General features: G+C 31.2%; 33 protein-coding genes and 1 pseudogene (1 of these 34 cut by a window edge). 16 read left to right on the top strand and 18 right to left on the bottom strand.

The window, feature by feature from the left end; all coding sequences use genetic code 11:
* Window positions 1-82: 82 nt before the first annotated feature.
* The 5 genes from ACTF56_RS07080 to ACTF56_RS07060 form a co-directional block, all read right to left on the bottom strand.
* Window positions 83-3,538 (bottom strand): IgGFc-binding protein, encoded by a 3,456-nt coding sequence (locus ACTF56_RS07080; protein ID WP_438966212.1) that lies wholly within the window; start codon window positions 3,536-3,538, stop codon window positions 83-85.
* Window positions 3,539-3,791: 253 nt separating this feature from the next.
* The gene (gene sufD / locus ACTF56_RS07075) at window positions 3,792-5,108 is read right to left on the bottom strand and encodes a Fe-S cluster assembly protein SufD (protein WP_438966211.1); all 1,317 of its coding nucleotides are present in this window, start codon (window positions 5,106-5,108) and stop codon (window positions 3,792-3,794) included.
* Window positions 5,109-5,190: 82 nt separating this feature from the next.
* Window positions 5,191-5,940 (bottom strand): Fe-S cluster assembly ATPase SufC, encoded by a 750-nt coding sequence (gene sufC, locus ACTF56_RS07070; protein ID WP_438966210.1) that lies wholly within the window; start codon window positions 5,938-5,940, stop codon window positions 5,191-5,193.
* 47 nt (window positions 5,941-5,987) lie between these two features.
* Window positions 5,988-7,436 (bottom strand): Fe-S cluster assembly protein SufB, encoded by a 1,449-nt coding sequence (sufB, locus tag ACTF56_RS07065; protein ID WP_438966209.1) that lies wholly within the window; start codon window positions 7,434-7,436, stop codon window positions 5,988-5,990.
* Window positions 7,437-7,450: 14 nt separating this feature from the next.
* Window positions 7,451-7,780: a HesB/IscA family protein gene (locus ACTF56_RS07060; protein ID WP_438966208.1), complete on the bottom strand. Its 330-nt coding sequence runs from the start codon at window positions 7,778-7,780 to the stop codon at window positions 7,451-7,453.
* 143 nt (window positions 7,781-7,923) lie between these two features.
* Here ACTF56_RS07060 and ACTF56_RS07055 point away from each other — a divergent pair, with 143 nt between their 5' ends.
* The 3 genes from ACTF56_RS07055 (at window position 7,924) to ACTF56_RS07045 (ending at window position 12,387) form a co-directional block, all read left to right on the top strand.
* On the top strand, window positions 7,924-8,781 hold the full coding sequence (locus ACTF56_RS07055) for an MBL fold metallo-hydrolase (protein WP_438966207.1): 858 nt from the start codon (window positions 7,924-7,926) through the stop codon (window positions 8,779-8,781).
* 66 nt (window positions 8,782-8,847) lie between these two features.
* Window positions 8,848-10,437: a S8 family serine peptidase gene (locus ACTF56_RS07050; RefSeq protein WP_438966206.1), complete on the top strand. Its 1,590-nt coding sequence runs from the start codon at window positions 8,848-8,850 to the stop codon at window positions 10,435-10,437.
* Between the two features lie 75 nt (window positions 10,438-10,512).
* Entirely contained in the window at window positions 10,513-12,387 is a 1,875-nt protein-coding gene (locus tag ACTF56_RS07045; protein WP_438966205.1) for a M1 family metallopeptidase, read from the top strand.
* Between the two features lie 79 nt (window positions 12,388-12,466).
* On the opposite strand, the gene ACTF56_RS07040 is transcribed toward ACTF56_RS07045, so the two are convergent.
* The 4 genes and pseudogenes from ACTF56_RS07040 to ACTF56_RS07025 all read right to left on the bottom strand — a co-directional run.
* Window positions 12,467-13,219, bottom strand: a complete 753-nt coding sequence (locus ACTF56_RS07040; protein WP_438966204.1) for a methyltransferase family protein — start codon at window positions 13,217-13,219, stop codon at window positions 12,467-12,469.
* 178 nt (window positions 13,220-13,397) lie between these two features.
* Window positions 13,398-14,951, bottom strand: coding sequence for an L-piperidine-6-carboxylate dehydrogenase (gene amaB, locus ACTF56_RS07035; RefSeq protein WP_438966203.1), 1,554 nt, complete (start codon window positions 14,949-14,951; stop codon window positions 13,398-13,400).
* A 198-nt stretch (window positions 14,952-15,149) separates the two neighbouring features.
* Window positions 15,150-15,683, bottom strand: a complete 534-nt coding sequence (locus ACTF56_RS07030; RefSeq protein ID WP_438966202.1) for a 3-hydroxyanthranilate 3,4-dioxygenase — start codon at window positions 15,681-15,683, stop codon at window positions 15,150-15,152.
* 520 nt (window positions 15,684-16,203) lie between these two features.
* A pseudogene (locus ACTF56_RS07025) lies at window positions 16,204-17,295 on the bottom strand (endonuclease/exonuclease/phosphatase family protein); the annotation flags it as partial.
* Between the two features lie 143 nt (window positions 17,296-17,438).
* On the opposite strand from ACTF56_RS07025, the gene ACTF56_RS07020 reads away from it, so the two are divergent.
* The 3 genes from ACTF56_RS07020 to ACTF56_RS07010 are packed head-to-tail and all read left to right on the top strand — an operon-like array spanning window position 17,439 to window position 22,269.
* Window positions 17,439-20,255, top strand: coding sequence for a carboxypeptidase-like regulatory domain-containing protein (locus ACTF56_RS07020; protein WP_438966201.1), 2,817 nt, complete (start codon window positions 17,439-17,441; stop codon window positions 20,253-20,255).
* Window positions 20,256-20,266: 11 nt separating this feature from the next.
* The gene (locus ACTF56_RS07015) at window positions 20,267-20,872 is read left to right on the top strand and encodes a DUF5017 domain-containing protein (protein ID WP_438966200.1); all 606 of its coding nucleotides are present in this window, start codon (window positions 20,267-20,269) and stop codon (window positions 20,870-20,872) included.
* 8 nt (window positions 20,873-20,880) lie between these two features.
* Window positions 20,881-22,269 (top strand): DUF5689 domain-containing protein, encoded by a 1,389-nt coding sequence (locus ACTF56_RS07010; protein WP_438966199.1) that lies wholly within the window; start codon window positions 20,881-20,883, stop codon window positions 22,267-22,269.
* 55 nt (window positions 22,270-22,324) lie between these two features.
* Here ACTF56_RS07010 and ACTF56_RS07005 read toward each other — a convergent pair whose 3' ends face one another.
* Window positions 22,325-22,792, bottom strand: coding sequence for a CYTH domain-containing protein (locus ACTF56_RS07005; protein WP_438966198.1), 468 nt, complete (start codon window positions 22,790-22,792; stop codon window positions 22,325-22,327).
* A gap of 65 nt (window positions 22,793-22,857) precedes the next feature.
* On the opposite strand from ACTF56_RS07005, the gene dinB reads away from it, so the two are divergent.
* The gene (gene dinB, locus ACTF56_RS07000) at window positions 22,858-23,958 is read left to right on the top strand and encodes a DNA polymerase IV (RefSeq protein ID WP_438966197.1); all 1,101 of its coding nucleotides are present in this window, start codon (window positions 22,858-22,860) and stop codon (window positions 23,956-23,958) included.
* 83 nt (window positions 23,959-24,041) lie between these two features.
* On the opposite strand, the gene pyk is transcribed toward dinB, so the two are convergent.
* The 5 genes from pyk to ACTF56_RS06975 form a co-directional block, all read right to left on the bottom strand.
* Entirely contained in the window at window positions 24,042-25,472 is a 1,431-nt protein-coding gene (gene pyk, locus ACTF56_RS06995; RefSeq protein WP_438966196.1) for a pyruvate kinase, read from the bottom strand.
* 3 nt (window positions 25,473-25,475) lie between these two features.
* Window positions 25,476-25,943, bottom strand: coding sequence for an IPExxxVDY family protein (locus ACTF56_RS06990; RefSeq protein ID WP_438966195.1), 468 nt, complete (start codon window positions 25,941-25,943; stop codon window positions 25,476-25,478).
* 112 nt (window positions 25,944-26,055) lie between these two features.
* The gene (gene rnc / locus ACTF56_RS06985) at window positions 26,056-26,802 is read right to left on the bottom strand and encodes a ribonuclease III (RefSeq protein ID WP_438966194.1); all 747 of its coding nucleotides are present in this window, start codon (window positions 26,800-26,802) and stop codon (window positions 26,056-26,058) included.
* Window positions 26,803-26,809: 7 nt separating this feature from the next.
* Window positions 26,810-28,063 carry a beta-ketoacyl-ACP synthase II gene (gene fabF / locus ACTF56_RS06980; protein WP_438966193.1) on the bottom strand — a complete coding sequence of 418 codons (1,254 nt, stop codon included), beginning with the start codon at window positions 28,061-28,063 and terminating at the stop codon, window positions 26,810-26,812.
* A 209-nt stretch (window positions 28,064-28,272) separates the two neighbouring features.
* Window positions 28,273-28,509: an acyl carrier protein gene (locus ACTF56_RS06975; protein WP_026716658.1), complete on the bottom strand. Its 237-nt coding sequence runs from the start codon at window positions 28,507-28,509 to the stop codon at window positions 28,273-28,275.
* A 173-nt stretch (window positions 28,510-28,682) separates the two neighbouring features.
* On the opposite strand from ACTF56_RS06975, the gene purN reads away from it, so the two are divergent.
* The 4 genes from purN (at window position 28,683) to ACTF56_RS06955 (ending at window position 32,755) form a co-directional block, all read left to right on the top strand.
* A complete protein-coding gene (gene purN / locus ACTF56_RS06970) occupies window positions 28,683-29,246 on the top strand; it encodes a phosphoribosylglycinamide formyltransferase (RefSeq protein ID WP_438966192.1) in 564 nt (187 codons plus the stop codon).
* A gap of 66 nt (window positions 29,247-29,312) precedes the next feature.
* The gene (gene rnhA, locus ACTF56_RS06965) at window positions 29,313-29,792 is read left to right on the top strand and encodes a ribonuclease HI (protein WP_438966191.1); all 480 of its coding nucleotides are present in this window, start codon (window positions 29,313-29,315) and stop codon (window positions 29,790-29,792) included.
* A gap of 76 nt (window positions 29,793-29,868) precedes the next feature.
* Window positions 29,869-30,795: a PfkB family carbohydrate kinase gene (locus ACTF56_RS06960; protein ID WP_438966190.1), complete on the top strand. Its 927-nt coding sequence runs from the start codon at window positions 29,869-29,871 to the stop codon at window positions 30,793-30,795.
* 64 nt (window positions 30,796-30,859) lie between these two features.
* The gene (locus ACTF56_RS06955) at window positions 30,860-32,755 is read left to right on the top strand and encodes an amidophosphoribosyltransferase (protein WP_438966189.1); all 1,896 of its coding nucleotides are present in this window, start codon (window positions 30,860-30,862) and stop codon (window positions 32,753-32,755) included.
* Between the two features lie 228 nt (window positions 32,756-32,983).
* On the opposite strand, the gene ACTF56_RS06950 is transcribed toward ACTF56_RS06955, so the two are convergent.
* The gene (locus ACTF56_RS06950; RefSeq protein WP_438966188.1) at window positions 32,984-33,589 is read right to left on the bottom strand and encodes a superoxide dismutase; all 606 of its coding nucleotides are present in this window, start codon (window positions 33,587-33,589) and stop codon (window positions 32,984-32,986) included.
* Between the two features lie 104 nt (window positions 33,590-33,693).
* On the opposite strand from ACTF56_RS06950, the gene ACTF56_RS06945 reads away from it, so the two are divergent.
* The 5 genes from ACTF56_RS06945 (at window position 33,694) to ACTF56_RS06925 (ending at window position 42,870) form a co-directional block, all read left to right on the top strand.
* Window positions 33,694-36,849 carry a UvrD-helicase domain-containing protein gene (locus ACTF56_RS06945; protein WP_438966187.1) on the top strand — a complete coding sequence of 1,052 codons (3,156 nt, stop codon included), beginning with the start codon at window positions 33,694-33,696 and terminating at the stop codon, window positions 36,847-36,849.
* A 12-nt stretch (window positions 36,850-36,861) separates the two neighbouring features.
* Window positions 36,862-38,055, top strand: coding sequence for a glycine C-acetyltransferase (gene kbl / locus ACTF56_RS06940; RefSeq protein ID WP_438966186.1), 1,194 nt, complete (start codon window positions 36,862-36,864; stop codon window positions 38,053-38,055).
* A gap of 120 nt (window positions 38,056-38,175) precedes the next feature.
* A complete protein-coding gene (locus ACTF56_RS06935) occupies window positions 38,176-39,585 on the top strand; it encodes an OmpA family protein (protein ID WP_438966185.1) in 1,410 nt (469 codons plus the stop codon).
* A 62-nt stretch (window positions 39,586-39,647) separates the two neighbouring features.
* Complete coding sequence (locus ACTF56_RS06930; protein WP_438966184.1) at window positions 39,648-42,428, top strand: PD-(D/E)XK nuclease family protein; 2,781 nt, start codon at window positions 39,648-39,650, stop codon at window positions 42,426-42,428.
* 55 nt (window positions 42,429-42,483) lie between these two features.
* Window positions 42,484-42,870, top strand: coding sequence for a hypothetical protein (locus tag ACTF56_RS06925; protein ID WP_438966183.1), 387 nt, complete (start codon window positions 42,484-42,486; stop codon window positions 42,868-42,870).
* A 53-nt stretch (window positions 42,871-42,923) separates the two neighbouring features.
* Here the strand turns inward: ACTF56_RS06925 and ACTF56_RS06920 are convergent, their stop codons facing one another.
* Complete coding sequence (locus tag ACTF56_RS06920; RefSeq protein WP_438966182.1) at window positions 42,924-43,706, bottom strand: alpha/beta fold hydrolase; 783 nt, start codon at window positions 43,704-43,706, stop codon at window positions 42,924-42,926.
* Between the two features lie 397 nt (window positions 43,707-44,103).
* A protein-coding gene (locus tag ACTF56_RS06915; protein ID WP_438966181.1) for an aminopeptidase P family protein crosses the window boundary here: on the bottom strand, window positions 44,104-44,865 show its 3' portion. The gene runs 531 nt beyond the window's last position; 762 of the gene's 1,293 nt are visible here — the last part of the coding sequence; the start codon falls outside the window, past its right edge — the gene reads right to left on this strand; its stop codon occupies window positions 44,104-44,106.

Below are 44,865 nucleotides of genomic sequence, written 5' to 3'. Positions count from 1 at the left end.
CGGTAACATAAATAGTTTGTGAGTCTGCAACCGTATTGGTAAATGCATTTGGACTAGCAAGTGCATTAGCAGTAGTATTGGCTCAAGCGTCCGCTTGACTCTCATCATAATATACAGTCAATCCTGAAACTCCTGCGGTTATGTCATTGGTTAAATCTGAATTGGTTAAATCGAAAACCTCAAAACCATCTCCTGGAATACTAGTCTCACAAAGCTCATATGGGATAACATTCTGATTCAATTCTGGACGCTGATCCACATGAACGAAAAAGGAAGTCGTAGTAAAACATCCCGCCGAATTCTCAACACGAACAAACAATTCTTGAGTGAAAGGTACTATGTTATTGTAGGAAACAATCTCGGCTAAAGATAATGCGTTGGATGGAAAATCCGCATCTGCCTGTGTCTCATGAATCGTAACTGTAGTACCCGAATTACCAACCAAAGCATCTGAAACAGCCGATGATAAATCAAAGGTACCATAACCATCATTGTTGTCGTCACAAACACGAATGTCTGTAATTAATCCTATAACTGGTGAAGTTAAAACGTTGACAGTTATTTCTTCACCAACTAATGAAACTGTACAAGAAGGTGTGTCAGCTGATGTCACATCAACAACTGTATAAGTATGTGGACCAACTGCATTTGTTGAATTCAATATATAACTTCCAGATGCATTTAAAACTATAGGTGTTTGTGGCGTAGTGTCAAAATTATAGTTTACAACAGCATTAGGTGTACCTGTAAAAGTTATGGTGTTAGCTTCTCCCAAACAAGCATCTTCTCCATTAATTGAAACTGAAGGAAGAGGATTAACAATTACCGTTGTGCATATTGGTGTGTTAAACGTTTTAGTACACTCAGGAGTAGTAGCAGAAGTAATATTAATTAAACAGTATTCAGAGTTTTCTGTTAAAATAGGTGTTGTAATTGTTGCATTTCCAAGACCATCTAGTACTATAGATTGAGTAGTGTTACTTCCATCAACTGAATATTGTACAGTAGCGTCAGGAGTACCAGTAATAGTTATTGTTCCGGAAGTTTCAGCACAAATAGTTTCTCCAGTAATTGAAGCAGTAGGAAGTGGAATTATAGATATAGTTGCACATGTGTTGGTAAAAGTTTCTGTACAATTATCTGTAGAGATTGCATCAACAAGACAATACTCAGAATCTGAAAATAAAACGGGTGATGTAACTGTTGCTAAACCACTAATAGCATCTAAAATAATTGTTTCTTGTGCGCCATTATCAACTGTATAATGAACTGTAGATCCAGGAGTTCCAGAAAATGTTACAGTTCCAGATGTTTCTTCACATATTATGTCACCAGATATAGTAGCAGTTGGTAATGGAAGTACAGTAACAGTGGCACATTCTGAAAGTGTTTGATTACAAGCTGTTGATGAATTAAAACTAACATCGACTAAACAATATTCTGAATTATTAATCAATGTAGGGGTTGTTAATGTGGCAATACCCGTAACGTTATCCAACGTAATGGGTTGTTGATTTCCTCCATCAACAGTATACAAAACTGTTGCGCCAGGAGTTCCAGTAAAAGTAACTGTGCCTGTTGATTCTGAACAGATGGTATTTGCAGAAATAGTAGCTGTTGGTGGGGGTACTACTATTGCTTCAAATTGCGCATATTTTGGACAACCGTATACAAAATCTTCAACTCTGGTGTAAAAAGTTGTATTTGTGTCATTAGTTATCTGATTCTCAGAAATTTGATTTTCATTTTCAATTGCATCTTGTTCTGTAGAAAAAAAGTAAATTTCATAATCAAATTCATTTAAACCATCTAAAAGAATAGGAATATTATTGCTTAAGTCAAAATTATTATCACAACTGTATAAAGTCAAATCAGTAGGATCATCATTAATAAAAAATTCTGGTAAATATTCAACTTCGATACAATCTATTTGAGTACATGAACTACCGACAAAACCATTGGAAGTAGTAACACAATAGGTTCCTGGTGCAGTCACAGTGTAAGATGGCCCTACTTCACCTGGGATGTCCTCTAAACCAGTTGGCGTTTGTATGGACCATTGAAAATCAAAATCATCTGGATCAACATTTGTATTTAGAACTTTAACATTACCTGCACATTGAGCTAACCCATTTGCAGAAGTCATGTCTGCAGTTTCAATTCCTTGATCTTGAGTATATGAAATTTGAACTTTACCAAATCCAGAATAGAAACTGGCAAACCCGATGGTGTTAGATGTTCCATATACACCAACTGCTACAGAACCTGTAGATTCAACTTTTACATTTCCAGATACATTAGGTATTCTATAGGTTACCCAGTTAGCGTTGCCTAAAACGGTTTGTGGTACTGCAGTCGTTATTGTACCATTTATTGAGATGACCGAACCTACAACAGCTAAAATTACTAAATTTGCACCACCATCAAGATTTACATTTAGTGACCCTAAGAAATTTATACTTGGAATTAAATCTACAACTTTTGGATAAGAACAACTTAAAGGCGGAATAAAATTTAGACCTGTGGTGTGAGTTGCTGCAGCTCCAGCTAAAACTTGATAAAGATATACAGGTTTACTGGATTCAATATACATGTTTTGATTATTTGTCCCTTGATAATAGGAGAAAGGAACAATATAATAATCTCCTGCGTTAATTGTAGCTATAGGTGTAGGAATTCCATTTACAAATATTTGTGTGTTATTTTCAGTTCCAATAACAATAGGTAATTCTGTGGTTGAAATACCATCACCTTTTACCACAATATATTCAGTACCAACTTCTTCAACGGGAACAATTTGATCTAAACATATATCATTTCCTGTTGAAGCTGGATTGGCAGTTATGTTTCCAGTAATTACTGAAACTGGTTTGTTTGATGTTAAATGTGCGCCAATAAAACCATCTAAGTTTGCTGCCACATTGGAATATCCAGACAAAACAACAGACTCACCTGCTTGTAAACTAAAAGATTGAGTACCACTACTATTTGTACCTGTTGGAGTTTCAAATGTTACGCCTGTATTATAATCGTTTACAGTTATAAATGTATTATTTTCAGTTGCCATTATGCTCGACACAAAATTTCTATTGCCGTCATTAGAAATTTGTGGTACACTACCTAAACGAAAATCTTGACCTAAACCTGCTCTACCTTTTGAAACAAAAACCTCTCCATGAGCACTTGATCTCACTTTAAAAGTTACATAAAAATTTGAAGGCCCAGTTAAAATCAAACCACTGTCTCCAGAAGGTGTATATAATCCTGTTTTAGAAACAAACATGTTTGAAGGTTGTGAATTACCAACAGTGAATTGTACGGGATTTCCTGCCGAAACTGTATATGTTCCAAACAAAACTCCATTACCATTGGTAACTGTTACTTGAAAAGGAGTTACAACTGGTGTTGAAAGATATATTACATGTTCATTAACATTAGTATTACTTCTAGAATGTAAAGGCGGCAACCAGTGTTTATCACTAAGTTGACCAAACATAAAAGTTGTAAATAAAAAAGCAAATAGTAGATATAGCCTCATTTTAATATATTTTTAAGAAAGTAAAAATAAATAAAAAAATGAAGCCGTTAGATTTTATATGTGTTTTTTATGAAAATTGAGAAGAAAATTTCAGATTAAATCCGGTTTTTTACAATAAAATAGCAAATTATAACAAAATATTTATTTATTTCTAAAAATATAACAATTATATTTTTATTCAAAAACTGATTAACATTTAACAAAAGTTAATATTTTTAAAAGGAAACACTCTGTAAACAGTCAAAAAAAAAAATTACAAATCAAATCCCAATTTAACTTCTAATTTTGAAGCGATAATTTTAGTAATTCTTTGCTTTAATTCTGGAATTTTTATGCTTTCAATAGCTTCATTACAAAATGCGAACATTAATAAGGCTCTTGCTTCCTTTTTAGGAATTCCTCTTTGTTGCATATAAAACATTGCGCTTTCATCTAGTTGCCCAATGGTGCATCCGTGTGAACATTTTACATCATCAGCAAAAATTTCTAATTGAGGTTTAGCGTTTATGGTTGCTTTTTCACTAACTAAAATATTGTTGTTTTGTTGGAAAGCATTGGTTTTTTGGGCTTCTTTTTCAACATAAATTTTTCCATTGAAAACTCCTGTTGCACTATCACCTATGATCGTTTTGTAATTTTGATGACTTTCGCAATTTGGCGTTGAATGTTGAACTAAAGTATAATGATCTACATGTTGTTTTTCACCGATTATGGTAATTCCTTTTAAAGTACTGTCAATATGTTCTCCAAAGTGATAGAAATTTAAGTTGTTTCTAGTTAAATTTCCTCCAAAAGAGAAGGTGTGAACCGAAGCGTGACTTTCTTGTTTTTGAGAAATATAAGTGTTGTCAATTAAATTAGCCGTTAGATTATCATTTTGAATTTTATAGTAATCCACAATAGCTCTTTTTTGAGCAAATATTTCTGTAACCGAATTGGTTAAAACGGGATTACTATTCAAACTTTGGTGTCTTTCTATAATTTGAACATGAGCATTTTCACCAACTACTACTAAATTTCTTGGTTGTACCATTAAAGCATCTTCTATTCCTGTTGAGAAATAGATGATTTCAATAGGCTTATCCGCGATTTTATTTTTTGGTATATTGATGTAAGCTCCTTCAAGAGCAAAAGCAGTGTTTAAAGATGTAAGAGTTTCATCTTTACTAGCAATTTTATTGAAATATTCGTCTATAACTAACTTGTATTTGGGTTTGGTCAAAGCTGATGACATCAAACAAACATCTATACCTTCATGAGTTGTTGCAGATAGAAAAGAACTGAATTTTCCATCAATAAAAACAACTTTATAAGTGTCTACTTCATGTAAAAAATATTTTTTTACATCTGAAAACTCCAGCGTATTTTCTTTTTTAGGAAATACTGAAAAGTCATTTTTCAAAATTGCATTCAACGAAGTATATTTCCAAGCTTCTTCCTTTTTTGAAGGAAAACCTTTGTTTTCGAAATTTTTTATAGCGTCTGTTCGAATATCATGCAAACTCGAAGAGGTGTCTATTTTTTCTTCAAATGCCATGAAAGACGAAACTAATTTTTCTTTTAAATCCATTTTCTAGTTTATGGTTAATAGTTAATAATTTATAGTTGATTCTTGCCAAAACTGACAACTAACAACCAACAACCAGTAACTTTTATACTAATTCAGCTTTTATCCAATCGTATCCTTTTTCTTCTAATTCTAAAGCTAGTTCTTTTCCACCAGACTTTACAATTTTGCCATCCATTAATACGTGAACAAAATCAGGAACGATATATTCTAAAAGTCTTTGGTAATGGGTAATTACAATTACTGCATTATCTTTACTTTTCAATTTATTTACACCATTTGCTACGATTCTCAAAGCATCAATATCTAAACCAGAATCTGTTTCGTCCAAAATAGCTAATTTTGGTTCTAACATTGCCATTTGAAAAATTTCGTTACGTTTCTTTTCACCACCAGAAAATCCTTCGTTTAAAGAACGTGATAAAAACTTACGATCAATTTCTAATAATTCTGATTTTTCGCGAATTAATTTCAGCATTTCATTGGCAGGCATATCTTCCAGACCTTTTGCTTTGCGCGATTCATTGATAGCAGTTCTCATGAAGTTAGTTACTGAAACTCCAGGAATTTCTACTGGATATTGAAAAGATAAGAAAACACCTTTGTGAGCTCTTTCTTCTGGAGCCAATTCAGAAATATCTTCTCCTTCTAATTCAATTGTTCCTTGAGAAACTTCGTAGTTTTCATTTCCTGCTACTATAGATGCAAACGTACTTTTTCCGGCTCCATTTGGACCCATGATTGCGTGGACTTCACCTGCTTTAATTTCTAGGTTTAACCCTTTTAATATTTCTTTATCTTCAACAGAAGCGTGTAAATTTTTTATTGATAACATTTTATTCTTTATTTTTAAACCACTATGGTATTAAGATTCATTAAGATTTATCCAACACTTCCTTCTAGGGAAATTTCTAATAATTTTTGAGCTTCCACGGCAAATTCCATTGGCAATTTGTTTAATACTTCTTTACTGAAACCATTTACGATTAAAGCAATGGCTTTTTCAGTTGGAATTCCACGTTGGTTGCAATAGAAAACTTGGTCTTCACCTATCTTTGAAGTGGTAGCTTCATGTTCGATTATTGATGAAGTGTTTTTGCTTTCAATGTATGGAAAAGTGTGTGCTCCACATTCATTTCCCATTAAAAGACTATCACATTGAGAGAAGTTACGTGCATTTTCAGCTCTTGATGAAATTTGTACTAAACCTCTATAACTGTTTTGTGATTTTCCTGCAGAAATACCTTTTGAAATAATGGTTGACTTAGTGTTTTTTCCCAAGTGAATCATTTTAGTTCCTGTATCTGCTTGTTGGAAATTGTTGGTTACTGCAATAGAATAAAATTCTCCTATTGAATTATCTCCTTTTAACACACATGAAGGATATTTCCATGTTACTGCTGATCCTGTTTCTACTTGTGTCCAAGAAATTTTTGCGTTTTTCTCACACAAACCTCTTTTAGTTACAAAATTATAAACACCACCTTTTCCTTCTTTATTTCCTGGAAACCAGTTTTGAACGGTTGAATATTTTATTTCGGCATCATCCAAAGCAATTAATTCAACAACAGCAGCGTGTAGTTGATTTTCATCACGACTTGGAGCTGTACAACCTTCTAGGTAGGAAACATAACTTCCTTCATCAGCAATTACAAGTGTTCTTTCAAACTGACCTGTTCCTGCTTGATTGATTCTGAAATAAGTTGAAAGTTCCATTGGACATTTAACACCTTTTGGAATATAACAGAAACTTCCATCTGAAAAAACAGCTGAATTTAAAGCGGCATAAAAATTATCTTTTTGAGGTACAACAGTTCCTAAATATTTACGAACCAATTCTGGATGCTCTTTGATGGCTTCAGAAATACTCATGAAAATAATTCCTTTTTCTCCAAGTGTTTTCTTGAATGTTGTTGCTACTGAAACACTGTCAATCACAATATCCATGGCCACATTATTCATCATCTTTTGTTCATCAACTGAAATTCCTAACTTTTTGTACATCGCTAACAATTCAGGATCAACATCATCTAAAGTTTTATTTGGATCTGCTTTTTTTGGTGCTGAATAATACGAAATAGCTTGAAAATCAGGTTTTGTATAATGTACATTTGCCCATTCAGGTTCTTTCATTTCTTCCCATGCTCTGTAGGCTTCTAATCGCCATTCTGTCATCCATTCTGGCTCTTCTTTTTTCAAAGAAATAGCACGAACAATGTCTTCATTAAGACCAATAGGAAAAGTTTCCGAATCTAGTTCAGTGTAAAATCCGTATTCGTATTCTTTATTTTCTAATTCGACTTTTAAGTCGTCTTCTGTATATTTTGACATAATTTTTTTTTGTTTTACAGAGAAAAACTTTCCCCACAACCACACGTTCTTTGTGCATTAGGATTGTTAAACACAAAACCTTTACCGTTTAATCCTCCAGAAAATTCTAATATAGTTCCAGCTAAATAAAGAAAACTCTTTTTTTCAACTGCAATTTTTACATTATTATCTTCAAATACTTTATCATTTTCTCCAAGTTCTTTATCAAACTTTAATTCGTATGATAAGCCAGAGCAGCCACCACTTTTAACACCTACTCTAACAAAATCTTGAGTAGCGTCAAAACCATCTTCGCGCATCATGTCGATGATTTTTTTGCTTGCTGTATCAGAAACTTTAATCATTTGTTATTTTGATTTTGTCTAAATTAACTGCAAATATAAGTCATTTGACTCTTTTTACAATAGCTCCTAACATTTTTATAACTTATATGTTTATAGTTTTCATTTATGGTATTTTTTGTAAATTGGCTGAAAATAAAAAAAAGATGAAATTACACGCTATTGAAGCAGGAAACTTTAAGTTAGACGGTGGTGCAATGTTTGGTGTTGTTCCAAAAACGATCTGGAATAAAACCAATCCTGCAGACGATAAAAACTTAATTGATATTGCTGCAAGATGTTTATTAGTTGAAAATGGAAACCGATTAATTTTAATCGATACTGGAATGGGAAACAAACAATCGGATAAATTTTTCAGTTATTATTCTCTTTGGGGGAATCATTCACTAGATCAATCTTTAAAAGATAAAGGTTTTCATAAAGAGGATATTACGGATGTTTTTATGACACATTTACATTTTGATCACTGTGGAGGAAGTGTAAATTGGAATAAAGACAGAACTGGTTACGAAGTAGCTTTTAAAAATGCTAAATATTGGACAAATCAAAACCATTGGGAATGGGCTACTAAACCAAACAATCGGGAAAAGGCTTCTTTTTTACATGAAAATTTAATGCCAATGCAAGAAAGTGGACAATTAAATTTTATTGATAGACCAACTTCAGATTTTGGATTTTCTAAAGAATTAGGTTTCGATATTTTTTATGCGGATGGTCATACCGAAAAACAAATGATACCTCATATAAAATATAAAGATAAAACGATTGTTTTTTGTGGCGATTTGCTTGCAACTGCAGGTCACATTCCAATTCCGTATGTAATGGGATATGATACAAGACCTTTGTTAACATTAGATGAAAAAACTAAATTCATGAATAATGCTGCTGAAAAAAATTATTTTTTAATGCTTGAACATGATGCACATAATCAAATTATTACTGTTGAAAATACAGAAAAAGGGGTTCGTCTTAAAGAAGTACTCACTTGTGATGCTCTTTTTTAACTAGAATTTGTAACTTTGATAAAAATTTATTGTCTAATTTATTAATTAATTAAAAAAAACATTATAATGAGAACATTTAAACCATTTTATGTTTCTGCAATCGCTGCCTTAGTTTTAGCAAGTTGTGGTACAACATCTAAAATGATAACAACACCTGCAGAAAATGTAGATGCTATTCAAATAAAATCAACAAAACTTCAGGAGAAAGATCTTCAAAGATGGAGTCATTTTGACTTAGTTAGAGATACTGTTCCAGGAATGAGTGTCGATAAAGCTTATGCTGAATTGCTAAAAGGGAAAAAAGGAAAAAAAGTTATTGTTGGAATTGTTGATTCTGGTGTTGACATCAATCACGAAGATTTAAAAGAAGTTATTTGGAAAAATCCTAAAGAAATTGCTGGTAACGGAATTGATGATGATAAAAACGGATATGTTGATGACATCAACGGTTGGAATTTTTTAGGGGATGCTGTTCATGAGCAATTAGAAAAAACTCGTATCGTTAAAATGGGTCCAACTAACCCAGATTACACTGCTGCAAAAGCTGAAGTTGATGCAGAAAGAGAACAATATCTTGCTTTGAAAGCGCAATATGACGGAATGTCAAACGAAGTTAAGCAATTAGCAACCGCTATTGGAAAAGAAGATTTTACCGCTGCTGATATAAAAGCTTTGGAAACTACAAATGAAAATTTAGTAGCTTTAAAAGCAAAATATTCTCAAATGCTTTCTGGGTCGAGAACTTTAGATAAACTTAAAGAACAAATAAGTGGAGCATTAGATTTTTTTAATGGTCAATTAAATTATTATTTAAATCCTGAGTTTAATGGTAGAGCTGTTGTTGGTGATAATCCAAATGATATTACCGATACAAAATATGGTAACAATAATGTAGTTGGTCCAGATCCTGAAGAAGCTTTACATGGAACACACGTAGCTGGAATCGTTGCTCAAGTTAGAGGTAATGGAAAAGGTGGCGATGGTGTTGCTAATATGGTTGAAATTATGGCTGTTAGAGCTGTTCCAGATGGTGATGAATATGACAAAGATATCGCATTAGGAATTCGTTATGCTGTTGATAATGGTGCAAAAGTAATTAATGGTTCTTTTGGAAAATATTTTTCTCCTCATAAAGAATGGGTTCAAGATGCTTTAAAATATGCGGCTAAAAAAGATGTGCTAGTGATTTTTGCTGCTGGAAATGATTCCAAAGATTTAGATGTTCATAATAAGTACCCAAGTGATTCTTACGATGGTGCTCCAGAAATTTCTGACAATGTTTTAATTATTGGGGCATTAAACGTGACTTATGGTACAAATATGGTAGCTCCTTTTTCTAACTATGGAACCAAAAATGTTGATATTTTTGCTCCTGGAATGCAAATTTATGCTACAACTCCAAACAATACTTATAAATATTTACAAGGAACTTCAATGGCTTCTCCAAATGTTGCTGGTGTTGCTGCTTTAATTCGTTCTTATTATCCAAAACTTTCTGCTGCTCAAGTTAAACAAATTATCGTGAATAGTGGAACGCCTTTAAAAAATACAGTTTTGGTTGATGAAGATCAACATGAAGCTAATTTTTCAGAAATTTCTAAATCTGGAAAAATTGTTAATGCTTACAATGCTTTATTGATGGCTTCTCAAATGTAAAAAATTAAAAATTAAATGGATAAACCACAAAATTTTTCTAAAGAAGAATTTTGTGGTTTTTTTAAATAAATTATTATGAAAAAAATAGTATTAATTACCCTAATTTCTTATGTAGGATTCTCACAAAACAACCCAAATTCAGGATATTGGCAACAACATGTTGATTATAAAATGGCTGTTGAAATGAATGTGGAGTCTTATAAATATAAGGGAACACAAGAGTTAATTTACTCCAACAATTCTGTGGATACATTAAGAAAAGTATATTTTCATTTGTATAACAATGCCTTTCAACCGGGCAGTGCTATGGATGCTCGTTTACAAACAATTTCTGACCCTGACAAAAGAATGGTTAGAACGTTTAAAAAAGCCAATGAACAAGTTACAGAAAGTAGAATAAGTACTCTAAAACCAGATGAAATAGGATATTTAAATATTGATAATTTCAAACAAAACGGAAAAAATTGTAAAACTAAAGTAGTAGGAACAGTTTTAGAAGTTGTTTTGTCAGAAGTTATTTTGCCAAAATCATCTACCAAATTCACATTAGATTTTGAAGGTCAAGTTCCTTTACAAATCAGACGATCTGGTAGAAATTCGTCTGAAAATGTAGCATTATCCATGGCACAATGGTATCCAAAAATAGCTGAATATGATTTTGAAGGCTGGCATGCCGACCCCTATATTGCAAGAGAATTTCATGGCGTTTGGGGAAATTTTGATATAAAAATTACTTTAGATAAAAATTATACTGTTGGTGGAACTGGCTATTTGCAAAACAAAAATGAAATTGGTCATGGATATGAAGACCAAGGTGTTGTAGTTAATTATCCCAAAAAAACCAAAAATTTAACTTGGCATTTTATTGCTCCAAATGTTCATGATTTTACTTGGGCTGCGGATAATGAATATATTCATGACAAAATAATAGGAGAAAATGACACGGAGTTACATTTCTTATACAAAAACAAAGCAGAGAATATTGAAAATTGGAAAAAGCTACAACCTAAAACTGCTGAATTATTAGCATTTTATAATAAAAACGTTGGAACATATCCTTATAAACAATATTCGGTAATTCAAGGAGGTGATGGTGGTATGGAATATGGTATGTGTACTTTAATTACTGGCAACAGAAGTTATGGTAGTTTGATAGGAGTAACAGCTCATGAATTTGCACATTCGTGGTTTCAGTTTTTATTGGCATCTAATGAATCAAAGCACGAATGGATGGATGAAGGTTTTACTTCGTACATTTCTGACTTAGCTATGGAACAAATTATGCCTCCAAAAGAAAAAGAAGTTCACCCGTTTGTTGATGCCTATAAAGGATATATTTATTTAGCAAAATCGGGTAAAGAACAACCTTTAAGTACTCACGCTGATAGATTCGATTACAATATGGCTTATAGTATAGGTGCTTACAATAAAGGGGAAGTATTTTTGGCTCAATTAGGATACATTATTGGACAAGAAAATTTAGATAAAACCATAAAAAAGTATTTTAAAGATTTTGTATTTACGCATCCAACCCCTAATGATATTAAAAGAACTGCCGAACGAGTTTCTGGAGCTAATTTAGATTGGTATTTAGTCGATTTTACACAAACCACAAATACTATTGATTATGGAATAAAAAATGTTACTGTTGATGGAAAATGTGCCAAAGTAACTATGGAAAGATTAGGAAGAATGCCAATGCCTTTAGATGTAATGGTTACTTACGAAGATGGTTCTAAAGAATCGTACTACATTCCAAATACATTAATGCGTTTTGAAAAAGAAAATCCATTCCAAGGAATTCAAAGAACTACTTTAGAAGCTTGGGATTGGGCCATGCCAACATTTACTTTTGAAACCAATAAAAACAATTCTAAAATTAAATCTATTGTCATTGACCCTTTAGGCTTAATGGCAGATATAAATAAAGAGAACAATATTTTTGAATAATTGTTTTTTTTCTAAATTAAAATACCCCAAAACAGTTATTGACTATTTTGGGGTATTTTTATATAACTATTTCAACAATCTATCTGTTTTCTTGTTTCAAAATATCTGTTTTCTTTTTTATTATTTTAATTACTATAATTGCAACTGTTAGAACAATTGAACTGTAAAATAAAAAAGGATTATAATTGACTTCGTTTTTTGTTAATACTCCTAGGTAATCAAAAAAGAAGAAGATAAGTACTAACAGAAAAAGTCCGTTAATTTCTTTTCTAACTACTTTTTTCCAACTAAAAGTCAGGTTTGGTTTTACAAAGTTTTTAAAATTAGGAACAAATGCAGGTACTTTTTCTGCCCAAGTAAGATAAGTTCCTCCAAATTTGCCTCTCAAAAATTTTTCTTCAGAAAACATAATTCTTTCATAATAAATCCAATAGAGTAGGGTAAAAGAGATTATGAACCAAAAATTTCCTGACAAAAGTGCTGGTCCTAACCACATAAAATAATTTCCTAAATATAAAGGATGTCTTACCAAAGAATACATTCCTGTAGTGTTTAAACTATCTGCTACTTGAGTTTTAACCGTTCTACCAGAAGTGTTTTTAGGAACATATCCAATTACAAATATTCGAATTAATAAACCTAAAAGACTTACAACAAGACAAAACATCTCGTAATAAATTTCGTAAGGTGTTTTCTTTAAAAAAAAAGTTTCAGGATGTAGTTCTGTTTGTAAAAATAATAGCATTCCTACACCTAAAATAATAACGGGCAAAATGCCTCTATACCTAAATAACCAAATGCCTTGTTGTTCTAATTCTTCTTGTAATGCCATTGTTTGTTTAATTATTTTCAAATATATAAAAAAATAATTTAGATACTAAAATTTGATATTTATGCAAAATAAACCTTTAATGTTTTGTACTTAATTTTAAAACATCAGTATAGTGATTATTATAAAAAAACCCTGTAAAATTTGATTTACAGGGTTTGAGATTATTCTTTTTTTGATATTATAAGTCAAACTTAATTCCTTGTGCTAATGGCAATTGATCAGAATAATTTACCGTATTGGTTTGTCTTCTCATATACACTTTCCAAGAATCTGATCCTGATTCGCGTCCACCACCAGTTTCTTTTTCACCACCAAATGCACCACCAATTTCAGCACCAGAAGTTCCGATGTTTACGTTAGCAATTCCACAATCAGAACCTGCAAAGGACAAGAATTTTTCCGCTTCTTTCATTTCATTGGTCATAATTGCTGATGATAATCCTTGAGCAACACCATTTTGTAATTCAATGGCATTTTCCACTTCACCACTATATTTCATTAAGTATAAAACTGGAGCAAAAGTTTCGTGTTGAACGATTTCAAAATGATTTTCAGCTTCAATGATAGCTGGTTTTACGTAGCATCCAGATTCGTATCCTTCACCTTCTAAAACGCCACCGTCAACTAATACTTTTCCGCCTTCCGCTTTAGCTTTTTCAATAGCAGCTAAATAAGTACTTACTGCATCTTTATCAATAAGTGGTCCAATATGATTTTTTTGGTCTAATGGATTTCCAATTGTCAATTGTTTGTAAGCACCTACAATTGCATCTCTTACTTTATCATAAACCGATTCATGGATTATTAATCTTCTGGTTGAAGTACATCTTTGTCCAGCTGTTCCAACTGCACCAAAAACAGCTCCAGGAACCACTACTTTTAAATCAGCACTTGGTGTAATGATAATGGCATTGTTTCCACCTAATTCTAATAAAGATTTTCCGAAACGTTCTGCCACAGTTGCTCCAACAATTCTACCCATACGAGTTGAACCTGTTGCAGAAATTAATGGAATTCTTGTATCAGTAGTCATCATTTCTCCTACTTTATAATCACCATTGATGATGCATGAAATTCCTTCTGGTAAATTGTTTTCTTTTAAAATTCCTGCAATTATATTTTGACAAGCAATCGAACATAAAGGTGCTTTTTCTGAGGCTTTCCAAACACAAACATCACCACAAATCCAAGCTAAAGCGGTGTTCCATGACCAAACGGCTACTGGAAAATTGAAAGCAGAAATGATTCCAACAACACCTATAGGATGCCATTGTTCTCTCATAACATGTCCAGGACGTTCTGAAGGAATCGTTTGTCCGTTTAATTGACGAGATAAACCTACAGCAAAATCACAAATATCTATCATTTCTTGAACTTCACCATAACCTTCTTGCAAAGATTTACCCATTTCGTAAGAAACTAATTTTCCAAGAGGTTCTTTTAATTCTCTCAATTTGTTTCCAAATTGACGAACGATTTCTCCTCTTTGTGGAGCTGGCATAGCTCTAAATGTTTTGAAAGCCGAAGTTGCAGCTTGCATTACTTTTTCGTAATCTGCAGCTGTGGTGGCTTTTACTTTTCCTATTAATTGACCATCAACTGGAGAATAACTTTCAATGATTTCTCCATTTGAAAACCATTCGTTTCCTGTTGAGGTTCCTTCGTTAATGGCTTTAACTCCTAGTTTTTCTAGTGCTTCAACCATTCCGAATTGTTGTGCTATTGTTGACATTGTAACTTATTTTAGTGTTTTTGTTATATTTTTAGCAAAAATAGGGCTTTTTTTTGAATTTTTTCGCAATTGTTGTCACACAATACATTATGATTTTTAAGATTTTGCCCTAGCCCAGATAGGAACGGCATCCTTTTTATCTCGTTCTTAAAACGAGATAAAAAGATATAGTGGATAGCTGGAAATAGCTCCAAAATATTATTTTACAAATCTTTTGTCTGCTTCCATAACTGTTCCGCAATTGTCGCAAGTTCTTAGTTCTTTGGAACCATAATAATGTTTGAAATGTGCTAAGAAATCAACTTCTATATCCTTTAATTCGAAGTAAACTTCATATAGTTTATGATTACAGTTATCGCAAAACCATAGCAAACCATCAGGAATATCTTGTCCGGCACGCTTTCTTTCAACAACTAATCCGATAGAATTTTCTTCTCGAACGGGTGAATGTGGTACTTTTGCAGGAAGAAGAAACATATCTCCAGGACCAAGTTGCATGGCTTTTTTTTTGCCATTATCTTGAACATAAACCGTAATATTTCCTTCTAATTGATAGAATAATTCTTCAGTTTCGTTGTAATGATAATCTTTTCTGGCATTTGGTCCGGCAACAATCATTACGATATAATCACCTGAGCTAACATATAAATTTTTATTACCAACTGGAGGTTTTAATAAATCTCTATTTTCTTCAACCCATTGGTTTAGATTGAATGGTTTTTGAATTGCCATAGTAATGTATTTTGTCTTACGAAGTTACTAAAAATAAAAAAGGTTAGCGTGAACTAACCTTTAATTTATGATATAATTGTAAAATTTATTTTGTTATTGAAAGTATACTTTCTTTATAATTTACTTCTACTTTACCCAATGTTTTTAATGTATTTTCACCTATAACAAAAGGTGAAGGAATGCTATTTGTAATAACAGCCGTTACATTGTTTAATTTGAAACCGTTAAATTCAATAGTTTCAATGAATAATGTTGCACCTTCAGGAATTCTTCCGTCTGAAAGGGAATAGGCTTGTTGACCCGAATAATTTTCTGGTTTTATTTTTCCTGTTTTTAATAAGAATAAAGCATCTTTTCCAGAAATTAAAACATTTTCAATGGTAGCATCATAAATAAAACTTGAGTAAGAACCGTTAACAGAACAAGGAACTTCAATTTGTCCTTCTTCGTTTTTTGTAAATGGAATAACTACTTTTTTATCTGTATTGGTAAGGGTTCCTGTTTTAACCACTTTTGCATTAACATCTTTAATTAAATACACATATACTGGAAAGTGATCACTAAAACCAGGAACTCCGTTTGAATTTCTTAATGGATATCCTTTGTATTGCCCTTCCTTTTGAATCAAAAAAGGTTTGTTGTAAACTCCAGCTTTGTAGTAAGTCCATTTGCTATAATCTCCATTTACAAAAGGCTCTGATACCATTATTTGATCAAATAAATCCCAAGAATCTCTGTAAGCTAATGATCCAATACCATTATTAGACATTTCTTCCATAGGATTGTAAATGCCAAATTTTTCAACTTGTGCTTTTTTTGCAACAGCACCAATTTCTTTTTTAACACTCTTATTATAAGGGCCATCATTTAAATCGCCCATAGTTATAATTCTTGCGTTTGGATTTATTTTAAATAAAGAATCCATGATTTTTCGGTTTAATGCACCAGCAGCTTCTCTTGAAGGACTACTTTTCTTTTCACCACCAGAGCGAGATGGCCAGTGATTTACAATGAAACTAACTTCATCACCATCTAATAATCCTGTAACTAAAAGTTGATCTCTTGTGTAAATTCTACTTGATTTTGCATCAACTTCTTCATCGTCGTCAGTTTTTTCTTCTTTCTCTTTTTTTGATTTAGAATTTCCATCCCTATAAATAATCAATGGAATATTGGCATAACTGGTAGGATTAAAATGCTTTGGATCGTATAAAAATCCTGTGTCAATTCCTCTTTTGTCAGGAGAATCAAAGTGAATTATTTTATAATTTCTATCAATAATTTTAGGCTCTTTAACTAAATCTTCTAAAACCCTTCTGTTTTCAATTTCGCAAACACCAATAACGGTTGGTCCAATTTTTTGTTGATCGCTTGTTCCTAGTTCAGCAATTACTCTACTTAAATTACCTAATTTTTTTTTGTAATTTTTATACGTCCAACCTTTATTAGGCAAGTACTCTTCGTCATTAACGTTTGGATCGTTGATTGTGTCAAATAAATTTTCTAAGTTATAAAATGCAACGGTGTGAATTGCGAATTTTTTTTCTTGTGCAAAGCCTTTGATAGTAAGGAAAAACAAAGAAATAATTAAAAATGAGTGTTTAATTTTCATGTTAATAATGTTATGTTTCTGTAAATTTTATTCAAACATTGGGCCAAAGGTATGTAATATTTTAAAAATGTGTACATTTGCAAACTGTTAAGTGTTTTTCTTAACAAATATTTAATATTCGATATTTAACATTAATTTTTTTTATGAAAAAACTATTATTAAGTGTTTTATTTGTGATTCAGGCTGTTTTTGTTTTTGGGCAAGACGCTAGTTTAACCGGAAAGGTTATTGATTCTAAAACATTAAAACCATTATCTAATGCTTTATTAACCATTGAAAGTTCTAACCAATCTAAATTATCAGGAGTTGATGGGGTTTTTAAATTTGATAAAGTTCCAACAGGAAACCAAAATTTAATTGTAACATTCAACGGATTTGTAACTCAAGTTTTTGCTTTAGAGATTTCAGAAGGTCAATTGCTAGATGTAGGTTCATTAATAATGGATGAAGATGAAAAAACGGAACTTCAATTAAGTTTAGTTACACTTACAGAAAACGATTTAGGTGATGATAATTCTGGTTCAGAAAGTACTTCAGGATTGTTACAAGCTTCAAGAGATGTATTTCAACAAGCAGCAGCTTTTAACTGGGGACAAGCACGTTTTAGAATTCGTGGTTTAGACAATCAATACGGAAATACGATGATTAATGGTATTTCAATGAATAAAATTTACGATGGAAGACCACAATGGAGCAATTGGGGTGGTTTAAATGATGCGACACGAAACCAAGAGTTTACCATGGGATCAACACCATCTGATTATACTTTTGGTAATATATTAGGTACACAAGAAATAAACACGAGAGCTTCTTTTTATAGACCTGGAACAAGATTAACTATGTCAGGAACTAACACCAATTACAGTTGGAGATCAATGGCAACTCATGCTTCTGGTTTAGACGAAAACGGTTGGGCTTATGTAGTTTCTGGTTCAAGAAGATGGGCTCAGGAAGGTTATTTTGAAGGAACTGATTACGGAGCTAATTCATTATTTGCTAGTGTTGAGAAAAAAATAAATGACAAACACAGTATCAACTTTACTTCAATATATGCTCAAAATAGTAGAGGAAAAACTTCTCCTAATACTGATGAAGTAAACAGTATAATGGGTGTTAAATACAATTCTTACTGGGGTTGGCAAGACGGTCAAAAAAGAAACTCAAGAGACAAAGATATTCAAGAGCCAATAAACATGTTATCGCATTATTGGAAAATTAATGAAAATACAAGATTAAACACTAACGTATCTTATCAAGTTGGATTAATAGGTAATTCAAGATTAGATTTCCAAATTGGAAATAATCCAGATCCAACTTACTACAAAAATTTACCAAGCTATTATCTTAATAATCCTAATATTTATAATGTTCCTACTTTTGCTTCAGATGGAGTTACAATTACAGGTTATACTAATCCTGCTGCAGTTAGTGCTTTGTCTTCTTTCCAAAATAATGCTCAAATCGATTGGAATGCTATGTATTTAGCAAATCAAAATTCGGCAAATCCTGGAAGAAGTATTTACGTATTGTATGAAGATAGAACAGATGATAAAATTTGGAATGCCAATACAGTATTAAACACAAGTATTTCAGATCACGTTAGTTTAAATGCTGCAGTTAACTTTAAAAAATTAAAATCTAATAACTTTCAAAACTTATTGGATTTAATGGGTGGTCAGTTTTTTAGTGATATAGATCCATTTTTTGTTGGAGATCAAGCTCAAGCAGATTTAAATAATCCAAACAGACAAGTGGGTGAAAATCAAAAATACGGTTACAATTATAATTTATTTGCAACAGTATTTGATGGATTTACTCAGTTTAAATTCAACTATGACAAAATCGATTTTTATTTAGCTCAAACATTCTCAAGAACACAATATCAAAGAGAAGGTTTATATAGAAATGGTATATATGCTAATAATTCTTTTGGAAAAAGTGCTAAAACTACTTACGAAAACTTCGGTTTTAAAGGTGGTTTAACTTATAAAATTAATGGTAGAAACCTAATTGATTTTAATGCTTTATATATGACAAAAGCACCAGTTATGAGAAATGTATTTTCAAATGCAAGACTTAATAACAATATTACACCAAACTTATCAGATGAAAACATCACTAGTTTAGATGCTAGTTACATCATTAGAGCTCCAAAATTAAAAGCTAGAGTAACAGGTTTCTACAATACTATCAAAAACAGTTCAGAAATTTCGTTTTTCTATGCTGAAAGTATTGGTGATTCAACAGGCGATGAAGATTCATTCGTAAGTGAGATTGTTACTGGAATTGACAAACAATCTATAGGTGCTGAATTAGGTATTGAATATCAAATTACTTCTACAATTAAAGTAAATGGAGCTGCAACTTACGGACAATATATTTACTCTGATAATGCAAATCTTATTACAAATGATGATAATTTAGCTGCAACAGGAGCAAATCCAATCAAAAATTTTGGTACTACTTATTTAAAAGATTATGTTCAGCCAGGTGTTCCTCAACAAGCTTATTCAGTAGGTATCGAGTATCGTGATCCAAACTTCTGGTGGGTTGGTGTAAATGCCAACTGGTTAGAAGGTAGTTATATTGACGTTGCAAGTATCACAAGAACAGATAACTTTACAATTGACCCTGCTACTCAAATTTCTTATCCTGGCGCTAATGAAACGTCGGTTAGAGATATTTTAAGACAAGAGCAATTTGAAAACATTAAATTAGTAAATTTAATTGGTGGTAAATCTTGGAGATTGAGCAGAAAAAACAGAAATACTTTTGGTTTCTTTGCTTCAATAAATAATATTTTTAACTTACAATATAAAACTGGTGGATTTGAACAGTCTAGAAAAGCTACTTATCCAGATTTAGTTGCGGATCAAGCTAACGGAACTCCTTCATTTGCCCCAAAATATTTCTACGGTTACGGAAGAACTTATTTTGTTAATTTTTACGTTAACTTCTAATAAAAAATACTATGAAAAAAATATTAATTAAAGCAGTTTTTTTACTTGCTATTTTTATAACTGCTACAAGTTGTGTTAAAGAAGATGATTTTGCTATTCCAACTTTAAAAGCGGGTTTTGTTGAAAATTTTAACGACATTAATTTTAATCAAACTTTCGATTACGTAGGATGGACAAATTTTGCAGAAGCTGGTACTAAAGTTTGGATTGAAAGAGATTTCCAAAACGATGGGTACATTCAGTTTAGTTCCTTTCAAAGTGGTGAGTCTTCAAATATTGGTTGGGTAGTTTCTCCTGCAATCAATATTAATGGATTAGTACAACCAACGTTGTCATTTGAAACGGCATCTAACTTTGTTACTTCACCTGATAATAAAATTGAAGTTTTTGTTTCAACAAACTTTAATGGTACTGATGTTTTAGGTACAACATGGAATCCAGTTACCGCAGAACTTGCAAATAATACTACAAACAATTATACATATATACCTTCAGGAAATATTGATTTATCTGCATATTCTGGAGACATTTATGTTGCTTTTAAAGTTACAGGAAACGGTTCTACTCAAACAGGATTATTTCAAGTAGATAAAATAAAAGTTGCTTCTTTAAATTAAAAAACGCTATGAAAAATTTAAAATTAATTTTGACCTTAACTGTTTTATCAACTTTTTTTAGTTGTGTAAATGGTGACGATTATGGAACTCCTGATTTAACAAATCAGTGTATGGATTTAACTAAAACAAAAGAAGTTTTAGATGTTACCTCCATTGCAACCTCAAATTTTCAAAAATGGACTGGTGATGATGTTATTGAAGCTTATGTTACCTCAAGTGATGAAGGTGGTAATTTTTACAAAAGCATTTCACTTGTTTCAACTGATGGAACTATAGGTTTTAGTATGCCGATTGATGATTATAATTTATATAACAAATATGAACCAGGAAGAAAAGTTTCTATCAAAATGAAAGATAGATATTTCTCAACTTCACAAAGTTCTACTATAATTGGTTCATTATTTAATAATTATACACCTGAAAATGTGAATGATGATGCTGTTGGTAGAATGACTCCTGCTGAGTATAAAGATGCTTTGGTTAGGTCTTGTTCAAAAGTGAATGAGAACGATATTGTAAACAATTTAACTGTAGCTCAAGCATTAAGCAACACTAACTTGAATAAGTTAATAGAGTTTAACAATGTTCAATTTACAGATCCTTCGCTCGGAAAAACTTATTATGATCCAACTGTAAATAGTTTAGGTGGTGCTACAAATCATACAATCACGGATGAATTCGGAAATACTATTATTTTGAGAGTAAGTGAGTTTGCAACTTTTTCTGGCGATCTTGTATCTTCAAACAGTGGTAAAATTAGAGGTGTATTAACTAAATTTGGAAGCACTTTTCAATTTATGGTTAGAACGTTCAATGACATTCAATTAACTAATCCAAGATTAGATATCGATTTCTTTCCTCCAATAGTTGGAAATGCTTTAGTATTTAATGCAACTTTAAATGAGCCTTTTACTTCTTACACTACCAATAATCAAGAAAATTTTCCAATGTATATAAATGATGCAGCTACTGGAAACAGATATTGGCAAAGAAAAGTTTTTGGAGGTAATACATATATTCAAATGTCATCTTTTGGTGGCGGTAATACAGCTGCTAATCGTTCTTTGTTTATTGTACCAGTTAATTTTACTGCAGCAAATACACTTTCATTTAAAACAAAAGCTGGATTTGATAATGGGCCTACTTTAAAGGTTTATTACACTACTAATTACGTTCCAGGAAATCAAATTTCTACCGCTACATTAACAGATATTACTTCTAGTTTCTCTATTCCAACAGGATTATCTAACGGATATCCAACAAATTTTTCTGATAGTGGAAATTATAATATTCCTGCATCATTAACTGGTAATGGTTATTTTGTTTTTGAATATGTTGGAAATGGAGCATCTGGACCAACAACAACTATGCAAATAGATGATATAGTTATCAATTAAGATAAATTATTTATAGAAATATAAGCTAAGCCATACGTTTTGTATGGCTTTTTTATTACCAACTTATAAAAGAATTTTTACTTAAATAGGCATTGTAATATTTTACATCACCAGTAACTTCTTTTCCTAACCAATCTGGTTTTTCAAATGATTCATTTTCCGATTGCAATTCAATTTCTGCTAGAATTAAACCTTTGTTGGTTCCTTCAAAAACATCAACTTCTATAATGTGATTACTAAATTCCACTTCATAACGAATTTTATCAATCACACCACTTTCGCAAATTTCTAATAAAGATTCTGCTTCATTTACATCAATTTCTTTTTCCCATTCCATCCTGCTCAAGCCACTTTTATTACTTTTTCCTTTAATAGTTAGGAAGCCTTTATTCCCTTTAATTCGCACTCTAACCGTTCTTTCAGGTACAGATGATAAATAACCTTGAACTATTCTGTTTTTGTTCTTAAATTGCTTTAAAAACGCATCTGAAGTCACTAAAAACTTTCTTTCTATTTCTATCATGGCAAATTCATTTAGATTAGAATTGATAATTCTAAATATCATCAAAAATAACATAAATTTGCACTATGTCTTTACCACAACGCAAAATAATTCATGTCGATATGGATGCTTTTTACGCATCGGTAGAACAAATGGATTTTCCTGAACTAAAAGGAAAACCTTTGGCTGTTGGTGGAAGTGAAAATAGAGGTGTAGTAAGCGCTGCAAGTTATGAAGCTCGAAAATTTGGTGTAAGAAGTGCTATGAGTGGCATTCAAGCAAAAAGAAATTGTCCCGAATTAATTTTTGTTAGACCCAGATTTGATAGATATAAAGAAATTTCAAAAAAAATCAGAAAAATATTCTTCGATTACACAGATTTGGTCGAACCGCTTTCACTAGATGAAGCGTATTTAGATGTAACTGTAAATAAAAAAAACAATCCAAGTGCTTCTTTAATTGCCCAAGAAATAAGAAAACGCATTTTTGAGGAAGTTGGCTTAACTGCTTCAGCCGGAATTTCAGTTAATAAATTTGTGGCCAAAATTGCCTCAGATTATAACAAACCAAACGGTCAAAAAACGGTAAATCCTGAAGATGTTGAACCTTTTTTAGAGGTTTTAGATATCAAGAAGTTTTACGGAATTGGAAAAGTCACTGCCGAAAAATTTTATCAATTAGGTATTTTTACTGGTTTAGATTTAAAACAGAAACCCATTGAATATCTCGAAAAACATTTTAAAAACAGTGCTCAATACTACTATAATATTTCAAGAGGAATTCATAATAGTGCTGTAAAGCCTAATAGAACTGTAAAATCTTTTGGTGCAGAAAGAACGTTTGATGAAAATCTTTCTTCTGAAATTTATATGGAAGAAAGGCTACTAAATATTGCTATTGAATTAGAAAAACGACTCCAAAAAAGTAAAATTTCAGGAAGAACTATTACTTTAAAAATAAAATATTCTGACTTTTCATTGCAAACACGTAGTAAAACTTTACCCTATTACATTAGTGATAAGCATTTATTGTTTGATGTTGCTAAAGAATTATTATATCAAGAACGATTAAAAAATTCGGTTCGTTTGTTGGGAATATCTGTCAATAATTTGAACAATGAGGAAAAGAAAGCCAAAGAAATTCCAAAAAGTGTATCGGTGCAATTACAATTTGATTTTAAAGAATAGTTTTTTCTAACTTGAATTATATAAAAAAAACCATCCAAAACAGTATTTTAGATGGTTTCTTAATTCAATATTTTTTGCTTTTTTTATTCTATTTCTGAAACTCTTAGTGTATTAACCATACCTTTATTGGCAATTGGCATTGCCGCAAGATTAATCAACATATCACCTTTTTTAACATAGCCTTTTTCTTGAGCAATTTTATTAATATCTTCTACAGTATCATCTGTACTTGAAAATTTATCATAAAAATACGCTTTTACACCCCAAAGTAAATTTAATTGTGTTAAAATTCTTTCGTTTGAAGTAAAAACTAAAATTTGTGATTTTGGTCTCCATGCCGAAATTTGAAACGCTGTATAACCACTGTTTGTCAAAGTTGTAATTACTTTTGCTTCAATGTCATTAGCCATTGTTGCCGCATGATAACAAATTGATTTTGTAATGAAACGTTTTGTTCTAACATGAGGTGCATTTAAAGGCACCTGAATAAGTGGTGAATCTTCAACAGCTTCAATAATATTTGTCATGGTTTGAATAACCTCTACAGGATAACTTCCTACTGAAGTTTCTCCAGAAAGCATTACCGCATCAGCACCATCCATTACAGAATTGGCAACGTCATTAACTTCAGCTCTTGTTGGAGTTAAACTTGTAATCATAGTTTCCATCATTTGAGTAGCTACAATTACAGGAATACGAGCAGTTTTGGCTCTGTTGATTAATTTCTTTTGAATTAAAGGTACTTCATGAGCAGGGATTTCAACACCTAAATCACCACGAGCAACCATTAAACCGTCACAGTAAGCTACAATTTTATCAATATTTTCTACAGCTTCAGGTTTTTCAATTTTTGCTATAATTGGAATTTTATGATCCGAATGTTTCGAAATTAAATCTTGTAACAACATTAAATCTTCTGGTGTTCTTACAAAAGATAATGCTATCCAATCTACTTTATTTTCAATAGCAAATAATGCGTCTTTGATGTCTTTTTTAGTTAAAGCTGGTAAAGATACTTTCGTATTTGGTAGGTTAACTCCTTTTTTCGATTTCAAAGGACCACCTTGAACAACAACAGCCTCAACTTCTGTTTTTTTATCTGTTTTTACAACTTCAAAAATTAGTTTACCATCATCCAATAAAACTCTTTCACCTGGATTTACATCTTTTGGAAATTCTTTATAATTCATGTAAACTTTAGAAGCTGTTCCTAAAATATCTTCAGCAGTTGTAAAAGTGATTTTATCTCCTTTAGACACTACTACATCTTCTTTCATTACTCCAACACGAAGTTTTGGACCTTGTAAGTCGGCTAATATAGAAGTGGTAAATCCATTTTCTTTGTTCAATTCTCGAATCATTGCAATACGTTCACTTACATCAGTATAATCTGCGTGCGAAAAATTAATTCTAAACACATTTACACCTGCTTCTATCATGTCTTTTAATACTGCTTTGGTACTTGTTGCTGGACCTAAAGTAGCGACAATTTTTGTCTTTTTGTTCGTTGGCATTATTTAAAAAATTAAATTACTTTTCGTTTTTATTTTATTTACATCTATGGCATAAGATGTTGTTACAAATTTGATGCGATTGATAGATTTTATAATATGATCTACATCGTAAAATTCATTTTCATTTTCAATTTTTAAAATAAAATCTGAATTTTTATATTCTGGAATCAAATACATAGTTTTTTCAACTAAATCAAAGAAAGTATTTGTTAAATTTTTTTCCTTAATGAATGACTTATTTACTACTAAATTCCATGAAATTTCTTGTTCATTATTTTCAAATAAATAACGTTCAAAACTTCCTTGAACATTTTTTTCGGACTTATAAATTTCATCAAAAAGTTGAAATTTTACATCTAAATTTTTGTTTAGTAAATAAGCTAATTTATTAGGCTCAATTGTTGAATGAATTGCAATTAGCTCATATTCAGCTGTATTAAAATCATTTAAATGTAACTTATAAACGCCCATTTTTTGTAAATAAAGTGTAAATATACAGTATATAAAAGTTAATAAAGCATTAAAATAAATAAGAAATTGTTATTTTTTTAACGAAAACGATTTAGTTAATTGAGAAATTCATTTATTTTGACTCAATTTTTTCTTGAAATGCAAAATAAGCTCTTTGAGATGCTTTTTCTTCAGCTTTTTTCTTTGAAGTTGCTCTTGCTTTTGCAACAACTTTATTATCAATAGTTAATTTAACACTAAAAAACTTAATTCCTTCTTCAATTCCATTGTCTTCAATAAAATTAAAGTGAAACGATTTTTTCTCTTTTTGACACCATTCAATTAGTAAACTTTTGTAGCTGGTAATTTTGCCTTCCATTTTTGCAATATCAACATAAGGCTTCAAAATTTTGGTTTCGATAAATTTTTCACATGCATCAAATCCTTTATCTAGATAAATAGCACCAATAAATGCCTCAAAAATATTACCATGAATATTTTCTCCAAAATTGCTTTGTGATATTTTACTTTCTACAAACTGAATTAAATTAAAGTCTCTTCCCAGTTCGTTTAAATGTTCTCTACTAACAATTTTTGAACGCATTTTAGTAAGATAACCTTCATCGCCTTCAGGAACTTTTTTATATAAAAAGGAGGCAATTACACTGCCTAACATAGCGTCTCCTAAAAATTCTAAACGTTCATAGTTAAAAGGTTTTCCATCGGCATCTAATTGATTGGCTGATCGATGTGTAAATGCTTTTTTATAAAAAATGATATTTTGAGGTTTAAAACCTAGTATTTTAGATATTTTATCAAAAAAAATCCCGTCTTCAAGAGAACGGGAATTTTTTGACACTATTTTTTTAAGAAAATTCATACTAGGATTAGTCTTCTAATTTTTTAAATAACACACAAGCATTATGACCACCAAAGCCAAATGTGTTGCTCATTGCAACATTAATTTCTCTTTTTTGAGCTTTGTTTAAAGTTAAATTCAATGTAGGGTCAATGTTTTCGTCCACAACAGTATGGTTTATTGTTGGAGGAACAATTCCGTATTTCATAGCTAATATAGATGCAATGGCTTCAATTCCTCCAGCAGCACCTAATAAATGTCCTGTCATTGATTTTGTAGAATTGATATTGATATTTTTAGCATGATCACCAAAAACCGCTTTGATAGCTTTTAATTCGGCAACATCTCCCAATGGAGTAGAAGTTCCGTGTGTATTGATATGATCTACTTGTTCAGGTTTCATGCCTGCATCACGAAGCGTGTTTTCCATTACGGCAATTACACCAATACCTTCTGGATGAGGAGCTGTTAAATGGTAAGCGTCAGATGACATTCCACCACCACCAAATTCACAATATATTTTTGCACCACGTGCTTTGGCATGTTCATATTCTTCTAAAACTAATGCTCCAGCACCTTCACCAAGTACAAATCCATCGCGTGTGGCATCAAATGGTCTTGACGCTGTTTCGGGACTCTCATTTCTAGTGGATAATGCTTGCATTGAGTTAAATCCACCCATACCAGCAATAGTAACAGCAGCTTCTGAACCCCCTGATATGATTAAATCACACATGCCCAAACGAATGTAATTAAAAGCATCTATTAAAGCATTTGCTGATGAAGCACAAGCCGAAACAGTTGTATAGTTTGGACCCATAAAACCATTTCGCATTGAAATGTGAGCTGGTGCAATATCTGCAATCATTTTTGGAATAAAGAAAGGATTAAAACGCGGTGTTCCATCTCCTGAAGCATAACTCAACACCTCATTTTGAAAAGTTTCTAAACCACCAATTCCTGCTCCCCAAATCACTCCAACTCTTTGTTTGTTGACGTTGTCTGATGTAATTCCAGCATCATTAATGGCTTCTTCACTTGCTGCGATTGCATATTGAGCAAATTTATCCATTCTTCGTGCTTCTTTACGATCTATAAAATCTTCTATATTGAAGTTTTTTACTTCACAGGCAAATTTTGTTTTATGTTTTTCAGTATCGTAATAAGTTATAGGAGCAGCACCACTTTTTCCGTTAACTAATGCATCCCAATACTCTTCAATATTGTTACCTATTGGAGTTAATGCTCCAAGTCCAGTTACTACAACACGCTTTAATTGCATATAAATTTATTTTTATTTTATATAAAAAAACCCACAGTGCTTTTAATAATTACTAAAAGAAACAATGGGTATTACATAGTTTTTTATTAATATGATTGTAATACAATCAATGTTTTCAAACTTATAAAATCACTTAAGATTTTATTTTAATCTGTAAAGCTTAAAATAATAACATCCACAAAGAAAAACCTCGTGGATGCCTTTTGATATTATTTTTTAGCTTCTTCGATGTAAGAAACTGCTTGACCAACAGTAGCAATATTTTCTGCTTGGTCGTCTGGAATCTGAATATCAAATTCTTTTTCGAATTCCATAATAAGCTCAACAGTGTCTAATGAATCTGCTCCTAAATCGTTTGTGAAGCTAGCTTCTGTTACAACTTCGTTTTCGTCAACACCTAATTTGTCTACGATAATCGCCTTTACTCTTGATGCAATGTCTGACATAATCTTTTAATTTTTAATTTAATTTGTTGGCAAAAATAAAAAACTTTATTTTAAAACAACATTTTGTTACTATAAATGTGACCACGAATTTAAAAAAAATAATTCACAAAGACTGTTTTTTTTTGTTTTTTACCAATAATTATTCTTTTTTTTGTGGAAGAAATCAAATGTCAATGAAAAAAATTGTGCTTTTTGCTTCCGGTAACGGCACTAATGCCGAGGAAATAATGCGGTATTTCAATAAAAATAGTCTTGTTCACGTAGTCGGTGTGCTTACAAACAATTCTGATGCCAAAGTTATTGATAGGGCAAAAAAATTTAATATTAATTCGTTTATTTTCAATAAAAAAGAGCTAAATGAAGGTTATATTTTGGACGAAATCAATAAAATAAAACCAGATTTAATTGTTTTGGCAGGTTTTTTATGGAAATTTCCTGAACAAATTATTACACAATATCCCAATAAGATTGTTAATATTCATCCTGCTTTATTGCCAAATTATGGTGGAAAAGGAATGTATGGTATGCATGTGCACAATGCTATTTTTGAAAATAATGAGGTTGAAACAGGAATTACTATTCATTATGTAACGCCAAACTACGATGAAGGTGCTGTAATATTTCAGAAAAAAGTTTCAATTTTAGATTGTAAATCACCTGAAGAGATTGCAGAGAAAGTACATCAATTGGAACATAAATATTTTTCACAAGTAATAAGAGGATTATTAGAAGGTTAGATTTTTAGACTTCTTAGTAAGTACTATCTAATTAATCTAAAATTCTAATAATCTAACAAGTATATAATGTCACACCAAGTTCACATTTACACAGATGGAGCAGCCAAAGGAAATCCAGGGCCAGCAGGATATGGAGTTGTTATGGAATTAGTAGGAACTCCTCATAAAAAAGAATTTTATGAAGGCTTCAGACTTTCCACTAATAATAGAATGGAACTTTTAGCTGTAATTGTAGGTTTAGAGAAGCTAAAAAATTCAAATATGTTGGTTTTAGTAGTGTCTGATTCTAAATATGTAGTGGATGCTGTAGAAAAAAAATGGGTTTTTGGTTGGGAAAAGAAAGGTTTTAAAGACAGAAAAAATCCAGATTTATGGATGCGATTTTTAAAAATTTACCGAAAACACAAAGTGGATTTCAAATGGGTTAAAGGACATAACAATCATCCTCAAAACGAACGTTGTGATGAATTAGCTGTTATGGCTTCGCAGCAAGAACAGTTATCTGTTGATGCATTTTACGAAAAAGAAGAAGGGAAGTTGTTTTGATAAATGTTAATTTACAAAAAATTTTTAAACTTCTAAACTAAAACTTATCTTTGCCTCTTATTTCAAATTATAACTAATGAATAAATTATTAATTGTTGGAACAGTAGCTTTTGATGCTATTGAAACCCCTTTCGGGAAAACCGACAAAATTCTTGGTGGAGCAGCAACATATATCGGACTTTCCTCTTCATTCTTTAATGTAAAATCGGCAATTGTTTCTGTAGTTGGAGAAGATTTTCCACAAGAATATTTAGATTTATTAACAAACAAAAACATAGATATTTCAGGTATTGAAGTGGTTAAAGGTGGAAAAACATTCTTTTGGAGTGGAAAATATCACAACGACTTAAATTCAAGAGACACTTTAGATACACAATTAAATGTATTAGCTGATTTTAATCCAGTTGTACCCAATGATTATAAAGACGCTGATGTTGTAATGTTAGGAAATTTACACCCTTTAGTACAATCTAGTGTTTTAGATCAAATGACAACTACTCCAAAATTAATAGTTTTAGATACGATGAACTTTTGGATGGATTGTGCTTTACCAGAATTAATAGATGTAATTAAACGTGTAGACGTAATTACAATCAATGACGAAGAAGCTCGTCAATTATCTGGAGAATATTCATTAGTGAAAGCTGCAGAAAAGATTCATACAATGGGTCCAAGATATGTAGTAATTAAAAAAGGAGAACACGGAGCATTACTTTTTGAAGGTAAAAATGTATTCTTCGCACCAGCATTACCATTAGAAGAAGTATTTGATCCAACTGGAGCTGGTGATACTTTTGCAGGTGGTTTTTCTGGATATATTGCACAAAGTGAAAATGTTTCTTTTGATAACATGAAAAATGCCATCATATATGGGTCTAACTTAGCTTCATTTTGTGTGGAGAAATTTGGTACAGAACGAATGGAAAGCCTTGAAAAAGAAGAAGTTATTTCACGCTTACAACAATTTAAAGCGTTAACACAATTTGATATAGAATTATCATAATTTTATGCCTCGAATTTTCGGGGCTTTTTTATTACTAAAATAACATACACAACACACTACTACTATGAGCGATGCTATTAAACACGAATGTGGAATTGCTTTATTAAGATTACTAAAACCATTAGAATACTACAAAGAGAAATATGGTTCAGCTTTTTACGGAATAGAGAAAATGTATCTCTTGATGGAAAAGCAACACAACCGCGGTCAAGATGGTGCAGGTTTGGCAAGTATTAAATTGGATGTCGATCCAGGACAAAGATACATCAGTAGAATTCGTTCCAATGACCCACAACCGATACAAGATATTTTTACTCAACTTAACGGAAGAATTAATGAAGAATTAATTGCTCATCCAGAATATAACACAGCTGAACTTCAAAAAAAACACATCCCTTATATAGGAGAGTTGTTTTTAGGCCATGTTCGTTATGGAACTTTTGGTAAAAATAGTATTGAGAGTGTTCACCCTTTTTTACGTCAGAATAACTGGATGCACAGAAACCTAATTGTTGCAGGAAACTTTAACATGACTAATGTAAAAGAGTTGTTTCAAAGTTTGGTAGAATTAGGGCAACATCCAAAAGAAATGGCTGATACAGTAACTGTTATGGAAAAAATCGGACATTTCTTAGATGAAGAAGTGACAGATATTTATCATGATTGTAAACAAAAAGGTTTGTCTAAAAGAGAAGCTTCTCAAGTTATTGTTGAAAAACTTGATGTAGCAAGCATCTTGAAAAAAGCTTCTAAAAATTGGGATGGTGGTTATGCAATGGCAGGATTATTAGGCCATGGAGATGCATTTGTATTCAGAGATCCAGCAGGAATTCGTCCAGCGTACTATTATGCAGATGATGAAATAGCTGTGGTTGCTTCAGAAAGACCTGTTATTCAAACTGTTTTTAATGTTCCTTTTGAAAAAGTTAAAGAATTAGATCCAGGAAAGGCAATTATCGTGAAAAAAAATGGTTCAATTTCTTTGGAAGAAATTATTCCAGCAACTGTAAACAAAGCTTGTTCGTTTGAACGTATTTATTTCTCAAGAGGAAGTGATGCTGAAATTTATCAAGAACGAAAAGATTTAGGAAAACTAATCTTACCAGCCGTTTTAGAAGCTATTGATAATGATACAGACAACACTGTGTTTTCTTTTATTCCAAATACAGCTGAAACTTCATTTTATGGAATGGTTGAAGCTGCCCAAGATTTCTTAAACCAAAGAAAAAATCAATATATTTTAGATAATAGAAAAACATTAACTAAAGAAAAGTTAGAAGAAATTCTTTCGGTTAAGATTAGAACCGAAAAAATTGCCATAAAAGACGCTAAACTAAGAACTTTTATTACAGAAGATAGTAGTAGAGATAGTTTAGTGGCTCACGTTTACGATGTGACTTATGGCGTAATTAAATCAACCGATAATTTAGTAATTATAGATGATAGTATTGTTAGAGGAACAACTTTAAAGAAAAGCATCATTAAAATGATGGATCGATTAAATCCTAAAAAGATAGTAGTAGTTTCATCAGCACCACAAATTCGTTATCCAGATTGTTACGGAATTGATATGGCCAAACTAGAAGGATTAATTGCTTTTCAAGCAGCCTTAGTCTTATTAAAAGAAAGAAACTTATATCATATTGTTGATGAGGTTTACGAAAAATCAAAAAAACAAGAACTTTTTGCAGATAAGGAAGTAGTAAATTATGTAAAGGAATTATACGCTCCTTTTACCAATGAAGAACTTTCTGACAAAATATCAGAGATGTTAACATCAAAATCAGTTAAAGCACACGTAAAAATTATTTTTCAAAATGTAGAAAACTTGCATAAAGCTTGTCCTAAAAATTTAGGAGATTGGTATTTTACTGGTGATTATCCAACTTTTGGTGGTAATAGAGTAGTAAATAGAGCTTTTTTGAATTTTTATGAAGGGAACGACGCAAGAGCTTATTAAGATAAAACTGTTAATAATGTAAAAAAATGTCAGCATAAAGTTTGAACATAAAAATATTTTACATAGATTTGTTTCACCATAGCATTAGTAGGTTAAGTTTATGGTAGATTTGGGGCAAAAAGGGTGGATTTTTTCCACCTTTTTTATTTTCGACAACTAAATAACATATATATAAAAAGGGCTGAAGTCATAAACTTCAGCCCTTTATTTTATTTAGTAATTTACTTCTTACTTAGCATCAGCGTATTTTTTAGCAACTTCAGTCCAATTAATTACACTAAAGAAAGCTTCGATATAATCGGGTCTTCTGTTTTGATAATTTAAATAGTAAGCATGTTCCCAAACATCCATTCCTAAAATTGGAGTTCCACCGCAACCAACTCCTGGCATTAAGGTGTTATCTTGGTTTGGAGTTCCGCAAACTTCTAATTTTCCGTCTTTTACACAAAGCCAAGCCCAACCTGAACCAAATTGAGTTGCTCCTGCTTTTGCAAATGCAGCTTTAAAGTTTTCAAAAGACCCAAAGTCAGTATCAATTGCAGCAGCTAAATCTCCAGAAGGCAACCCACCACCGTTAGGTGACATTACTTCCCAAAACAAATTGTGATTGAAAAATCCACCACCATTGTTTCTTACAGCACCGTTACTCATATCTAAATTCGTAAGAATATCTTCAATAGATTTTCCTTCTAAATCTGTTCCTGCAACTGCATTGTTTAAATTTGTTGTGTACGCATTATGATGTTTAGAATGATGTATTTCCATTGTTCTAGCATCAATGTGTGGTTCTAATGCATCATAAGCATAAGGTAATTTTGGTAATTCAAAAGCCATAATATAGTTTTTTAAAAAGATTAGTATTAATTTTATTCAAATTTACAAAATAAGCCGTTAACAACATAATACAATTTCTTTATTGTTTTATAAGATTTCCATATATGACTCAAAATTTAACTTCTTTTTCATTATATAATGCCTCTGCAGGTTCAGGTAAAACCTATACTTTGTCGAAAGAGTACATTAAAATCTTGTTACAATCTTCTTCAAATGAAGCCTATCGAAAAATTTTAGCCATCACTTTTACCAATAAAGCCGTAGAAGAAATGAAATCTAGAATCATATTCTATTTGTTAGAATTTTCAAAAGAAGATACTTCAGAAAAAGCAGCTGATTTATTAAAAGATATTGCTCGAGAAACCAGCTTAAGTATAGCAACTATAAAAGATAAGTCGAAAGTCATTATTAAAAGTATCATTCATAATTACACCGCTTTCGATATCTCAACTATTGATCGATTTACTTTAAAAATCATCAAATCATTTTCGCATGAGTTAAATATTCCCTTAGATTTTGATATTTCTTTGGAAACTGATTTGCTAATGCAAGAAGCTATTGAAACCGTTATTTCAAAAGCTGGTGAAGATGAGGAACTAACGAAATTGCTATTAGACTTCTCCAGAAATAAAACTGATGACGATAAAAATTGGGATATTACTTTCGATTTATTAAGTGCGAGTTCGCTTTTAACAAATGAAGACAGCAAACACGAATTAAAAGATTTTGAAAATAAAACGATTAATGATTTTGTTGAAACCAAAAAAGTACTTATTCAAGAAATTGAAAAATTCAAGAAAAATGCGGCCTTTTTAGCTGAAGAATGTTTATCAATGATTCATGAGAACGGAATTGCAATGGAATCTTTTTCAAGAAAAACATTTCCAAATCATTTAAGTAAAATTGTCGATGGAAATCTTCCAGCAACTGATATTCACAAGTTTTTAGAAGTTGAGCAAGTTCAAGTCAACAAAACTGCTAAAGATAAAGACTCAATTGAAAGTATTTTGCCTCAATTGCTTCAAAAATTAAATTTAGCATACAAAGAATATCAAAATGTGTTTTTGTTAGAAGCTTTCAATAAAAACATTTACCCATTGTCATTACTGAATTCCATTAATAAAGAATTTAGAAAAATTCAAGACGATCAAAATATTTTGTCTATTTCCGAATTTAATGAAATTATCAACAACGAAATCCAAAACCAACCAGCTCCTTTTATTTATGAAAAAATGGGTGACCGATACCGTCATTTTTTTATTGATGAGTTTCAGGATACATCCGTTTTACAATGGAAAAATTTAATTCCCTTAGTAGATAACGCGCTCTCTAGTGAAGAAAATGGAGTAAAAGGGTCATTACTCTTAGTAGGTGATCCAAAACAAGCAATTTATCGTTGGCGTGGAGGAAAAGCAGAGCAGTTTATTTCCTTAAGTAAGGAAGAAAATCCGTTTTCTAATAAAGATAAAAAAACAGTTAGTTTAGATACCAATTACAGAAGTTACAGCGAAGTCATTGATTTTAATAATGATTTTTTCAAATACATTTCAAGTAAATTAGTAAACCCAGATTATGTCGATTTATATTTGAATAATAGTCATCAAAACAAGACCAATAAAAATGGAGGTTATGTTAATATTTCTTTCATTGATACTTCCGAAAATATTGAGGTAAATGACGATGAAGAAGACGATGATAAAAACACAAAATATCTAAAACAAACTTTATTTACGATTGAAAAAGTCCTGAAAAACGGCTTCCAATACAAAGACATTGTTTTGTTGACTCGAACTAAATCAAACGGAGTTTTATTAGCCAATTATTTAACCGAAAATGAAATTCCGATTTTATCTTCTGAAACTCTGTTGATTCAAAATGCAACTGAAGTTAAGTTGATTATCAATGTGTTGAAGTATATCAATAATAAATATGATGCTGATGCCAAATTCAATATGTTGTATTATGTTGGAAAATATTTACAATCTGATGAAGAAATTCATGATATAATTAACCAAAATCTGCATATTTCTGAAGAAAATTTAAAAATTGCATTAGAAAAATATGAAGTAATAATAGATTTCAATGCTTGTAGAAAGAAATCACTTTACGAAGTAGTGGAAATTATAGTTTCAGTATTTATTAAACAAAAAGCAAATAACTCCTATGTTCAGTATTTTTTAGATTTGGTTTTAGAAAGAGATATCAAAGCGCAATCAAGTATAGCTGATTTCATTGATTATTGGGAACGAACAGGTTACAAAAAAAGCATTCCATCACCAGAAGGGAATAATGCTATAAAAATCATGACCATTCATAAATCAAAAGGTTTGGAGTTTCCTGTTGTAATTTATCCATTTGCGAATGATAATTATTCCAAAAACAACAGAAATAAACTTTGGATTCCTTTGAAAAATGAAAATATAAATTTTTATAAAGTATTGATTGATAATAAAAAAGATGTTTTAAGTTATAGTGAAAATGCAAGTGAAATTTATCAAGAAAAAAATCAAGAAGAAATTTTAGATAATATTAATGTTTTATATGTAGCTTTTACAAGAGCTGTAGAGCAACTTTATGTGATTTCAGAAATAAAAATAAATAAAGATGGAAGTTTACCTAATACATTGTCTTCAAATATAATTGAATATTTACAATTAAACAAATACTTTAATGAAGAACAATTGCAATATGAATTTGGTAATCCAATAAAAGTGTCTAAAAATGATGAAGTTTTAGCAAATCTAGATGAAATCCAAGTTGTTGAAAATAAGATAAAAACAAGTGCTATAAAAATTGCTCAAAAAGAAGCAGTAATGTGGGGAACGATTCAAGCCGAAGCCATCGAGTTTGGAAACACATTACATGAAATTTTATCTTACATAAAAACCAATAAAGATATTAGCAATGCAATCACAATAGCTTTAGAGAAAGGTTTAATAAATCATTCGCAAGTTGATATAATTGAGAAGGTTATAAATTCAATCGTAACTCATTCAGAGTTGCAAAATTTCTATTCAAAAGAAGCTAAAATTTATAACGAAACCAGTATTATTGATGAAAATAAAAACACTTTCATCCCAGATAGAATTGCAATGAAAGAAAATAAAGCTTATTTATTAGATTACAAAACGGGTGTCCCGAAAGAAAGCCACAAACATCAAATTGAAAAGTACGAAATGCTTATAAAAAAAATGGGTTTTGAAGTTGCAGAAAAAGCGCTAATATACTTAGGAGAAAATTTAAAAATAATACATTTGTAAAAAATAAAAATCATGTACGGTAAAATACAAGAACATCTGCAAAACGAATTACAAACAATTCAAGACAACGGATTGTTTAAAAAAGAACGAATTATAACTTCTCCACAAGGTGCAGAAATTAATATTTCAACTGGAGAGACAGTTTTGAACTTTTGTGCTAATAATTATTTGGGGCTTTCATCTCATCCAGAAGTAGTTCAAGCTGCCAAAGATGCCTTAGACACTCATGGTTTTGGGATGTCTTCTGTTCGTTTTATTTGTGGAACACAAGACATACATAAAACCTTAGAACAAAAAATTGCAAATTTCTACGGAACAGAAGATACTATTTTATACGCAGCAGCTTTTGATGCCAATGGCGGCGTTTTCGAACCATTATTAGGTGAAGAGGATTGTATCATTTCCGATAGTTTAAATCACGCTTCTATAATAGATGGTGTAAGATTGTGTAAGGCAGCTCGTTACCGTTATGAAAACAGCAATATGCAAGATTTGGAAGCTCAACTTATAAAAGCAACTGAAGAAGGAAGAAGATTTAAATTAATTGTAACTGATGGAGTTTTCTCAATGGATGGATTAGTAGCTCCTTTGGACAAGATATGTGATCTAGCTGATAAATATGATGCTATGGTTATGGTTGATGAATGTCACGCAGCAGGATTCATTGGTGCAAAAGGAATCGGAACACTTGAAGCAAAAAATGTTTTAGGAAGAGTGGATATCATTACAGGAACCTTAGGAAAAGCACTTGGTGGAGCAATGGGTGGTTACACAACAGCAAAAAAAGAAGTTATAGAAATTCTACGTCAACGTTCTCGTCCATATTTGTTTTCAAATTCATTGGCACCTGCTATTGTTGGAGCATCAATAAAAGTTTTTGAATTATTAGAAAAAGACACTTCATTAAGAGATAAATTAGAATGGAATACCAATTATTTCAAAGAAGGCATGAAAAAAGCTGGTTTTGATTTCATTGACGGTGATTCAGCAATTGTTCCAGTGATGTTATATGATGCAAAATTATCACAAGTCATGGCAGATGAATTGCTTAAAAAAGGAATTTATGTAATTGGATTTTTCTTTCCAGTTGTGCCTAGAGATAAAGCAAGAATTAGAGTTCAACTTTCAGCAGCACATACAAAAGAACACATAGATAAGGCAATAAATGCATTTACTGAAGTTGGAAAGGCTTTAAAAGTTATCTAAAAACAGTTAAATATCAATAAATAGCACTTTTTTTGCTAATAAAACTTGCAGATATAAAATTTCGTGTTAATTTTGTCTAAATTATTATAGATTGATTAAAAATTAATAAATTAAAAAAGTATGAAACATCTTAACAAATTATTTGCTTTTGCACTAATGTTTGCTGGTTTAGCAACACAAGCGCAAGACAAAAACAATCCATGGGCAATCTCCTTTGGGGTAAATGCAGTTGACACTAAAATTAGTGCAGCTAGTGCATTTGACGATCAAATTGCAGAATTTTACAACGTAAGAGACAATTGGAGCATTCTTCCTTCAGTATCTTTCGTAAATGTTACTAGAAATGTTGGTGACAACTTTTCACTTGGTCTTACAGCTTCTGTAAACAAAATTGATAAATTTGTAAATAAAGTTCCTGGAACTTTAAATACTTATGTTGCTACAAACCCAGGTGATTTAACTTACTACGGTATTGATGCAATGATCAAATATAGTTTCCAAGAAATGATCAAATCTAACATGATTGATCCTTACGCACACATTGGTGGTGGTTATACTTTTATGGGTGATGCTTCTGCAGGAACTGTAAATGGAGGTTTAGGTTTAAACTTATGGTTTGCTGAAAATATCGGTTTAAGTTTACAATCTACTTACAAGCATTCATTTGACGATACAAGAACTCCAAATGTGGATGTTGTTTCTCATATGCAACATAGTGCAGGTTTGATCTTTAAATTTGGTGGATCTGATAAAGATGGTGACGGTATTTATGATAACGAAGATTCTTGTCCAGACGAAGCTGGTTTAAAAGCTTTTAACGGTTGTCCTGATAATGATTTAGATGGTATTGTTAATTCTGAAGATGCTTGCCCAGATGAGTTTGGTTCTAAAGACTTAAACGGTTGTCCAGATAGAGATGGTGACGGAATTGTTGATGCTCAAGATGCTTGTCCAGACGAAAAAGGTTCTAAAATCATGAAAGGATGTCCTGATACTGACGGTGACGGAATTGCTGATAAAGATGATAAATGTCCAACTGTAAAAGGTGTTAAAGAAAATAACGGATGTCCTCCAGTAGTAGTTGATACTGATGGTGATGGTGTTCAGGATAAAGATGACAAATGTCCTACTGTTAAAGGAACTGTTGCAAATAATGGTTGTCCAGAAGTTTCTGAAGAAACTATGAAAAAATTAAATGATTATGCTAAAACAATCTTATTTGATTCAGGTAAATCATCTTTCCAAAAACAAACGTTCTCAGTTTTACAAGCTATTACAGCTATATTAAAAGAATATCCAAATGCTAAATTCTCAATTGAAGGTCACACTGATAGCGATGGTTCTGAAGAAAGTAATCAATTATTATCTACATCAAGATCAGAAGCTGTTAAAGCTTATTTAATTGAAAACGGAATTGATGCTAGCAGATTATCAGCTACAGGTTTTGGAGAAAAATACCCAATTGACTCTAACAAAACTAAAGCAGGTAAAGCTAATAACAGAAGAGTTGAAGTTAAATTAGTAAAATAATTTAATAAAAATATTTTAAGAAAACGCCTCGATTATTCGGGGCGTTTTTTTATTTTTAACCTATGAGTAATCCAACATTTTTAAATAAGCTTACAGATGAATTAATCAGTTTTTATCCTGATACTTTATCCGACATCACAATAGTTCTTCCAAGCAAACGAGCAAGAGTTTTTTTAATTGATACTATTCAATCAAAACTATCAATGCCTATTTTTACACCAAATATCTTAAGTATTGAAGAATTTATTCAAGATATTTCAGGTTTAAGAACTATCGATTCTATGGAAGTGTTGTTTGAATTCTACAATGTCTATTCAAGTATTACTGAGAAGAAAGATCTTCAAGATTTTGAAACTTTTTCCTATTGGGCAAAGACAGTCATTCAAGATTTTAATGAAATAGACAGATATCTATTAGATCAGAAACACGTTTTTTCTTACCTAAAAGATGTAGAAGCTCTAAAAAGGTGGAATTTAGAATTAAATCAAACAACTAAATTAATTGATTCGACTTTAGAGTTTTGGGATAAATTGCCTTTGTATTACGAATCCTTTTATAAATACCTTTTAGATAAAGGAATTGGCTATCAAGGATTGTTGTATCGAGAATCAATTCATAACTTAGAATCGTTTACTAAAAATATTTCAACTTCAAATAAAATTATATTTGCTGGTTTCAACGCACTAAATCAAGCTGAAGAACGTATTTTTCAACATTTAATGTTGCATGAAAAAGCACTTGTTTTTTGGGATGTGGATTATACTATCTTGCAAGACCCATTTCATGATGCAGGTTTATTCATCAGAAAATATAAAAAAGAATGGAAAAATTATGCTAATCAATCGTTCAAATGGATTGAAACACATTTTGAAAATCCAAAAAAAATTCAAATCATTGGAACGCCAAAAACAGTTGGACAAACTAAAATTGTTGGAAATCTAATAGAAGAAATTCAAAAAGAAAATCCATATTTACAAAATACAGCTGTTATTTTAGGTGACGAAAATTTATTGCTTCCTGTTTTATACAATTTACCGGAAACTGTTGAAAGTTTAAACATCACCATGGGTTATCCAAGTAAAAATAATCCAGCACAATTATTGATTACTAAAATTTTCAAACTACATACTAATGCCAAACAGCGAAACGAGAAACAATACACGCTATATTATAAAGAGGTTTTAGATATATTAAATCATGCTTTAATTGAACCTTATATTGATGCTAAAAAAGTGGAGAACGTTATTAAATACAACAATTTTACTTTCTTTTCAAACGATAAGTTGTTTCAATTGTATGAAGAATATAAATCCAACGAATCCAATCCTTTATTTGAATTGATTTTTTCAAAATGGAGTAATGATGCAAGTGAAATTATGTCAAAATTATCGCAAATTCTACTTGTAATAAAATCTCATTTAACAAATGAAAATCAAGAAGATATAATTGCAAAAGCTTTTCTACATTCTATTTATCAGGTTTTAAATCGAATTTCGACTTTCATTGAAAAATACCAAAGTATTACATCACTTTCAAGTCTTTTTGCTATTTATAAACAAGTTGTAGATTTAGCCGAAGTTTCCTTTGAAGGTAAACCATTGTCTGGTTTGCAAGTCATGGGAGTTTTGGAAAGTCGTGTTTTAGATTTTGAAAATGTCATCATAACGTCAGTGAATGAAGGAAAATTTCCGTCAGGAAAAAGTTCGAATTCTTTTATTCCTTATGATATTAAACGCGAATTAGGTTTGCCAACTTTCAAAGAGAAAGACGCAATTTACAGCTATCACTTTTATCATTTGTTATATCGTGCTAAGAATATTTACTTGCTTTATAATTCTGAAAACTCAGACGGAATTGATGCTGGAGAAAAAAGCCGTTTTTTAACCCAATTAGAAATCGATTTCCCGCAACATATCACCAAAAACACCATATACAACGCTCATTTACCTAGTTTGGCTTATGAGTCTATTAAAATCAAAAAAACGCAGTCAGTTTTAGATAGATTAAAAGAAATTGCAACCGAAAAAGGGTTTTCACCATCTTCTTTAACAAGTTATATTCGAAATCCAATTCAATTTTACACCCAACGAATTTTACGCATTAGAGAAATCGATGAAGTGGAAGAAAATATTGCAGTTAATACTTTAGGAACAGTCATTCACGAAACGTTGAAACATTTATATGATCCTTATGTTGGAAAATATTTATCGATAAATGATTTAGACGCTATGAATGCTATGGTTGAAACGGAAACAATAAAACAATTCAAAGAAATTTATAAAGAAGGTGAAATTAAAAAAGGAAAGAATCTTTTAGCATTTGAAGTGGCCAAACAAAATGTGGAACAATTTCTAAAAATGGAAAAGAAAGATGTTGAAACAGGTGTTGCCATCAAAATTCTATTTCTTGAACATACTTTAGAAGGGAAAATTACAGATAAAAGTTTGCCTTATGAAATAAAAATCGCTGGAAACGTTGACCGAATTGAGTTAAGAGATAACAAAATCCGAATAATTGATTATAAAACTGGAAAAGTAGAAGCCAGAGCTTTAAAAGTAGATGATTTCACCGAATTAACTTCTGACATCAAATACGAAAAAATCATTCAGTTGCTTTGTTATGCTTTGATGTTCGAAAATATAGAAGAATTCAAAAATTATCCTGTTGAAGCTGGAATTATTTCATTCAAAAATATGAAAGTTGGTTTTATGCCTTTTGGTTTAGGAAAAAGAAATTCGATTCACGACATAACCAAAGAAACAATTATAGATTTCAAACAATCGATGTTAAGTTTAATTCAAGAGATTTTAAATCCTGAAACTCCTTTTGAAGAAAAAATTTAATTAGGATTTATCGCTTATTTTTTGTATATTACTACTATAATTAAAAAATTACTATATGAAAAAAATGTTACTTTTATGTACAATGGTGATGCTATCATCATGTGCTTCGAAATTGAATTTTCCAGTTTCTAATGTTGCTCCAGCTGCAGAAATCTCAGTAAAAATTAAAAAAGACAACAATGGCAATAGAGAAATTAATCTAGAGTCAAAATACTTGTCTTCTCCCGATCGTTTAACTCCTCCAAGAGCCTCTTACATAGTTTGGATGCAAACGGAAGCAAATGGACTTTTAAATTTAGGTCAATTGGAAACAGATGCTTCTGATAAAGGAAGTTTTACAACTGTTACAGCTTATGAGCCACTAGAAATTTTTATTACTGCAGAAGATGATGCAGCTATAAAGTATCCAATTGGTCAAGAAATTTCGAGATTAAAGATTTAAATCCCTTAAGAATGTAATAATTAAAAACTGAAGTCCATTTGATTTCAGTTTTTTTATGCCTTTTTTAAAAATGCCGAAAGGACATTGCTTAATTCTTCACGATTTTCAATGTGACTCATGTGTCCAGCATTAAAAGTGACTAATGCTAATTTTGTGTTTTCTATTTGAGTTTTATTTTCTTCGTAATTCAAAACAGGATCTTGTTTGCCTAAAATCAAGAGCATAGGATAAGTAGCAAAATGCAAAATAACTTCTCTGTCTTTTCGCACTTTCATACCTTCTAAAGCAGCTACAATTCCTTGTAAAGGAGTTTTTAAAGCTTGGTCTCGAACTAATTCAATTTCTTCTGTTAAACGCTCTCTGTTTTCTTCACTAAACAAATTGGCAATCGACATTCTTATAAATGAAGTATAATTTTGTTTCACAGCTTTTATAGCTCTATCTCGATTGGTTTTTCGTTCTTCAGAATCAGCTCTTGAAGTTGAATTCATTAAAACTAAACCTTTCATCATTTCAGGGTATAATTCGGCAAAAGCCAAAGCCACATAACCACCCATAGAATGACCAATCAAAATGGCTTTTCTGATTTTCAATTCGTGCAAAACATGATATACAACATCCGCTTGGTCTTCCATCGAATGTACATAACCCAAACTATCGGTTTGACCATGACCCAACAAATCAATACAAACCACACGATTACCCTTAGACAAAGCTTCAATATGTGAATTCCACATGGTTGAGTTTTCTAAAAAACCGTGCAATAAAACTACAGTTGTGCCTTTTCCAGCTTCAGAATAAGCGATTTTTGTGTTTTTGTAAAGTGTTTGTTTCAAGGGAGAATTTGTTTAATGCAAAAGTAGAATTTTTAACCGCAAAGAGGCAAAGTTTTTCGCAAAGTTCGCAAAGGTTTTTCCAAAATATTTTCATTCTGAATTTGCTTGTGCTGAATTTATTTCAGTGATTCAGAATTTCATAATTTTTAACGCAAAGAGGCAAAGTTTTTCGCAAAGGTCTATCTTATAATCGTATCATTATGAACTTGATTCAGAATCTTTTAATTTTAAATCTTAACCACTAATTCGTAAATTATTTTACTATTTCTAAAATTTCTGAAATCTGTGTTCCAAAAATAGAAGCTAAATCAATTTCAACTAAACAAAATTAAAATTAAAAAACGGCTCACTATCGCAAACCGTCTTTCTTCTTTTATCTTGATTCTTTCTTCTAAAATTAACTATTCATAATCGACTCAATCTCATCAATCTCAATAGGAATATTTCGCATTAAGTTAAATGGTTCTCCACTATTTTGAATCACAACATCATCTTCTAAACGAATGCCAAAACCTTCTTTTGGAATGTAAATGCCTGGTTCTACTGTGAAAACCATATTGGCTTGCATTGGCTCGTATAATAAACCATAATCGTGTGTGTCTAATCCCATGTGGTGACTCGTTCCGTGCATGAAATATTTTTTATAAGCTGGCCGATCTTTGTTTTCATTTTGAACATCAGCTTTGTCTATTAAACCTAAACCTAACAATTCGGAAGTCATGATTTTTCCAACTTCCACATGATATTGTTTCCATAAAGTGCCTGGAACCAACATTTTTGTAGCTTCATTTTTAACTCTTAAAACAGCATTGTAAACAGCAGCTTGTCTTTCAGAATATTTTCCTGAAACTGGAATCGTTCTACTCATGTCACTAGAATAATTGGCATATTCTGCTCCAACATCTAATAAAATTAAATCTCCAGCTTTACATTGTTGGTTGTTTTCAATATAGTGTAAGACATTAGCATTGTTTCCAGAAGCAATAATTGGTGTATAAGCAAAACCTTTGGAACGATTTCTTAAGAATTCATGGGCAAATTCAGCTTCAATTTCATATTCCATTACGTTAGGTTTCACAAAATTTAAAATTCTTCGGAATCCTTTTTCTGTAATATCACAAGCTTGTTGAATCAAATCTAATTCTTCACTTTCTTTTAC

The organism is Flavobacterium sp., assembly GCF_965657075.1.
Taxonomy (GTDB): domain Bacteria; phylum Bacteroidota; class Bacteroidia; order Flavobacteriales; family Flavobacteriaceae; genus Flavobacterium.
This window is presented reverse-complemented; position numbering and strand designations above follow the sequence as displayed.

Excerpts from the sequence above, each read along its gene's own strand:
- ACTF56_RS07055 (WP_438966207.1), top strand. The coding sequence starts at position 7,924 with ATGAAATTACACGCTATTGAAGCAGGAAACTTTAAGTTAGACGGTGGT.
- ACTF56_RS07060 (WP_438966208.1), bottom strand. The coding sequence starts at position 7,780 with ATGATTAAAGTTTCTGATACAGCAAGCAAAAAAATCATCGACATGATG.
- ACTF56_RS07040 (WP_438966204.1), bottom strand. The coding sequence starts at position 13,219 with ATGGCATTACAAGAAGAATTAGAACAACAAGGCATTTGGTTATTTAGG.
- ACTF56_RS07005 (WP_438966198.1), bottom strand. The coding sequence starts at position 22,792 with ATGATAGAAATAGAAAGAAAGTTTTTAGTGACTTCAGATGCGTTTTTA.
- pyk (WP_438966196.1), bottom strand. The coding sequence starts at position 25,472 with ATGCCAACGAACAAAAAGACAAAAATTGTCGCTACTTTAGGTCCAGCA.
- purN (WP_438966192.1), top strand. The coding sequence starts at position 28,683 with ATGAAAAAAATTGTGCTTTTTGCTTCCGGTAACGGCACTAATGCCGAG.
- ACTF56_RS07030 (WP_438966202.1), bottom strand. The coding sequence starts at position 15,683 with ATGGCAATTCAAAAACCATTCAATCTAAACCAATGGGTTGAAGAAAAT.
- ACTF56_RS06945 (WP_438966187.1), top strand. The coding sequence starts at position 33,694 with ATGACTCAAAATTTAACTTCTTTTTCATTATATAATGCCTCTGCAGGT.
- rnhA (WP_438966191.1), top strand. The coding sequence starts at position 29,313 with ATGTCACACCAAGTTCACATTTACACAGATGGAGCAGCCAAAGGAAAT.
- kbl (WP_438966186.1), top strand. The coding sequence starts at position 36,862 with ATGTACGGTAAAATACAAGAACATCTGCAAAACGAATTACAAACAATT.
- ACTF56_RS07045 (WP_438966205.1), top strand. The coding sequence starts at position 10,513 with ATGAAAAAAATAGTATTAATTACCCTAATTTCTTATGTAGGATTCTCA.
- dinB (WP_438966197.1), top strand. The coding sequence starts at position 22,858 with ATGTCTTTACCACAACGCAAAATAATTCATGTCGATATGGATGCTTTT.
- ACTF56_RS07050 (WP_438966206.1), top strand. The coding sequence starts at position 8,848 with ATGAGAACATTTAAACCATTTTATGTTTCTGCAATCGCTGCCTTAGTT.
- ACTF56_RS06990 (WP_438966195.1), bottom strand. The coding sequence starts at position 25,943 with ATGGGCGTTTATAAGTTACATTTAAATGATTTTAATACAGCTGAATAT.
- ACTF56_RS06960 (WP_438966190.1), top strand. The coding sequence starts at position 29,869 with ATGAATAAATTATTAATTGTTGGAACAGTAGCTTTTGATGCTATTGAA.
- ACTF56_RS07080 (WP_438966212.1), bottom strand. The coding sequence starts at position 3,538 with ATGAGGCTATATCTACTATTTGCTTTTTTATTTACAACTTTTATGTTT.
- rnc (WP_438966194.1), bottom strand. The coding sequence starts at position 26,802 with ATGAATTTTCTTAAAAAAATAGTGTCAAAAAATTCCCGTTCTCTTGAA.
- ACTF56_RS06925 (WP_438966183.1), top strand. The coding sequence starts at position 42,484 with ATGAAAAAAATGTTACTTTTATGTACAATGGTGATGCTATCATCATGT.
- ACTF56_RS06975 (WP_026716658.1), bottom strand. The coding sequence starts at position 28,509 with ATGTCAGACATTGCATCAAGAGTAAAGGCGATTATCGTAGACAAATTA.
- fabF (WP_438966193.1), bottom strand. The coding sequence starts at position 28,063 with ATGCAATTAAAGCGTGTTGTAGTAACTGGACTTGGAGCATTAACTCCA.
- amaB (WP_438966203.1), bottom strand. The coding sequence starts at position 14,951 with ATGTCAACAATAGCACAACAATTCGGAATGGTTGAAGCACTAGAAAAA.
- sufD (WP_438966211.1), bottom strand. The coding sequence starts at position 5,108 with ATGGATTTAAAAGAAAAATTAGTTTCGTCTTTCATGGCATTTGAAGAA.
- ACTF56_RS06955 (WP_438966189.1), top strand. The coding sequence starts at position 30,860 with ATGAGCGATGCTATTAAACACGAATGTGGAATTGCTTTATTAAGATTA.
- ACTF56_RS06930 (WP_438966184.1), top strand. The coding sequence starts at position 39,648 with ATGAGTAATCCAACATTTTTAAATAAGCTTACAGATGAATTAATCAGT.
- ACTF56_RS07015 (WP_438966200.1), top strand. The coding sequence starts at position 20,267 with ATGAAAAAAATATTAATTAAAGCAGTTTTTTTACTTGCTATTTTTATA.
- ACTF56_RS07010 (WP_438966199.1), top strand. The coding sequence starts at position 20,881 with ATGAAAAATTTAAAATTAATTTTGACCTTAACTGTTTTATCAACTTTT.
- ACTF56_RS07020 (WP_438966201.1), top strand. The coding sequence starts at position 17,439 with ATGAAAAAACTATTATTAAGTGTTTTATTTGTGATTCAGGCTGTTTTT.
- ACTF56_RS06935 (WP_438966185.1), top strand. The coding sequence starts at position 38,176 with ATGAAACATCTTAACAAATTATTTGCTTTTGCACTAATGTTTGCTGGT.
- sufB (WP_438966209.1), bottom strand. The coding sequence starts at position 7,436 with ATGTCAAAATATACAGAAGACGACTTAAAAGTCGAATTAGAAAATAAA.
- ACTF56_RS06950 (WP_438966188.1), bottom strand. The coding sequence starts at position 33,589 with ATGGCTTTTGAATTACCAAAATTACCTTATGCTTATGATGCATTAGAA.
- sufC (WP_438966210.1), bottom strand. The coding sequence starts at position 5,940 with ATGTTATCAATAAAAAATTTACACGCTTCTGTTGAAGATAAAGAAATA.